The sequence below is a fragment of the Streptomyces sp. Ru72 genome, from assembly GCF_002920635.1.
Lineage (GTDB): Bacteria > Actinomycetota > Actinomycetes > Streptomycetales > Streptomycetaceae > Streptomyces.
This window is the reverse complement of the sequence record NZ_PQSR01000015.1, coordinates 1-56419: the sequence shown is the minus strand read 5'-3', so window position 1 is coordinate 56419 and position 56419 is coordinate 1. Positions and strand designations below refer to the sequence as shown.

The 56419-nt window shown below is 70.9% G+C and carries 53 protein-coding genes, 1 pseudogene and 1 riboswitch (1 of these 55 cut by a window edge); of the genes and pseudogenes, 30 read left to right on the top strand and 24 right to left on the bottom strand.

The window, feature by feature from the left end:
* On the bottom strand, window positions 1–569 hold the 5' portion of the coding sequence (locus tag C3488_RS10075) for a glycine betaine/L-proline ABC transporter ATP-binding protein (protein ID WP_103839008.1). It extends 523 nt beyond the left edge of the window; 569 of the gene's 1092 nt are visible here — the first part of the coding sequence; it begins with the start codon at window positions 567–569; the stop codon falls past the left edge of the window.
* Window positions 570–589: 20 nt separating this feature from the next.
* On the bottom strand, window positions 590–2059 hold the full coding sequence (locus C3488_RS10070; RefSeq protein ID WP_103839007.1) for an aldehyde dehydrogenase family protein: 1470 nt from the start codon (window positions 2057–2059) through the stop codon (window positions 590–592).
* Window positions 2060–2267: 208 nt separating this feature from the next.
* Here C3488_RS10070 and purU point away from each other — a divergent pair, with 208 nt between their 5' ends.
* The gene (gene purU / locus C3488_RS10065) at window positions 2268–3140 is read left to right on the top strand and encodes a formyltetrahydrofolate deformylase (RefSeq protein WP_103839006.1); all 873 of its coding nucleotides are present in this window, start codon (window positions 2268–2270) and stop codon (window positions 3138–3140) included.
* A gap of 108 nt (window positions 3141–3248) precedes the next feature.
* On the opposite strand, the gene C3488_RS10060 is transcribed toward purU, so the two are convergent.
* Window positions 3249–4082 carry a 5,10-methylenetetrahydrofolate reductase gene (locus C3488_RS10060; protein ID WP_103839005.1) on the bottom strand — a complete coding sequence of 278 codons (834 nt, stop codon included), beginning with the start codon at window positions 4080–4082 and terminating at the stop codon, window positions 3249–3251.
* Window positions 4083–4085: 3 nt separating this feature from the next.
* Window positions 4086–5756 carry a choline dehydrogenase gene (gene betA, locus C3488_RS10055; protein ID WP_103839004.1) on the bottom strand — a complete coding sequence of 557 codons (1671 nt, stop codon included), beginning with the start codon at window positions 5754–5756 and terminating at the stop codon, window positions 4086–4088.
* Between the two features lie 155 nt (window positions 5757–5911).
* Between betA and C3488_RS10050 the strand changes: the two genes are divergently transcribed.
* The gene (locus C3488_RS10050) at window positions 5912–6709 is read left to right on the top strand and encodes an IclR family transcriptional regulator (RefSeq protein WP_103839003.1); all 798 of its coding nucleotides are present in this window, start codon (window positions 5912–5914) and stop codon (window positions 6707–6709) included.
* Between the two features lie 48 nt (window positions 6710–6757).
* Here C3488_RS10050 and C3488_RS10045 read toward each other — a convergent pair whose 3' ends face one another.
* From C3488_RS10045 to C3488_RS10025, 5 genes are all read right to left on the bottom strand, one after another.
* On the bottom strand, window positions 6758–7891 hold the full coding sequence (locus C3488_RS10045) for an aromatic ring-hydroxylating dioxygenase subunit alpha (RefSeq protein ID WP_103839002.1): 1134 nt from the start codon (window positions 7889–7891) through the stop codon (window positions 6758–6760).
* Between the two features lie 129 nt (window positions 7892–8020).
* The gene (locus tag C3488_RS10040; RefSeq protein ID WP_103839001.1) at window positions 8021–9184 is read right to left on the bottom strand and encodes an NAD(P)/FAD-dependent oxidoreductase; all 1164 of its coding nucleotides are present in this window, start codon (window positions 9182–9184) and stop codon (window positions 8021–8023) included.
* Complete coding sequence (locus C3488_RS10035; protein ID WP_103839000.1) at window positions 9181–9543, bottom strand: bifunctional 3-phenylpropionate/cinnamic acid dioxygenase ferredoxin subunit; 363 nt, start codon at window positions 9541–9543, stop codon at window positions 9181–9183. The genes C3488_RS10040 and C3488_RS10035 overlap by 4 nt, the downstream gene beginning before the upstream one ends.
* A gap of 244 nt (window positions 9544–9787) precedes the next feature.
* Window positions 9788–10417, bottom strand: coding sequence for an MBL fold metallo-hydrolase (locus tag C3488_RS10030; RefSeq protein ID WP_103838999.1), 630 nt, complete (start codon window positions 10415–10417; stop codon window positions 9788–9790).
* The gene (locus tag C3488_RS10025; protein ID WP_103838998.1) at window positions 10417–11502 is read right to left on the bottom strand and encodes an S-(hydroxymethyl)mycothiol dehydrogenase; all 1086 of its coding nucleotides are present in this window, start codon (window positions 11500–11502) and stop codon (window positions 10417–10419) included. The genes C3488_RS10030 and C3488_RS10025 overlap by 1 nt, the downstream gene beginning before the upstream one ends.
* A gap of 524 nt (window positions 11503–12026) precedes the next feature.
* On the opposite strand from C3488_RS10025, the gene C3488_RS10020 reads away from it, so the two are divergent.
* A complete protein-coding gene (locus C3488_RS10020) occupies window positions 12027–12752 on the top strand; it encodes a 1-acyl-sn-glycerol-3-phosphate acyltransferase (RefSeq protein ID WP_103838997.1) in 726 nt (241 codons plus the stop codon).
* A gap of 75 nt (window positions 12753–12827) precedes the next feature.
* Here the strand turns inward: C3488_RS10020 and C3488_RS10015 are convergent, their stop codons facing one another.
* From C3488_RS10015 to C3488_RS09980, 8 genes are all read right to left on the bottom strand, one after another.
* On the bottom strand, window positions 12828–14426 hold the full coding sequence (locus C3488_RS10015; RefSeq protein WP_103838996.1) for an alpha/beta hydrolase: 1599 nt from the start codon (window positions 14424–14426) through the stop codon (window positions 12828–12830).
* Window positions 14427–14565: 139 nt separating this feature from the next.
* Window positions 14566–15330 carry an urease accessory protein UreD gene (locus C3488_RS10010; protein WP_103838995.1) on the bottom strand — a complete coding sequence of 255 codons (765 nt, stop codon included), beginning with the start codon at window positions 15328–15330 and terminating at the stop codon, window positions 14566–14568.
* A complete protein-coding gene (gene ureG, locus C3488_RS10005) occupies window positions 15318–15995 on the bottom strand; it encodes an urease accessory protein UreG (RefSeq protein ID WP_103838994.1) in 678 nt (225 codons plus the stop codon). Before ureG ends, C3488_RS10010 begins: the two co-directional genes overlap by 13 nt.
* Window positions 15996–16185: 190 nt before the next feature.
* Window positions 16186–16860, bottom strand: coding sequence for an urease accessory protein UreF (locus tag C3488_RS10000; protein WP_103838993.1), 675 nt, complete (start codon window positions 16858–16860; stop codon window positions 16186–16188).
* Window positions 16860–18581 (bottom strand): urease subunit alpha, encoded by a 1722-nt coding sequence (locus C3488_RS09995; RefSeq protein WP_103838992.1) that lies wholly within the window; start codon window positions 18579–18581, stop codon window positions 16860–16862. Before C3488_RS09995 ends, C3488_RS10000 begins: the two co-directional genes overlap by 1 nt.
* Window positions 18574–18885 (bottom strand): urease subunit beta, encoded by a 312-nt coding sequence (locus C3488_RS09990; protein WP_103838991.1) that lies wholly within the window; start codon window positions 18883–18885, stop codon window positions 18574–18576. Before C3488_RS09990 ends, C3488_RS09995 begins: the two co-directional genes overlap by 8 nt.
* Window positions 18886–18898: 13 nt before the next feature.
* Window positions 18899–19201, bottom strand: a complete 303-nt coding sequence (locus C3488_RS09985) for an urease subunit gamma (protein ID WP_103838990.1) — start codon at window positions 19199–19201, stop codon at window positions 18899–18901.
* 297 nt (window positions 19202–19498) lie between these two features.
* Window positions 19499–19774, bottom strand: a complete 276-nt coding sequence (locus tag C3488_RS09980) for a type II toxin-antitoxin system Phd/YefM family antitoxin (RefSeq protein WP_103838989.1) — start codon at window positions 19772–19774, stop codon at window positions 19499–19501.
* Between the two features lie 166 nt (window positions 19775–19940).
* Here C3488_RS09980 and C3488_RS09975 point away from each other — a divergent pair, with 166 nt between their 5' ends.
* The 4 genes from C3488_RS09975 to C3488_RS09960 all read left to right on the top strand — a co-directional run bounded on the left by C3488_RS09975 (window position 19941) and on the right by C3488_RS09960 (window position 22758).
* Window positions 19941–20576 carry an ATP-dependent Clp protease proteolytic subunit gene (locus tag C3488_RS09975; RefSeq protein WP_103838988.1) on the top strand — a complete coding sequence of 212 codons (636 nt, stop codon included), beginning with the start codon at window positions 19941–19943 and terminating at the stop codon, window positions 20574–20576.
* A 7-nt stretch (window positions 20577–20583) separates the two neighbouring features.
* The gene (locus C3488_RS09970) at window positions 20584–20889 is read left to right on the top strand and encodes a hypothetical protein (protein ID WP_103838987.1); all 306 of its coding nucleotides are present in this window, start codon (window positions 20584–20586) and stop codon (window positions 20887–20889) included.
* A gap of 315 nt (window positions 20890–21204) precedes the next feature.
* Window positions 21205–21400: riboswitch (cyclic di-AMP (ydaO/yuaA leader) on the top strand.
* A 3-nt stretch (window positions 21401–21403) separates the two neighbouring features.
* Window positions 21404–21877 (top strand): C40 family peptidase, encoded by a 474-nt coding sequence (locus C3488_RS09965; RefSeq protein WP_103838986.1) that lies wholly within the window; start codon window positions 21404–21406, stop codon window positions 21875–21877.
* 335 nt (window positions 21878–22212) lie between these two features.
* Window positions 22213–22758, top strand: coding sequence for a DUF6328 family protein (locus C3488_RS09960; protein ID WP_219822304.1), 546 nt, complete (start codon window positions 22213–22215; stop codon window positions 22756–22758).
* A 53-nt stretch (window positions 22759–22811) separates the two neighbouring features.
* Here C3488_RS09960 and C3488_RS09955 read toward each other — a convergent pair whose 3' ends face one another.
* Complete coding sequence (locus C3488_RS09955; RefSeq protein ID WP_103838985.1) at window positions 22812–23273, bottom strand: ATP-binding protein; 462 nt, start codon at window positions 23271–23273, stop codon at window positions 22812–22814.
* 251 nt (window positions 23274–23524) lie between these two features.
* Here C3488_RS09955 and C3488_RS09950 point away from each other — a divergent pair, with 251 nt between their 5' ends.
* Together C3488_RS09950 and C3488_RS09945 are read left to right on the top strand one after the other, a co-directional pair.
* Window positions 23525–24385 (top strand): helix-turn-helix transcriptional regulator, encoded by an 861-nt coding sequence (locus C3488_RS09950; protein ID WP_103838984.1) that lies wholly within the window; start codon window positions 23525–23527, stop codon window positions 24383–24385.
* A gap of 9 nt (window positions 24386–24394) precedes the next feature.
* Window positions 24395–24613: a DUF397 domain-containing protein gene (locus C3488_RS09945; protein WP_103838983.1), complete on the top strand. Its 219-nt coding sequence runs from the start codon at window positions 24395–24397 to the stop codon at window positions 24611–24613.
* A gap of 150 nt (window positions 24614–24763) precedes the next feature.
* On the opposite strand, the gene C3488_RS09940 is transcribed toward C3488_RS09945, so the two are convergent.
* Window positions 24764–25891, bottom strand: a complete 1128-nt coding sequence (locus tag C3488_RS09940; protein ID WP_103838982.1) for an 8-amino-7-oxononanoate synthase — start codon at window positions 25889–25891, stop codon at window positions 24764–24766.
* Window positions 25892–26037: 146 nt separating this feature from the next.
* Between C3488_RS09940 and bioB the strand changes: the two genes are divergently transcribed.
* The 4 genes from bioB (at window position 26038) to C3488_RS09920 (ending at window position 30089) form a co-directional block, all read left to right on the top strand.
* Window positions 26038–27252 (top strand): biotin synthase BioB, encoded by a 1215-nt coding sequence (gene bioB / locus C3488_RS09935; RefSeq protein ID WP_103838981.1) that lies wholly within the window; start codon window positions 26038–26040, stop codon window positions 27250–27252.
* The gene (locus C3488_RS09930; protein ID WP_103838980.1) at window positions 27245–28525 is read left to right on the top strand and encodes an adenosylmethionine--8-amino-7-oxononanoate transaminase; all 1281 of its coding nucleotides are present in this window, start codon (window positions 27245–27247) and stop codon (window positions 28523–28525) included. The genes bioB and C3488_RS09930 overlap by 8 nt, the downstream gene beginning before the upstream one ends.
* A gap of 1 nt (window position 28526) precedes the next feature.
* Complete coding sequence (gene bioD, locus C3488_RS09925; RefSeq protein WP_103838979.1) at window positions 28527–29243, top strand: dethiobiotin synthase; 717 nt, start codon at window positions 28527–28529, stop codon at window positions 29241–29243.
* A gap of 159 nt (window positions 29244–29402) precedes the next feature.
* On the top strand, window positions 29403–30089 hold the full coding sequence (locus C3488_RS09920) for a class I SAM-dependent methyltransferase (protein ID WP_103838978.1): 687 nt from the start codon (window positions 29403–29405) through the stop codon (window positions 30087–30089).
* Window positions 30090–30092: 3 nt separating this feature from the next.
* Here C3488_RS09920 and C3488_RS09915 read toward each other — a convergent pair whose 3' ends face one another.
* A complete protein-coding gene (locus tag C3488_RS09915; protein WP_103838977.1) occupies window positions 30093–30467 on the bottom strand; it encodes a fic family toxin-antitoxin system, toxin component in 375 nt (124 codons plus the stop codon).
* Window positions 30468–30470: 3 nt separating this feature from the next.
* The gene (locus tag C3488_RS09910; protein ID WP_103838976.1) at window positions 30471–30722 is read right to left on the bottom strand and encodes a toxin-antitoxin system HicB family antitoxin; all 252 of its coding nucleotides are present in this window, start codon (window positions 30720–30722) and stop codon (window positions 30471–30473) included.
* Between the two features lie 156 nt (window positions 30723–30878).
* Between C3488_RS09910 and C3488_RS09905 the strand changes: the two genes are divergently transcribed.
* Genes C3488_RS09905 through C3488_RS09895 form a run of 3 tightly spaced genes read left to right on the top strand, consistent with a single transcriptional unit; the run spans window position 30879 to window position 35219 of the window.
* Window positions 30879–31688 carry an ABC transporter ATP-binding protein gene (locus C3488_RS09905; RefSeq protein ID WP_103839055.1) on the top strand — a complete coding sequence of 270 codons (810 nt, stop codon included), beginning with the start codon at window positions 30879–30881 and terminating at the stop codon, window positions 31686–31688.
* A gap of 21 nt (window positions 31689–31709) precedes the next feature.
* Window positions 31710–34283, top strand: coding sequence for an ABC transporter permease (locus tag C3488_RS09900; RefSeq protein ID WP_103838975.1), 2574 nt, complete (start codon window positions 31710–31712; stop codon window positions 34281–34283).
* A 45-nt stretch (window positions 34284–34328) separates the two neighbouring features.
* Window positions 34329–35219, top strand: coding sequence for an LLM class F420-dependent oxidoreductase (locus tag C3488_RS09895; RefSeq protein WP_103838974.1), 891 nt, complete (start codon window positions 34329–34331; stop codon window positions 35217–35219).
* A 587-nt stretch (window positions 35220–35806) separates the two neighbouring features.
* On the opposite strand, the gene murJ is transcribed toward C3488_RS09895, so the two are convergent.
* Window positions 35807–37489 carry a murein biosynthesis integral membrane protein MurJ gene (gene murJ, locus C3488_RS09890; RefSeq protein WP_103838973.1) on the bottom strand — a complete coding sequence of 561 codons (1683 nt, stop codon included), beginning with the start codon at window positions 37487–37489 and terminating at the stop codon, window positions 35807–35809.
* A gap of 392 nt (window positions 37490–37881) precedes the next feature.
* Between murJ and C3488_RS41490 the strand changes: the two genes are divergently transcribed.
* The 5 genes from C3488_RS41490 to C3488_RS09860 all read left to right on the top strand — a co-directional run bounded on the left by C3488_RS41490 (window position 37882) and on the right by C3488_RS09860 (window position 43052).
* A complete protein-coding gene (locus C3488_RS41490; protein WP_258053365.1) occupies window positions 37882–38199 on the top strand; it encodes a hypothetical protein in 318 nt (105 codons plus the stop codon).
* 622 nt (window positions 38200–38821) lie between these two features.
* Complete coding sequence (locus C3488_RS09880; protein WP_103838972.1) at window positions 38822–39241, top strand: GNAT family N-acetyltransferase; 420 nt, start codon at window positions 38822–38824, stop codon at window positions 39239–39241.
* 424 nt (window positions 39242–39665) lie between these two features.
* Complete coding sequence (locus tag C3488_RS09870) at window positions 39666–40991, top strand: hemolysin family protein (RefSeq protein WP_103838971.1); 1326 nt, start codon at window positions 39666–39668, stop codon at window positions 40989–40991.
* Window positions 40988–42001 carry a hemolysin family protein gene (locus C3488_RS09865; protein ID WP_103838970.1) on the top strand — a complete coding sequence of 338 codons (1014 nt, stop codon included), beginning with the start codon at window positions 40988–40990 and terminating at the stop codon, window positions 41999–42001. Before C3488_RS09870 ends, C3488_RS09865 begins: the two co-directional genes overlap by 4 nt.
* A 211-nt stretch (window positions 42002–42212) precedes the next feature.
* A complete protein-coding gene (locus C3488_RS09860; RefSeq protein ID WP_103838969.1) occupies window positions 42213–43052 on the top strand; it encodes an SGNH/GDSL hydrolase family protein in 840 nt (279 codons plus the stop codon).
* 166 nt (window positions 43053–43218) lie between these two features.
* Here C3488_RS09860 and C3488_RS09855 read toward each other — a convergent pair whose 3' ends face one another.
* Together C3488_RS09855 and C3488_RS41480 are read right to left on the bottom strand one after the other, a co-directional pair.
* Window positions 43219–44247 carry a LacI family DNA-binding transcriptional regulator gene (locus C3488_RS09855; protein ID WP_181138958.1) on the bottom strand — a complete coding sequence of 343 codons (1029 nt, stop codon included), beginning with the start codon at window positions 44245–44247 and terminating at the stop codon, window positions 43219–43221.
* Window positions 44248–44610: 363 nt separating this feature from the next.
* Window positions 44611–44736 carry a hypothetical protein gene (locus C3488_RS41480; RefSeq protein ID WP_258053364.1) on the bottom strand — a complete coding sequence of 42 codons (126 nt, stop codon included), beginning with the start codon at window positions 44734–44736 and terminating at the stop codon, window positions 44611–44613.
* A gap of 535 nt (window positions 44737–45271) precedes the next feature.
* Between C3488_RS41480 and C3488_RS41475 the strand changes: the two genes are divergently transcribed.
* The 9 genes and pseudogenes from C3488_RS41475 (at window position 45272) to C3488_RS09815 (ending at window position 55701) form a co-directional block, all read left to right on the top strand.
* A complete protein-coding gene (locus C3488_RS41475) occupies window positions 45272–45739 on the top strand; it encodes a hypothetical protein (RefSeq protein ID WP_258053363.1) in 468 nt (155 codons plus the stop codon).
* Window positions 45697–46766 (top strand): annotated as a pseudogene (locus C3488_RS09845) (glycoside hydrolase family 36 protein); the annotation flags it as partial. The gene C3488_RS41475 and the pseudogene C3488_RS09845, both read left to right, overlap by 43 nt.
* 177 nt (window positions 46767–46943) lie before the next feature.
* Window positions 46944–48815, top strand: a complete 1872-nt coding sequence (locus tag C3488_RS09840) for an RICIN domain-containing protein (RefSeq protein WP_258053362.1) — start codon at window positions 46944–46946, stop codon at window positions 48813–48815.
* Between the two features lie 104 nt (window positions 48816–48919).
* Window positions 48920–50437: a glycoside hydrolase family 43 protein gene (locus tag C3488_RS09835; RefSeq protein ID WP_103838966.1), complete on the top strand. Its 1518-nt coding sequence runs from the start codon at window positions 48920–48922 to the stop codon at window positions 50435–50437.
* Window positions 50438–50559: 122 nt separating this feature from the next.
* Entirely contained in the window at window positions 50560–52335 is a 1776-nt protein-coding gene (locus C3488_RS09830; protein WP_103838965.1) for a cellulase family glycosylhydrolase, read from the top strand.
* Window positions 52336–52362: 27 nt separating this feature from the next.
* Window positions 52363–52752 (top strand): glycoside hydrolase family 31 protein, encoded by a 390-nt coding sequence (locus tag C3488_RS41470; protein WP_258053361.1) that lies wholly within the window; start codon window positions 52363–52365, stop codon window positions 52750–52752.
* A gap of 111 nt (window positions 52753–52863) precedes the next feature.
* Window positions 52864–53628 carry an alpha/beta hydrolase gene (locus C3488_RS09820; protein WP_181138953.1) on the top strand — a complete coding sequence of 255 codons (765 nt, stop codon included), beginning with the start codon at window positions 52864–52866 and terminating at the stop codon, window positions 53626–53628.
* Window positions 53629–54070: 442 nt separating this feature from the next.
* Complete coding sequence (locus C3488_RS41465; protein WP_308460662.1) at window positions 54071–54241, top strand: hypothetical protein; 171 nt, start codon at window positions 54071–54073, stop codon at window positions 54239–54241.
* Window positions 54238–55701 carry an alpha-L-fucosidase gene (locus C3488_RS09815; protein ID WP_103838963.1) on the top strand — a complete coding sequence of 488 codons (1464 nt, stop codon included), beginning with the start codon at window positions 54238–54240 and terminating at the stop codon, window positions 55699–55701. Before C3488_RS41465 ends, C3488_RS09815 begins: the two co-directional genes overlap by 4 nt.
* Window positions 55702–56419 lie beyond the last annotated feature (718 nt).

Below are 56419 nucleotides of genomic sequence, written 5' to 3'. Positions count from 1 at the left end.
ATGCCGCCGGAGAGCTGGTCGGGATAGGAGTTCTCGTATCCGGCCAGGCCCACCAGTTCCACGACCTCCAGGGCGCGCCTGGTCCGCTCGGCCTTGCCCATGCCCCGGATCTCCAGGCCGAACGCCACGTTGTCGACGACCCTGCGGTGCGGCAGCAGGCCGAAGTGCTGGAAGACCATGGAGAACTTGCTGCGCCGCATGTCCCGCAGCCGCTTGGCGTCGGCGCCGCGGATGTCCTCGCCCTCGAAGACCACCTCGCCCGCGGTGGGTTCGATCAACCGGGTCAGACATCGCACCAGGGTGGACTTGCCGGAGCCGGACAGGCCCATGACGACGAAGACCTCGCCGGGCGACACGTCGAAGTTCACGTCGCGGACGGCGGCGGTGCACCCGGTGCGGTCCATGAGCTCGCGGCGGGTCAGCCCGCACAGTTCCTCGGAGTCCGGCACCTGGTCGGCCTTCGGCCCGAACACCTTCCACAGCCGGCGCACGGAGATGACCGGGGTCCGGTCCTGGGGGTCCTGGGACGTGCCGCGCCGCTGCGACACCTCGGTCTGTGTGGGGGTCACGATCGACCTCTTTTCGGCGTTCAGCCGCGGAACCAGTGCTGCGGCCGGGGTTGGATGTTCTGCCAGACGTGCTTTGGCTCTCGGTATTCGTCGAGGCCGGTCGGTCCCAGCTCCCGGCCCACGCCCGAGTGCCCGAAGCCACCCCATTCCGCTTGCGGCACGTAGGGGTGGTAGTCGTTGATCCAGACCGTGCCGTGGCGCAGCCGGCGAGCGACCCGCTGGGCCTTGCCGGCGTCCTGCGTCCAGACGGCGCCGGCGAGTCCGTACTCCGTGTCGTTGGCGATGCGGACGGCGTCGTCCTCGTCACGGAAGCGCTCGACGGTGAGCACGGGTCCGAAGGACTCCTCGTGCACCACGCGCATGTCCTGGCTGCACTCGTCGAGGACGGTGGGCGGGTAGTAGAAGCCGCCCGCCAGCGCGGGGTCGTCGGGGCGCTCGCCGCCGCAGCGCAGTACGGCGCCCTCGGCGAGCCCTGCGGCGACGTACGCCTCGACCTTCTGAAGGTGCTGTGCCGAGATCAGCGCCCCGGTCTCCGCCTGAGGGTCGAACGGGCCGCCGAGCCGGATGAGCCGGGCGCGGCGCACGATCTCGTCGACGAAGGCGTCGTGCAGGGAGTCCTCGACGATCAGGCGCGCGCCGGCCGAGCAGACCTGGCCGGAGTGCAGGAAGACGGCGGTGAGGGCGAAGTCGACCGCCGTGTCGAAGTCGGCGTCGGCGAAGACGACGTTGGGGTTCTTGCCGCCGAGCTCCAGGGCGACCTTCTTCACCGTCGCGGCGGCGGTGGCCATGATGCGGCGCCCGGTCTCCAGGCCCCCGGTGAAGGACACCATGTCGACGTCCGGGTGCTCCGACAGGGGCGCGCCGGCCTCCGCTCCGGCGCCCAGGACGAGGTTGGCCGCGCCGGCCGGGAGCCCGGCCTCCTCGAGCGCCTTCATCAGCAGGATCGAGGTGGAGGGCGTGAGCTCGCTGGGCTTGAGCACGATGGTGTTGCCCGCGAGGAGGGCCGGGGCGACCTTCCAGGACGCCTGGAGCAGGGGGTAGTTCCAGGGGGTGATCAGTCCGCAGACGCCGACGGGTTCGTAGGTGACCCGGCTGAGGGCGTCGTCACGGCCGGTGTCGACCACCCGGCCGGCGCTGGTGCCGGCGATGCCGCCGTAGTAGCGGAAGCAGGAGACGACGTCGGCGATGTCATACTCGCTCTCGACCAGGCGCTTGCCGGTGTCGAGCGACTCGGCGCGGGCGAACTCCTTCGCGTCGCGCTCCAGGATGTCGGCGGTGCGCAGCAGCAGGGCGCCGCGCTCGCGCTCGGGGGTGCGCGGCCAGGGGCCTTCGTCGAAGGCGCGCCGGGCCGCGGCGATCGCGGCCTCGGTGTCGGCGCGTGTCCCCTCGGACACGGTCGCGACCGGCGTGCCGTCGGCGGGACAGCGGATCTCCCGGTGGCCGCCGGCCACCGCCTCGCGCCATTCTCCGTCCACATACAGGTCTGCCACGCGCGGAGCCCTTCGGAGGTTTCGTTGCGCATCGCGCATCGAATTGCTTGTGGGGGAACCCTGACCGAAGGGCCGACGTACGTCAAGGGGTCCCGTCGTTTTCACAAGAGCCGAACGTCCCCCGTCTTGACCGCCGACCGCCTTCGCCCCAACTATGTTGCGTATTGCTCATCGCGTTGTGCATTACGCATCAGACGGAGGCCTGCGCATGTCCCCTCGACCGCAACCCGGCGACGAGTACGTCCTCACCTTCTCCTGCCCGGACAGAGCCGGACTGGTCCATGCCGTGAGCGGCTTCCTGGTCAGGAACTCGGGCAACATCCTGCAGAGCCAGCAGTTCGACGACCGCCTTCAGGACCGCTTCTTCATGAGGGTCCACTTCGATGTGTCCGATCCGGACATCACCCTGGAACATCTGCGTTACCGCTTCGGCCCGGTCGCCGAGGCCCACGGCATCTCCTGGACCCTCCGGGACGCCGCGACGCCGACGCGGACGCTGATCATGGTCTCGAAGTTCGGTCACTGCCTCAACGACCTGCTCTTCCGCCGCCGCACCGGCGCCCTCAACATCGAGATCCCGGCCATCGTCTCCAACCACCGGGACTTCGAGGCCCTCGCGGAGACCTACGGCATCCCCTTCCACCACGTCCCGGTGACCAGGGAGACCAAGCCCGAGGCCGAGGCGCGCCTGCTGGAGCTGGTCCGGGAGCTGGACATCGACCTCGTGGTCCTGGCCCGCTACATGCAGGTGCTCTCGGACGACCTGTGCAAGGAGCTGGAGGGCCGCGCCATCAACATCCACCACTCCTTCCTGCCGAGCTTCAAGGGCGCGAAGCCCTACCAGCAGGCGTACGAACGCGGTGTGAAGCTGGTCGGCGCGACGGCCCACTATGTGACGCCGGACCTGGACGAGGGCCAGATCATCGAGCAGGACGTGGTCCGGGTGGACCACTCCCTCGACCCGGACGAACTCGTCACGGTCGGCCGGGACGTGGAGGCCCAGGTCCTGGCCCGCGCGGTGAAGTGGCACACCGAGAGCCGCGTGATGGTGGAGGGCAACCGCACGGTGGTCTTCCGCTGAGCACCCCCGCAGAACGGGCGGGGCCGGAACCACCTGGGTTCCGGCCCCGCCCGGTGTTCGTACACGGCTGTTGTATACGGCTGCCGGTACATACGGCCGTCCCCGGGCTCAGTGGAGCCTGTCGAGCAGTGCGCGGCGCCAGCTCTCGGTCTCCGCGATCTGGTTGAAGGTGAACAGGTGCAGGCCCGCCACCGCCGCCGAAGGCGCCGTGAGCGTCTCCGCCGCGCGGGTGAGCAGTCTCTCGGGCGCGTACCCGCCCGGCGTCGCGAACCGCAGGAACCACGACGGGTGCCTGGTCAGGAAGCGCGTCGACTCCCCCACCCCGATCTTCGTCGCCATGGACAGCAGCTTGGCCCGCTGCACCGGCCCGGCGACCCCCACGTACACGGGCAGCGCGACGTCCCGGCGCCTTATCCGGGCGATCCAGTCGCCGAGCACGCGCGGGTCGAAGCACAGGTTGCTGACGATGTACGTGGCGTGCGCGCGCTTGTCCCACATCGCCTGGATGGTGATGTCGTCGTGGATGAGCGGATGGCTCTCCGGATACCCGGTGATCCCCATGTGCGCGAAGGGCCTGCCCAGCTCGCCGAGCCGGCGCAGCACCGGCAGGGCCCCGTCGTACGGCCCGGCCGGCGGATCGGCGTCGCCCGCCGGCACGAACACGTCGTCGACACCCGCCGCACGCAGCCGCTCGGCGACGTCCTTCAGGTGCGTGTCGTCCCGCAGCAGCCGTGCGGGCACGTGCGGGACGACGCGGAAGCCGTGCGCGGTGAGCCGCTCGGTCAGGACGAGGGTCGGCTCCAGGCCCTTGACCGGCGACGCCGTGACCGTGACCTGGACGTCGCGCGGGACATGGGCGAGGACCTTCTCCTCGGTGGCCCTCGCCGGCAGCACCTCGTAGCGGACGCGGTCGAGCAGCGCCCGCAGGGCCTCGGCACCCAAGGCCTACCCGGCCTGCTTCTGGGCGTCGCGGTGCCGGTAGTAGGCGGCCTTGGAGGGCGTCAGCGGCTCCTTGCCGAGGATGAGGTCGGACGCCTTCTCGGCGACCATCATCACGGGGGCGTAGATGTTGCCGTTGGTGACGTACGGCATCACCGACGCGTCCACCACGCGCAGCCCCTCCAGGCCATGCACCTTCATGCTCAGCGGGTCGACGACGGACATCTCGTCGGTGCCCATCTTGCAGGTGCACGAGGGGTGCAGGGCGGTCTCGCCCTCCTTGGCGACCCAGGCGAGGATCTCCTCGTCGGTCTCGACGGAGGGTCCGGGCGAGATCTCGCCGCCGTTGTAGGGGGCGAGCGCGGGCTGGTTGAGGATCTGGCGGGCGACGCGGATGGCCTCGACCCACTCGCGGCGATCCTGCTCGGTGGACAGGTAGTTGAAGCGCAGCGCGGGGTGCTCGCGCGGGTCCCTGCTCTTGATCTTCACGGAGCCGATCGCGTCGGAGTACATGGGCCCGACGTGCACCTGGTAGCCGTGGCCGCCGGCCGGTGAGGAGCCGTCGTAGCGGACCGCGACGGGCAGGAAGTGGAACATCAGGTTGGGGTACTCGACGTCCTCGTTGCTGCGGGCGAAACCACCGGCCTCGAAGTGGTTGGTGGCCGCCGGGCCCTTGCGGAACAGCCACTGCAGCCCGATGAGGGGCGCGCGCCACTTCGCCATGTACGGCTGCATGGAGACGGGCTGCTTACAGGCGTACTGGACGTACACCTCCAGGTGGTCCTGCATGTTCTCGCCGACCCCCGGCAGGTCGTGGACGACGTCGATGCCGAGGGCGGACAGCTCGGCGGCGTTGCCGACGCCGGAGAGCTGGAGCAGCTGCGGGGAGTTGATGGCGCCGCCGCACAGGATCACCTCACCGGCCCGGACCTGCTGGGCGGCGCCACGGCCGTGCCGGTACTCGACGCCGACGGCGCGCTTGCCCTCGAAGAGGACCCGGGTGACGAAGGCGCGGGTCCTCACCGTGAGGTTCGGCCGCTTCATCGCGGGCTTGAGGTACGCCTTGGAAGCCGACAGCCGACGCCCGCGGTGGACATTGCGGTCGAACTTCGCGAAACCCTCCTGCCGGTAGCCGTTGACGTCGTCCGTGGGTGCGTAGCCCGCCTCCTGGGTGGCCTTCAGGAATGCGGTGAAGAGCGGGTTGGTCGCCGGGCCGCGCTCCAGGACGAGGGGGCCGTCGTGGCCGCGGAACTCGTCGTCGGGGTCGGCCGCGAGACAGTTCTCCATCCGCCGGAAGTACGGCAGACAGTGGGCGTAGTCCCAGGTCTCCATGCCGGGGTCGGCGGCCCAGCGCTCGTAGTCCATCGGGTTGCCGCGCTGGAAGATCATGCCGTTGATGCTGCTGGAGCCGCCCAGCACCTTGCCGCGGGCGTGGTAGATGCGCCGGCCGCCCATGTGGGGTTCGGGCTCGGACTCGTACTTCCAGTCGTAGAAGCGGCTGCCTATGGGGTAGGTCAGCGCCGCGGGCATGTGGATGAACACGTCCCAGGGATAGTCGGAGCGGCCCGCCTCCAGCACGAGCACCCGGTTTCCGGGGTCGGCCGAGAGCCGGTTCGCCAGTGCGCTGCCGGCTGATCCACCGCCGACGATGACGAAGTCGTAATGCAGGGGAGCCATGGTGCCTCGTCTCGCTCGCTCGCGCCGTCGATACGCGGGGCATGCTAGTACGGGTATCGCTATACGCACTAGGTTGCGGTCCGCGCAACTTGCAAGGTCTTCGTTTCGCGGGGGTTACTTGCATGGTCGTTGTTTACTGCGCGTATAGTTTCACCATGAGCAACTTCAGTCCGGATGCCGAAACGAACGGTTCACAGGCCGGCGGGGTGCAGTCCGTCGACCGCGCCATCAGTGTGCTCGAGATCCTGGCCCAGCGCGGCGAGGCGGGCGTCAGCGAGGTGGCCGCCGAGATCGATGTCCACAAGTCCACCGCGTTCCGGCTGCTCGGAGCCCTGGAGGCGCGCGGCCTGGTGGAGCAGTCGGGCGAGCGCGGCAAGTACCGGCTCGGCTTCGGCATCGTACGCCTGGCGGGCGCGGTCACGGGCCGTCTCGACCTCACCCAGCAGGGCCGTCCGGTGTGCGAGCGGCTCGCGGAGGAGATCGGCGAGACGGTCAACATCGCCGTCATGCAGGAGCACTATGCGATCAACCTGTACCAGGTGCGCGGTCCGGCCGCCGTCGCCGCGCACAACTGGGTCGGGGAGCTGACCCCGCTGCACGCCACCTCGAGCGGCAAGATCCTGCTGGCCCATCTGCCCGCCAAGGAGCGCGCCGCACTGCTGGCGGAGGCCGGCCTGAAGAAGGTGACCCCGCACACGATCACCGCGAAGACGAAGCTGGAGAAGAACCTCGCCGAGTCCCGCGAGCGCGGCTACGCCTGGACGCTGGAGGAACTGGAGATAGGGCTGCACGCGATGGCGGCGCCGATCCGCGACCGCGACGGACAGGTCATCGCCTCGATCAGCGCCTCCGGGCCCTCGTACCGGTTCACCGAGGAGCGCATGCACGAGCTCGCTCCGGTGCTCCTCAAGGGCGCGGAGGAGATCAGCCATCGCATGGGGTACCTCGGCTGACCGTGCCCGCACGCGGGCGCCGGCCGCGGGCCGCCCGCCTCGCCGGGGCTACTCCGGCTGCCGGGTGCCGAGGCGCTCGTGCACCCAGTCGTGGAAGGCGCCGATGTGGTGCTCACTGGGCACGAGCACGCCGCCCTTGGCGTACAGCCGGGAGCTCATACCGGGCTGCGTGCGCTCGCAGGCGTCGAAGTCCTGGCGGTTGACGCGGTCGAAGAGCTCCACGGACCGGCTGACGTCCTTGCCGCTCTCCACCACGCCCGGCAAGTAGAGCCAGTCGCACTCGACGATCGTGCGGTCGACCGCCACCGGGTACATACGGTGGAAGATCACGTGGTCGGGCACCAGGTTGATGAAGACCTGCGGCTTGACGGTGATCGCGTAGTAGCGGCGGTCCTGCTCCTCGGAGACACCGGGAATCCGGTCGAGGCCCTCGGAGCCGTCCACGGTGAAGCCCTGGATCTCCTCGCCGAACTCGGCGCCGTGGCCGACGTAGTACTGAGCCGCGTAACCGTCCGCGAACTCGGGGAGCACCTCGGTCAGCTCCGGGTGGATCGTGGCGCAGTGGTAGCACTCCATGAAGTTCTCGATGATGAGCTTCCAGTTCGCCTTGACGTCGTAGACGATCCGCTTGCCCACCGCCAGGTTGTCGATGTCGTAGCGCTCGATCGACTCCACGTCCCCGAGGCGGGTGATCACCTCGCCGATGACGTCCTCCTCGAAGGAGGGCGGGTTCTCCGCGAGGCACACCCAGACGTAGCCGAGCCATTCGCGGACGGCCACGCTCACCAGGCCGTACTCGGTGCGGCCGACGTCGGGCATCTTCGTGAGGTTGGGCGCCGCGACGAGCTTGCCGTTCAGGTCGTACGTCCACGCGTGGTACGGGCACTGGAAGGCGCGCTTGACCTCACCGGACTCCTCCGTGCAGAGCTTCGCGCCGCGGTGCCGGCAGACGTTGAAGTAGGCGCGTATGGAGTTGTCCCGGGCCCGGGTGACGAGGATGCTCTCGCGGCCCACGTCCACGGTGCGGAAGGCACCGGGCTTGGGCAGGTCGGACGCCCGGGCGACACAGAACCACATCGTCTCGAAGATGCGCTCCTGTTCCTGGGCGAAGATGCCGGGGTCCGTGTAGGAGGAGCCGGGGAGGGTGGCGATCAGGCTGTCCGGCAGGCTTGTCGAGGTCACGCTGCACTCCTCGGGAAACGTCGTGGAAGGGTCGGGCACGCGCCGGGAAGAGCGACTTCGGACGGCGTTGTGTATGAAGCAACGCTGCGTGTCATATGCAACGCAGCATGAGAGGCCGCATCAGCGGTGTCAAGACCTGGCCGCGGTGAACTGCTTGCGCCAACGGGTGAACAGCCTCGGCTGGTTCATCCCGAGCACGGCGACCGGGGTTCCGGCCCTGCGGTAGACAGCCAGGAAACTCCGGTCGTCGGTGGCGCCTTCCTCGACCGTCACACTGTCGGCGCCGGCGGCATGGCCGACGAACTGGATCTTCACGCCGTACTGGTCGGACCAGAAGTACGGCGGCCGCGGCACGCCTGGCTGCGTCGCGCCGTACGCGAGCAGCGTGGCCACGGCGGTGTCGGGGCGCTCCAGTGCGCCGGTCCAGTGCTCCACGCGGCGGTGGGTTCCGGTGTGCGGGTCGTACCAGTTGGCACAGTCGCCGACGGCGACCACCTGGGCGAGGCTGGTGCGGCCGTCGGCCCCGCACTTCACGCCGTTGTCGAGCGTGACGCCGGATCCCTCGAGCCAATCGACACAGGGACGCGCGCCCACACCCACGACGACGGTGTCGGCGGGGATGCTGCGGCCGTCCTCGAGCAGAACGGCGTCCACGCTCCGCTCCCCGCTCAGCCCTTTGACCCCCACCCCGCACAGGAGCCGTACGCCGTGGTCGGCGTGGAGGGCGGAGACGATGCCGCCCATGACCTCGCCGAGCGGTCCCGCCAGTGGCGTCGGCGCGGCCTCCACGACCGTCACGTCGAGCCCGAGGGCGTAGGCGGTGGAGGCGACCTCGGCGCCGATGAATCCGCCGCCGATCACCACCAGCCGTCCGCCGCGGGCCAGGTCGTCGCGCAGGGCGCGGGCGTCGTCCAGGGTGCGCAGCACATGGACGCCGGCGAGTCCCTCGGTGCCGGGCAGCGTGCGCGCGGCCGCACCGGTCGCGATGACCACACCGTCGGCACGGATCTCCCGGCCGTCGGCGAGCCGGATCGCCCGCTCTGTGCGGTCGAGCCCGGTGGCGCGGGCGCCGAGCACCCATTCCGCCTCCAGGTCCTCGTCGTCCCTCTCCAGCGCGAGATCCGCTTCGCCGAGGGTGCCGGCGAGGAACTCCTTGGACAGCGGCGGCCTGTCGTACGGACGGTGGGGCTCGTCGCCGATGACGACCAGCCGCCCGTCGTACCCCCGTTTCCGCAGCGAGCGCGCGGCCGACAGTCCGGCCAGCGAGGCGCCCACCACGGCGACGGTCCTCACGCGGGGCCTCCGGCCAAGCGGGAGGCGACGCAGGGCGGCAGGTTGGGGGCCTCGGTCGACAGCCGGACGTAGATCATGCCGTCCTCGACCAGGACCTCGTGGGTCCGCACCGGCAGCTTGGCCGGCGGGGCGTCCACCGCTCCGGTCCTCAGGTCGAACTTCGAGGCGTGCAGCGGGCATTCCACCTCGCAGCCCTCCAGCCAGCCGTCGGCGAGCGAGGCGTCCTGGTGGGTGCAGGTGTCGTCGATGGCGAAGAGCTCGCCGTCATCGGTGTGGAACACCGAGACCGGCGGGTCGATGTCGAGCCGGTGGGCCTCGCCTCGCGGCAGATCCGCGAGACGGCACGCGGGAATCATCATGACACCTCGGTGCGTATAGCGAAACGGATTGCGATTAGCGCAACGTCAGTCTGCGGGCCGCCCTGAACCGTTGTCAAGGCGTCCAGGGCCCGGTTCGGGCCGGGTCGGCGGCCGGTTCTCCGCGCATGCCGAAGCGGCCTCGAAAGCGGAGGTGAGCGGGCGCGACAAGGTGTGGCGGCGGGGCAGCGACGGCCTCGCCGCCGGCGCCGTCGTCGGACGTCACCGGGGCGAGGCCGTGGGGCGGTCAGAAGCCGCGGTCGATCCACTCCTGAAGGTGCGGCGCTTCGGCGCCGATGGTGGTCGTCTCCCCGTGGCCGGTGTGCACGACGGTGTCGCCGGGCAGCGCCAGGAGGCGTCGACTGATCGAGTCGATGATGGTGGGGAAATCGCTGTACGACCGCCCCGTCGCCCCCGGACCGCCGGCGAACAGCGTGTCGCCGCTGAAGAGGGCGCCGAGGGCCGGGGCGTACAGGCAGACGGCGCCCGGGGCGTGGCCTGGCGTGTGGAGCACGGTCAGCTCGGCGCCCGCGACCGCCAGGGTCTGCCGGTCGGTCAGTTCCGCGTCGGGCGCCCGGTCCGGATGGGTCTGCTTCCACAGCGGCAGGTCGTCGGGGTGCAGCAGGACCGGGGCGCCGGTGCGCTCAGCCAGGGCGGGGGCGGCGTCGATGTGGTCGTTGTGGGCGTGGGTGCACACGATCGCCGTCAGGCGCCGGTCGCCTACTGCGGCGGCGATGGCGCCGGCGTCGTGCGCGGCGTCGATGACGATCACCTCGTGGTCGTCGCCGACGATCCACACGTTGTTGTCGACGTCCCAGGTGCCGCCGTCGAGCGTGAACCGCCCGGAGGTGACGAGCCGTTCGATGCGCGCGCCCATCACAGCACCACCACCGAGCGCAGCACATCGCCGTGGTGCATGCGCTCGAAGGCCTTCTCGACCTCGTCCAGCGCGATGGTCTCGGTGACGAAGGCGTCCAGGTCCAGCCGGCCCTGCAGATAGAGGTCGACGAGCATGGGGAAGTCGCGGGAGGGCAGGCAGTCGCCGTACCAGGACGACTTCAGCGCCCCGCCCCGGCCGAAGACGTCCAGCAGCGGCAGCTCCAGCTGCATCTCCGGGGTCGGTACGCCGACCAGAACGACAGTGCCGGCCAGGTCGCGGGCGTAGAAGGCCTGCCGGTAGGTCTCCGGACGGCCCACCGCCTCGATGACGACATCGGCGCCGAAGCCGCCGGTAAGGTCCCGGATCGCCGCCACCGGATCGGTCTGACTGGAGTTGACCGTGTGGGTCGCGCCCATCCTCTTCGCGGTGGCCAGCTTGCGGTCGTCGATGTCCACCGCGATGATCTTCGCCGCACCCGCCAGGTTCGATCCGACGACCGCCGCGTCCCCGACACCGCCGCAGCCGATGACGGCCACGCTGTCACCGCGTCCCACGTTGCCGGTGTTGATCGCCGCGCCGATGCCCGCCATCACTCCGCAGCCCAGCAGTCCGGCGGCGGCCGCCGAGGCCGCCCGGTCCACCTTGGTGCACTGCCCGGCCGCCACCAGGGTCTTCTCCGCGAAGGCACCGATACCGAGCGCGGGCGACAGCTCCGTGCCGTCGGTCAAGGTCATCTTCTGCTTGGCGTTGTGCGTGTCGAAGCAGTACCACGGCCGGCCGCGCAGACAGGCACGGCACTGGCCGCATACCGCACGCCAGTTGAGGATGACGAAGTCACCGGGCGCCACGTCCGTGACACCCTCGCCCACCGATTCCACCACGCCCGCGGCCTCGTGGCCCAGCAGGAAGGGGAAGTCGGCGCTGATGCCGCCCTCGCGGTAGTGCAGATCGGTGTGGCAGACCCCGCAGGCCTCTATCTTGACCAGCGCCTCACCCGGACCGGGGTCGGGCACGACGATCGTTTCCAGGCTGACGGGGGCGCCCTTGCCCCGGGCGACGACAGCACGGACCTGGTGAGCCATGGCCACTCCTCGGCTGACAGAAGGTCGAGACGTTGCCTATTACGACACTCATCTCGTATTTCGCAACACAGCATCGTGGAGAGCGAAGCAGCGGTCAAGGAGCCGTCGTGCAACCCGGCGGAGGCGGTCAGCGTTGGTCCGGGCACAGGCGGACCACATCGCGCCGCCAGGGGCCGGCGCCTCGCAGCGGGGAGCGGCGGGCATGCCGCTGTCCGCCGATCGGCTCCCGACCGCGACCGGGACCTTGAGTCCGCTCGGCCGCCTCTGCTCGACCGCGCACCGTGCGCAGCCGCGCTCCCCGGTGAAGCCGGGGAAACACAGACCTGTACGGGGCATCATCGCCCTGACGTCACTTCGAAGCGGGCAGTGCGGCCGGCTTCCGAAAGAAGCGCTGAAGCAGCATGAGCCCGACCAAAGGCGGTTACAGATGACTACAGTCGCACCTGGGCCAACCCTCGGAAATCTGGCCTTGACCTGGGAGAAGCGCCGGCTCGAAGCCGACCTGGCAGAGTGAGGGGCCCACTGTGTTCTATTACCTGCTCAAATACGTCTTTCTCGGACCACTGCTGAGACTGGTCTTCCGCCCGCGCATCGAGGGGCTCGAACACGTCCCGGCTCAGGGGCCGGCCATCATCGCCGGCAACCACCTCTCCTTCTCCGACCACTTCCTTATGCCCGCGATCCTCAAACGGCGCATCACCTTCCTCGCCAAGGCCGAGTACTTCACCGGCCCCGGTATCAAGGGCCGGCTCACCGCCGCGTTCTTCCGCAGCGCCGGCCAGATCCCGGTGGACCGCTCCGGCAAGGAGGCCGGACAGGCCGCGATCCGCGAGGGCCTCGGCGTCCTCGGCAAGGGTGAGCTGCTGGGCATCTACCCGGAGGGCACCCGCTCCCACGACGGCCGCCTCTACAAGGGCAAGGTGGGCGTCGCGGTGATGGCCCTCAAGGCGAAGGTGCCGGTGATCCCCTGCGCGATGATCGGCACCTTCGAGGCACAGCCGCCGGGCCAGGTCATCCCGAGCATCCACCCCGTGGTGATCCGCTTCGGCAAGCCACTGGACTTCTCCCGCTACGCCGGCATGGAGAACGAGAAGGCCGTCCTGCGCGCGATCACGGACGAGATCATGTACGCCATCCTCTCCCTGTCCGAGCAGGAGTACGTCGACCAGTACGCGGCGGTCGTCAAGGCGGAGGAGGCGGCGAAGAACGTGGAACGGGCTCGCAAGCTACCGCGGCTGCCGCTGAGTTGAGGCGCGTCGGCGGACGACGAAGGGGCGGCCGGGATCGGCCGCCCCTTCGCGCGTGCGGGTGACGAAGACCGCGTACTACGGCTTCGGCGTGGCGTGCGGCGCGCACGTCACGTCGGCGCCGTCCGTCCTGCCGGTGAGCAGGTAGGTGTCGACCCGGCTGTTGATGCACGGGTTGACCAGACCGGTCACGCCGTGGGAGCCCGCGTCCTTCTCGATGATCAGGCGGGAGCCCTTGAAGCGCTTGTGCAGCTCGACCGCGCCCTCGAAGGGCGTCGCGGCGTCACGGGTGGACTGCACGATCAGGACGGTCGGCAGGCCCTTGCCGGTCCCCACGTCGACCGGGTTCTGCTGCTTGACGGGCCAGGTGGCGCACGGCAGGTTCATCCATGCGTTGGCCCAGGTCATGAACGGGTAGTCCTTGTTGAGCCGGGTGTTGTCCCGGTCCCACTTCCGCCAGCTCTTCGGCCACTTGGCGTCGGTGCACTCGACGGCCGTGTAGACGGCGTTGCCGTTCTCGGAGGCGATGTTGCCGGCCGTGTCCGAAAGGTCCGGCGCCGCCGCGTCGACGAGCGCCTTGGTGTCTCCGGCGACGTACTTGCTGAAGACGGTGGCGACCGGCACCCACGAGGAGTCGTAGTACGGGGCGCTCTGGAAGAAGGAGATCAGCTCGGCCGGGCCCACGACGCCGCCGATCGGGCTCTTCTTCGCCGTGGCGCGCAGCTTCAGCCACTTCTCCTGCACCGCCGCGCGGGTCGTGCCCAGGTGGAAGGAGGCGTCGTTCGCGGCGACCCAGTCCTCCCAGTCCTTCCAGCGGCCCTCGAAGGCGACGTCCTGGTCGAGGTTGGCCTGGTACCAGATCTTCTCGCGCGACGGGTTGACCACGCTGTCGACGATCATGCGGCGGATGTGGCCCGGGAACAGCGTGCCATAGACGGCGCCCAGGTAGGTGCCGTACGACACGCCCAGGTAGTTGATCTTCTTCTCGCCCAGCGCGGCACGGATGACGTCCAGGTCGCGCGCGGTGTTGGGCGTGGTCATCTGCTGGAGCATCGCGCGGCCGGTGCGCTCCAGGCAGCCCTCCGCGTACTCCCGCGCCAGCTTGCGCTGGGCGAGCTTGTCCGCCTCGGAGTCGGGGACCGGGTCCGCCTTGGGCGCCTTCACGAACTCCTGCGGGTCCTCGCAGGAGATGGGCGCGGAGTGGCCGACGCCGCGCGGGTCGAAGCCGACGAAGTCGTACGCCTTCGCCACGTTGGCCCAGACGGGGTTCTTGGTGGTGACCCGGCGCGGGAAGCGCAGCCCGGAACCGCCGGGACCGCCCGGGTTGTAGACGAGGGCGCCCTGGCGCTCCTGCTTGGTGCCCGTGTTCCCGATGCGGTCGACGGCGAGCCTGATCTGCTTGCCGTTCGGGTGGGCGTAGTCGAGCGGGACGGTCACCCAGCCGCACTGGATCGGCTTCTCCAGCCCCCAGTCGGCCGGGCAGTCCTGCCAGTCGATGCCTTCCTTGGCGGCCCGTGCGGCGGCGATCGCCGCGCCGCGGGCCTCCCGGTCCTGGCCGTGGCGCGAGTCGGCGGTGGCCGACGGTGCCGCGACGGCGCCGGCTATCAGCGTCGCCGTGACGAGCGCCCCCGCTGAGCCGAGCGCGGACGCTCGCCTCGTCGGTCTGATTCCCCTCAAGTGGGACCTCCCCGTACATCGTTGCGATGGGTACGGGGGATCCTTTCGGCTGTGAGCTCCCTGAGAACAGGGGGTATTTGACTTTCTTTACCAATCCGATAACCGGTACAGCACTGTCCGTTGAGCGGAGAGTCGGGTTTCAGCCAAGTGCATCCAACGCTTCGTCCAGCGTCCGCCGCAGCCGCAGGGCGTCGGGCGCCACCGCGGTGACGAGTACGCCCGGCCCGGCCAGCGGGGTGAGCGCGGCACACTCCCCGAGCGGCCGTGCCGCCGCGGGTGCTCGCTCGAACTCCGGCCGTACGACGACCAGTTGCCCGAGCGCCCGATGTCCCCCCAGCACGGCGGGCCCGTCCCAGCCGCCGGGGGCGCCCGGTCCGCAGGCCACCTCCTGGTCGAGCAGCGGCCGTCCGCCGAACCGCACGGTGAGACGGCTGGTGAGCCGCCCGGGCTCCTCACCGGCACGCCCGAGGACCTGCTCCTCCCGGAAGAGGAGACGGGCGCCCGGCGCGAGGTCGATCCGCGAGGTGACGTACAGCTCGCTTCCGTTGGCCGAAATCAACTGCTCGGGCAGCCAGTGCAGTTCACCGCCTTCCGCCACGTCGAGCCGGACGTCGTAGCGTGCCTCGCCCTTCGCCTGACCGGGCAGCGCGATGGTCGCGGCGGCCGATCCGACGTGCAGCAGGGCGCCGCTTCCCACCTCGGCCTCGACGGTGAGGTGGTCCCCGCCGAGCGGCCCGCTCATCGCGCCGACGAGCATCACGCGCGCCTCGTCGCCCCGCGCCCGCGTCCGGCGCAGCGCGAGCGGCCCCTCGCCGGCCAGCACCGGCAGGGCCGTACCGCCCCGGCCGTCGTCCCGGGCCACGATCCGCGCGGTGGCCCGTACCCCCGTGGTCACGCCGCCCATGCGGCGAGCCTCTGCCGCACCCAGTCGGCGACCGCACCGACACCGGCCTCGCTGCGCAACGACTGGAGGACCACGGGCAGCTCGCCCCGCTGCGCCTTGGCGTCGGCGGCCATCCGGGCGAGGTCGGAGCCGACGTACGGTGCCAGGTCGGTCTTGTTGACGACGAGCAGATCGGCGGTGGTGACACCGGGGCCGCCCTTGCGCGGGATGTCGTCCCCGCCCGCGACGTCGATGACGAAGATCTGCGCGTCGACGAGTCCCTTGGAGAAGGTGGCGGTGAGGTTGTCTCCGCCGGACTCGACGAGGATGAGGTCGAGCGGCCCGACGGCGTCCTCCAGGTCCTCGACGGCTTCGAGGTTGGCGGAGATGTCGTCCCGGATGGCGGTGTGCGGACAGGCACCGGTCTCGACTGCGGTGATCCGCTCGGGCGGCAGCACGGCCTCCCGCAAAAGGAACTCGGCGTCCTCCCGGGTGTAGATGTCGTTCGTCACGACAGCGAGTGACAACTCGTCCCGCAGTGCCCGGCAGAGCGCGGCGACGGTGGCGGTCTTCCCTGACCCGACGGGCCCGCCGAGCCCGATACGCAGGGCTCGGCGGGATCCGTCGGGACGGTGGGCGTCGGCGCTGAGGGCGGAGGGGCCGGGGTGGGTGTGGTCGAGATGCATGACTGCGGCTCCAGTTCAGCCGTGGCTGGTGATCACCAGCCCGTCTGGGGGCCCCTGCTCGAAGAGCTCGGGGGATTGGGGACGAGGCCGTTCAGGCCGATGGGGGCCAGGGGGTGAAGCCCCTGGCGGGGTCGAAAGGGGCGGAGCCCCTGAGGGACGGGGAGGGTGGGGGCGGGCGAGGGCGAACCTCCTACGACGCGAACAGACGTACAGGCCAGGCGGCATGCGCCTCCGCCCCGACCTCCAGCAGCGGAGCGGACGCCGCAGGCAACGCGTCGACCCCGTCGTCGAGCACACGCCGCGCCGCCTCGCTCGCCCGGTCCACCACCAGATCCAGCTCCGGGGCCAACCGGGCGAGCACCGCGGTGGCATCGAAGGGGTCAAGACCGAGCAACCGCACCACAGCGGTGGCCGGCCCGCTCACACTCTCGTACGCGGAGCAGTACGCGGCGTCCTCGGCTCCCAGCCCCGCCGCCCGAGCCGCGACGCCCAGCACGACCGGCTGATGGGCCCCCTTGGGGAACTCCCGTGCCACCGCGTCCAGTTCCCCGGAAGGCCAGGCGGCCCGAACGGCCCGCATCAGCTGCCGTCCCAGCCTGCGCGCGGCGACACGCAGCGCGGCCGACGGCGTACGGGCGTCCGCCGCGGCGTCCAGCAGGGCCGGGTCGACACCGAGGGCGGCAGCTGCGGCCAGTGAGGCGGACACCAGCCCGGCCGTGTGCAGCCGCCCTCGGCAGAAGTCCTCGAGGCTCGCGGCTCCGGTGATCCGTCCCGCGCGGACGGCCGCCTCGGCGCCGCCGGAGTGGGCGTGCCCTCCGGCGGGGAAGCGGCCGTCGGCCAGGACGAGAAGCGCTGCCCGGGACATCAGAAGAGGAAGTAGCGCTGGGCCATGGGCAGTTCGGCGGCGGGTGTCGCCTCGACCAGCTCGCCGTCGATGTGGACGGCGAAGCTGTCCGGATCGACCTCGACCCGCGGCCGGGCGTCGTTCTCGCGCATGTCCGCCTTGGTGACGCCGCGCGTCGACTCGATGGCCACGAACCTCTTCCCCAGTGCCAGCCGCTCCGGCAGTCCGTCCTCGATCGCGAGCGGCGCCACGAAGTTGAACGAGTTGGACGCGGGCGCCCGTCCGATCGCCCCGTACATCGGGCGCGGCAGGATCGGCTGCGGGGTCGGGATGGACGCGTTGGCGTCGCCCATCTGGGCGTACGCGATCTGCCCGCCCTTGATCACGAGCTGTGGCTTGACGCCGAAGAACGCGGGCTCCCACAGCACGAGGTCGGCGAGCTTGCCGGTCTCGACGGAGCCGATCTCACGGGCGAGGCCCTGGGCGAAGGCCGGGTTGATCGTGTACTTGGCGACATAGCGACGTACGCGGTGGTTGTCGGCGCGGCCGTCGCCCGGCAGCGCTCCCCGCCTCCGCTTCATCACGTGGGCGGTCTGCCAGGTCCGCAGGACGACCTCCCCGACGCGTCCCATGGCCTGGGAGTCGGACGAGATGATCGAGATCGCGCCCAGGTCGTGGAGGATGTCCTCCGCCCCGATCGTGGACGGCCGGATCCGTGACTCCGCGAAGGCCAGGTCCTCCGGCACGGCGGGGTTCAGGTGGTGGCAGACCATCAGCATGTCGAGGTGTTCCTCGGCGGTGTTGACGGTGAACGGCCGGGTGGGGTTGGTGGAGCTGGGCAGCACGTGCTGCTCGGACACCACGGTCATGATGTCCGGCGCGTGGCCGCCGCCCGCGCCCTCGGTGTGGTACGCGTGGATGCCGCGTCCGTTGATCGCGGCGAGCGTGTCGCCGACGAACCCGGCCTCGTTGAGGGTGTCCGTGTGGATGGCGACCTGGATGCCGGTGCGGTCCGCGACGGTCAGGGCGGCGTCGATGACGGCGGGCGTGGAGCCCCAGTCCTCGTGCAGCTTCAGGCCGAGGGCGCCGCCGCGGATCTGGGAGAGCATCGCGTCGTGGGAGACGGTGTTGCCCTTGCCGAGCAGGCCGATGTTGAGCGGATGGCCCTCCATCGCCTCCAGCATCCGGGCGAGGTGCCAGGGGCCGGGCGTGACGGTGGTCGCCTTGGAGCCCTCCGCGGGTCCCGTGCCGCCGCCGACCAGCGTGGTGATACCGGCGGCGAGGGCCTCGTCGGCGATCTGGGGGCAGATGAAGTGGACGTGGGCGTCGATGGCGCCGGCGGTGAGGATGCGGCCGTTGCCGGCGATGACCTCCGTCTCCGGGCCGAGCACCAGATCCGGGTGGACCCCGTCCATGGTGTCCGGGTTGCCCGCCTTGCCGATGGCCGTGATGCGGCCGTCGCGGATGCCGACGTCCGCCTTGACGATGCCCCAGTGGTCGATGATGACGGCACCGGTGATGACGGTGTCGGGGGTGCCGTCCGCGCGGGTGGCGCGGGACTGGCCCATGGATTCCCGGATGACCTTGCCCCCGCCGAACACGGCCTCGTCACCGGCGAGCCCGGGACCGCCGGAACGATCCTCCTCGATCTCGATCAGGAGGTCGGTGTCGGCGAGCCGGATACGGTCCCCGGTGGTCGGGCCGAACAGGTCGGCGTACGCGGCGCGCGAGATCTCAGGCATCGAGGGCACCTCCGGTCTCCCCGCGCAGTCCGGGCACGACACGGGCTCCGGCGAGCGGGACGAGTTCGACGTCCACGGGGATGCCGGGCTCGAAGCGCACGGCGGTCCCGGCGGCGATGTTCAGCCGCTTGCCGCGCGCGGCGGACCGGTCGAAGTCCAGACCGGGGTTGGCCTCGGCGAAGTGGTAGTGGGAGCCGACCTGGACGGGCCGGTCGGCGGCGTTGAGGACGGTGAGCCGGGTGACTTCGCGGCCCTCGTTGTAGACGATCGGGCCGTCGTCGAACAGGATCTCTCCGGGAATCATGCGGCTCCCTCTGTCAGACGATCGGGTCGTGGACGGTGACGAGCTTGGTGCCGTCCGGGAAGGTCGCCTCGACCTGGACGTCGTGGATCATCTCGGGGACGCCCTCCATGACGTCGTCCCGGGTGAGCAGCTTGCGTCCGGAGGCCATGAGCTCGGCGACGGTACGTCCGTCCCGTGCGCCTTCGAGGATGTGCGACGTGATGAGCGCGACCGCTTCGGGGTGGTTGAGCTTCAGCCCCCGGGCCCGGCGCTTCTCGGCGACGTCGGCCGCCACATGGATCAGCAGCCTCTCTTGCTCGTGCGGGGTCAGTTGCACGTCCCACCTCACAGTCCTCGCTCCGGACCGTGCGGGGCCCGGTTTCCGCAGCCACGGGGCAAAGTCCCTGGTGGCGTGGAGGGGCAGGCTAATTGCACCGGGTTTCGAGCACGTTAACCGGGGATCTGCGACCACTGCGCCGGGTGCGAGTCCGGCGGGTCGCTCACCGAGGGCGGACCCGGCGACGCCGCTCGCCGAACGCGAGCCGGGGTCCGGTGGCGCGCCGTCCATCGCCCCTGGACCGCGCTGCGGGGCCTTCGTCCGCTGTCAGGAGGCGTCCGGTCCGTCGGCCGCCCGTCAGGAGGCGTCCGGTCGCCGGTGTTCGGCAGCGATGCCGAAGCGGTGGCGTTCGCGGGGGGCGGAGCCGGCCTCGCGGACACTGGAGACCGAGCTGATCACCTGTTCCTCCGCCGCGTCCAGAGCGGCGAGCCGCTCGAGGTCGGCGGCGGAGACCAGGGCGACGAGAGGCTTTCCGTGCCGCGTCACGACGACGCGCTCGCCGCCGTACACCACGCGGTTGATCAGATCGGCGAGCTCAGCCCTGGCTTGCGTCACCGGAATCTCGTAGGCCATGACGTCCAGCTTAGACCGAGGCCTCCACCGTCCTCCTGGGATGGAAGCGGGCCCGTGAGCGGTGCCGTTCCGACGCGCAGCCGTTTTCGCTGACAGCATGCTTCCCACCCAGGGCAACGTACGTCCTGTACATTTTTTACAGAGCCAGCCCGAGGAGGCGCATGTCATGAACCGACCGTCCGCCCGCCATGTCCTGCCCGAGTTCACCGAACGCACCGGCTACGGGCACCGGACCCTCGATCCGTACGCGAAGCTTCTCGAGGAGCGGATCGTCTTCCTCGGAACGCCGGTCGACGACACGTCGGCCAACGACGTGATGGCGCAGTTCATGCATCTGGAGTACCTGGATCCGGACCGGGACATCTCCCTGTACATCAACTCCCCCGGCGGCTCCTTCAGCGCGATGGCCGCCATCTACGACACGATGCAGTACGTGGGCTGCGACGTGGAGACGATCTGCCTCGGACAGGCGGCGTCCGCCGCGGCCGTCCTGCTCGCCGGGGGCACACCCGGCAAGCGGTTCGCACTGCCCGGCGCCCGTGTGGTCATCCACCAGCCGTCCCTGCCGGAGCCCCTTCAGGGGCAGGCGAGCGACCTGTCCATCCAGGCCGAGGAGCTGATGCGGATCCGCGGCCGCCTGGAGGAGATGCTCGTCCGGCACACCGGGCAGAGCCCGGAGCGGATCGCCGCCGACATCGAACGCGACACGATCTTCGACGCGCCGGCGGCGGTGGAGTACGGCCTGATCGACCGCGTCATCCCGAGCCGCAGGGCCTCGCACACCGCACCCGGCGCGAGGTGATCCGCGGATGCTGCCACCGGAGCTGCCCCCGCTGCCCGCGCTGACCCGGGCCGAGGCGGAGTTGATCGACCGTTACCTCGACGTGGTGGACCTGCTCGGCCGTATCAACCCGTCGCACTCCGGGGACACCTACCGCGGTCTGCGCGCCGCCCAGGCCCTGGTGGCCAAGGCGACGGCGCTGCGCGAGGCGCTGACGCTGATGCACCAGCGGGGGGAGAACGAGTTGCACGGGCCCACCCTCGCCCGAGCCCTCCGCGTCCTCGACGGCGAGCGCCGCGCGGCCCGCGTCAGCGTGCCTCCGGACCCGGACTGACGGAGAGTGAGCCCCCGACGGACGGCGCGTGGTTGCCCGTGCGGGCCGAACGGGGTACCGCCGCCTGGGTAGTTCTCGCTCCCCCAGGAAGCCCGGAGAAGTCGCACAACGTGTGTGGCCCGAGGGCGGAATGATCTGCTCCGGTGCAGGTCCCGGCCTCGTCCGCCCTCACAACTCCCTTCGAACAAAAGGTTGTCCACCCGAACGGGCGAGTGGTGAGTAATGCCACAAACCCCCGATTCCATTGTGATTTTCCGACGCCTTTAGGTGAAGATCCCTTCCTGACGACAAGCCCCCGCCACCGCGGCGGGGCGGTCCGGGCGGACGCCGAGTCCTGCCGCCGCCCGGATGACCGGTCGACAGGAGTGGATCGGCAGGAGTGGAGGACCCAGCAAGGCGGGCCGCCGGAGAGATCCGGGCGGTCCTTGGGGTGAAGCCGCGTCAGCGGCCGGGCTACTTCGCCAGCCCGAATCCGACAGGTCATCCTTCACAGGCGGCTGACGAAGGGTTGCGCATGACTGCGCTCAATCGAGTCCCGTCGCTGCTGGGCCGGGCCGGAACGGCCTCCGCCCTCACCATCGCCGCCGTCGGCGGCAGCATCGCGGTGCCCGGCATCGCCTCCGACGCGTCCGCCGTGACCCCGGCGACGAAGGCACTGCAGGTCGCGGCGTCCAAGAAGGGATCCCCCTACCAGTACGGCGCCGCGGGACCGCGTCGCTTCGACTGCTCCGGGCTGACGCTGTACTCGTTCAAGAAGGCGGGCAAGACCCTGCCCCGGACGGCGGCGGCGCAGTACAACAAGACGCGGCACATCTCCGCCTCCCAGCGGCAGGCCGGGGACCTGGTGTTCTTCCACTCGGGGCGGAACGTCTACCACGTCGGCATCTACGCCGGGAAGGGCAAGATCTGGCACTCCCCGAAGACCGGGGCTGTCGTCAGGCTGGAGAAGATCTGGACGAAGAGCGTCTGGTACGGCCGCGTCCGCTGAGGCCGTACCGGCGGGGTGACGGCGGTTGTCTGCCGTCACCCCCGACGCGCCTCCAGGCCCGTGAATCACCAGGAGCCCAGAGGGCGCGCTGGGTCCACTGGGCGCAGGTGGCGCACGGGGCGCAGGTGGCGCACGTGGCGCACCCGGCGCACAGCGCGCCGGAACCCCGCACAGACGCGGCGGAACCGGCGTGGGTGTGTCGCGCGCCCGGATCGCGGGCCGCGCTCCCGTCCCCCCAGGAGCGTCCGCCCCGGTGCCTCCGTCCTCACACGCCCGTGGGAGGACGGACGCACCGGGGCGGGCGTGAGGAGGGGCGAAGCGGATACTCGTTGACCATGGCCGAGCGACCTCCCGAGCAGGCACGACGCGAGACCCCCCTGGAGCGTGCCGACCGCAACTTCGCCGAGCTGCTGCAGGAGCTGCGTGTCACCCAGACGGGGGTGCAGATCCTGTTCGCGTTCCTGCTGACCCTGGCCTTCACCCAGCGCTTCCCGACCCTGGACACCGTCCAGCGCGCCACCTATGTGACGACGCTCCTGCTCGCCATGCTGGCCGCGGCCCTGTTCACGGCGCCCGCCGCACTGCACCGGTCACTGTTCCAGCAGAACGCCAAGCCCGTCATCGTGAAGGTCTCCTCCCGTCTGGCCACGATCGGGATGGGCGTGCTGATGCTGGCGTTCACCGGATCGGTCCTGCTGGTGGTGGACGTCTCCCTCGGCCGCGTCGCCGGGATCGCGGCCGGCGCGGGAACGCTGCTGGTGTGCGTGGGGCTGTGGCGGGTCCTGCCCTGGGTGGTACGGCGCACGGTCGTCGTACGGAAACGTGCTCGCAAGCAATCGGAGGACTCGGCGGGCCGAGAGCCGCCCGAGAGGCCCCGGTGACCGCCGGGGCCTCGGCCGCGGTACGCACGGCGGCGCCCCGGCGCGAGCACCGTTCACGCTTCTCCCGGTCCCGGTGATGCCGCGACCGGCTGCATCGGCTTCGTCCACGGCAGCTCGATCGCGACGGTCTTGCCGCCCTCGCGCGTGGGCCGCACGCTGAGCTTCCCGCCGCACTCGGCGGTCAGCCACCGGATGATCACCATGCCCCGGCCGTTGTCCTGCTGCACGGCCGCCGGCAGGCGCTTGGGGAAGCGCGGGTGGCTGTCGGTGACCCCGATGCGCAGTAACTCGTCCCGTTCGAGCGCGATGTCGACCGTGAACGTGGGCGACTGCCCGAGGGTGTGCTGCACGGCGTTGGTGGCGAGTTCGGACACGATCAGGCGGACGGTGTCGGCGACTTCGGCGTCGCCGGGCATCCCCCATTCGACGAGGACGCTCGAGACGTATTTTCGGGCGGCGGAGACCGAGGCGGGATCGCTCGGCAGAGTGACGGATGCTTCCTGGTGGTCTGCCATGGCGACGTCGTCCCTTTCCCACGGGACCGGAGTCCGACACGGAGCGGTTGGTTCGAGAAACGGTCCCGGACTTGGTGCTGCGCGCCAGCCTGCCACCACCTGGGCCCTGTCGGGCCCGATCCCCCGAGATATGCATATATCTGTCGCTCGAAGCGGTGAACTCTGCGACGACCGAGCGAGTTTGGGGTGCGCTCGGGCTCATCCTCTACCGTCTCGCGTGGAGACCGCGCGCCGTGCGGAAGGAGTCGGCCATGCAGTACGGACCAGCGGTGCGCCGCCGCAAGCTCGGCGCCGAATTACGCGCCCTGCGCGCCCGGGCGGGGCTCACGAGCGGGGAGGCGGCCGGCCTCGTCGGCTGGCACCAGTCCAAGGTGAGCCGGATCGAGACGGGCTCCAGCGGGGTCAAGCCGGCTGACGTACGACTGCTCCTGGACGCGTACGGCGTCCAGGATCCCGAGTTGCGGGACCTGCTGCTGGTGCTGGCGGGCTCCGAGGACGGCGGTGGCCGGCAGAACTGGTGGCACGCCTACCGCGGGGTGCTGCCGCCGACCTACCGGGACTTCATCAGCCTGGAGTCCCAGGCGAGCGGCATGCGCACCCTGGAGACCTCCGTGGTGCCGGGCCTGCTGCAGACGCCCGAGTACGCACGGGCCGTGACCCGGGCCGCCGTCGGCACGCTGGAGGACGCCAAGCTGGACGCCCTGGTGGAGGTGCGGCTGGCCCGCCAGGAGGTGCTGCGCGCGGATCCGCCGCTGGAACTGAGCGCGGTCCTGGACGAGGCGGTGCTGCGTCGGGAGATCGGCGGACCGGCGGTCATGGCGCGGCAGCTAAGGCGTCTGCTGGAGGCGGCCCGGCTGCCCCAAGTACGGCTTCAGGTCCTGCCGTTCACCGCCGGAGCCCACATCGGCATCACCGGGCCTTTCGTTATCTTCTCATTTCCGAGCAGATCCGATCTGGATGTAGTCGTTCTCGACCACTTGACGAGTAGCCTCTATCTCGAGCGGAAAGAAGACCTCCAGGCCTACAGCGAGGCCTTCACGTCCCTTCAGATCCACGCCCTTTCGCCCGAGGAATCGTTGGATTACATCGCCGCGTTGGCCGGCGACGCGTAAGGAGGCACCATGTCAGCCCCCCACATCCCTTCCAGCACCTGTCTCGACGGTGTGCGGTGGTTGCGCAGCAGCCGTAGTACGGGAATGAACAACTGCGTCGAGACCGCCCGTCCGGGCACCGGTCCCTGGGCCGGGCGGGTGGCCGTGCGCGACTCCAAGAAGGTGACCGGACCGGCCCTGACGTTCAGCCCCGAAGCGTGGAAGGAGTTCCTGAAAGGGCTGAACTGACCACGTCCGTCGGCGGAAATCGGCGGTGAGCGAGCCGATTTCGCGCCACATTCCGGGTCGCTGCGCCAAGGGCACTTCCGTGGGACCGCCTCCGTACGACGGCGTACGGATCAGCCCCCGTGACGCGCGATGCACGGCCGTCTCGCCGACTCACGGTCGCGTCTCGCCGATCACCCGTACGGCGTGCTCGACCTGCCCGTCGGAGAGATCCGCACGGGCGGTGAGCCGCAGCCGTGAGATGCCGTCCGGCACGGACGGCGGGCGGAAGCAGCCGACGACGACCCCGGCAGCCCGGCAGTCGGCCGCCCACCGTACGGCCTGCTCCGGGGAGGGAGCCCGCACGGAGACCACGGCGGCGTCCGGACGCACCGTCTCATGGCCCTCGGCCGTGAGACGGGCGTGCAGGGCCGCCGCCACCGTGCGGGCCCGCTCGGCGCGCTCCGGCTCGCGGCGCAGCAGACGCAGCGCCGCGAGTGCCGCGCCCGCCGCGGCCGGGGCGAGCCCGGTGTCGAAGATGAACGTCCGGGCCGCGTTGACCAGATGGTCGATCACATGTGCCGGTCCGAGGACGGCGCCGCCCTGGCTGCCCAGCGACTTCGACAGCGTGACCGTCGCCACCACGTCCGGCGCGCCCGCGAGCCCGGCCGCGTGCGGGGCGCCCCGGCCCCCGGACCCGAGGACGCCGAGCCCGTGCGCGTCGTCGACGACCAGCCCGGCGCCGTGAGCGCGGCAGGCAAAGGCCAGTTCGGCCAGCGGTGCCGCGTCGCCGTCCACCGAGAAGACCGTGTCGGACACCGCGACCGCAGGGCCTTCACGGGTGCCGAGCGCCTTGCGCACGGCGTCGGGGTCGGCGTGCGCGACGACCTGGGTGGTGCCGCGCGCCAGCCGGCAGCCGTCGATGAGCGAGGCGTGGTTGCCCGCGTCCGAGACGATCAGGGAGCCGTGCGGGGCGAGCGCGGTGACGGCGGCGAGGTTGGCCGCGTACCCGGAGGAGAAGACGAGAGCCGCCTCGAAGCCGCAGAACTCGGCCAGTTCGCGTTCCAGCTCGCCGTGCAGCTCGGTGGTGCCGGTGACGAGCCGCGAGCCGGTCGAACCGCCGCCCCACCGCCGGGCCGCCCGCGCGGCGCCCTCGACGACCTCCGGGTGACGGGCGAGGCCCAGGTAGTCGTTGCTCGCGAGGTCGAGGAGCGGGGAGTCGGCGGCGCGGGGACGCAGGGTGCGGACCAGTCCGGCCCGGCGGCGTGCCTGTGCCTGCTCGTCGATCCAGCCGAACGCCATGGCTCCTCCACGGTTTTGTAGGCAGTGCACAGACCCTAGCGGGGCGAGCGGCCGCCCAGGATGTGGCAATACCCACACGTCGAACCGTCTCTGTTGTGCAAACTCTCCTTGGCCCGAGGCGGTCCCGTAGGACAGGATCGGCTCTCATGGACCTGCTGAACACGCTGGTGGACAAGGGGTTGCGGCGCGAGACGCCGACCCGCGAGGAGGCTCTCGCCGTTCTCGCCACTTCCGACGACGACGTGCTCGATGTGGTGGCCGCGGCCGGCAAGGTGCGCCGCCACTGGTTCGGCCGACGGGTGAAACTCAACTATCTCGTCAACCTCAAGTCCGGCCTGTGCCCCGAGGACTGCTCCTATTGCTCCCAGCGGCTCGGCTCGAAGGCGGACATCCTCAAGTACACCTGGCTGAAGCCGGACGAGGCCTCCCAGGCCGCCGCGGCCGGTGTCGCGGGCGGCGCCAAGCGGGTGTGCCTGGTCGCCAGCGGTCGCGGGCCCACCGACCGGGACGTGGAGCGGGTCTCCGACACCATCAAGACGATCAAGGAGCAGAACGAGGGCGTCGAGGTGTGCGCCTGCCTCGGCCTGCTCTCCGACGGTCAGGCCGAGCGGCTGCGCGCGGCGGGCGCCGACGCCTACAACCACAACCTGAACACCTCCGAGGCGACGTACGGGGACATCACCACCACGCACACCTACGCCGACCGGGTGGACACGGTGCAGAAGGCGCACGCCGCCGGCCTGTCGGCCTGTTCCGGTCTCATCGCGGGCATGGGCGAGAGCGACGAGGACCTGGTCGACGTGGTCTTCGCGCTGCGTGCGCTGGACCCGGACTCCGTTCCGGTGAACTTCCTGATCCCGTTCGAGGGCACCCCGCTCGCGAAGGAGTGGAACCTGACGCCGCAGCGGTGTCTGCGGATCCTGGCGATGGTGCGGTTCGTGTGCCCGGACGTCGAGGTGCGCATCGCGGGTGGCCGCGAGGTCCACCTCCGTACGCTGCAGCCGCTCGCCCTGCATCTGGCCAACTCCATCTTCCTGGGCGACTACCTCACCAGCGAGGGCCAGGCGGGCAAGGCGGACCTGGAGATGATCGCGGACGCCGGGTTCGAGGTGGAGGGCACGGACCAGGTGACCCTGCCCGGGCACCGGGCCGCGACGGGCGGATGCGGCTCGCACGAGGGCGCCGGGTGCGCGTCCCACGAGGGCGCCGGGTGCGGGTCCCACGAGGGCGCCGGGTGCAGGTCCCACGAGGGTGGCGGTGTGTGTGGTTCCGCCGCGGTGCCGTCCGTCGACGAGCCCCGTACGGACCTGGTCGCCGTACGCCGTCGCGGTGCCGGAACGGATCTCGCGCCCAATGCCTGACCTGCCCGTGGACGTGCTGCTGGCGCTGGACCGGCAGCACGTCTGGCATCCGTACGGTCCCATGCCGGGGCGGCAGGAGCCGCTCGTCGTGGAGTCGGCGAGCGGGGTGCGGCTGCGGCTCGCGGACGGCTCGGGAGAGCTGGTCGACGGGATGTCGTCCTGGTGGTCGGCGATCCACGGCTACAACCACCCGGTGCTCAACGAGGCCGCGCGCGAGCAGCTGGCGCGGATGAGCCACGTGATGTTCGGCGGGCTCACCCACGAGCCCGCCGTCCGGCTGGCGAAGCTCCTGGTCGACATCGCACCCGAGGGCCTGGAACATGTGTTCCTCGCGGACTCCGGGTCGGTGTCGGTCGAGGTCGCGGTGAAGATGTGCCTGCAGTACTGGCGCTCGCTCGGCCGTCCGGAGAAGCGGCGCCTGATGACCTGGCGCGGCGGCTACCACGGCGACACCTGGCAGCCGATGTCCGTGTGCGACCCCGACGGCGGGATGCACGAGCTGTGGCAGGGCGTGCTGCCCCGGCAGGTGTTCGCCGACGCGCCGCCGGCGGAGTACGAGGAGGCGTACGCGGAGCATCTGCGCGCCCTGGTGGAACGGCACGCGGACGAGCTGGCCGCGGTGGTCGTGGAGCCGGTGGTGCAGGGAGCGGGCGGGATGCGGTTCCACTCCCCCGCGTATCTGCGGGTGCTGCGGGAGGTGTGCGACGCGCACGACGTCCTGCTGGTGTTCGACGAGATCGCCACCGGGTTCGGGCGTACGGGCGCCCTGTTCGCGGCGGAGCACGCGGCGGTGACACCGGACGTGATGTGCGTGGGCAAGGCGCTGACCGGCGGTTACCTGACGATGGCGGCGACGCTGTGCACGCCTCGGGTGGCCGAGGGGATCTCGCGGGGCGAGGTACCGGTGCTCGCGCACGGGCCCACGTTCATGGGCAACCCGCTGGCGGCCGCCGTGGCGTGCGCCTCGGTGGACCTGCTGCTCGGCCAGGACTGGCTGTCGGAGGTCAAGCGGATCGAGACGGGCCTCAGGGAGGGACTCGCCGAGGCGGCGGGCCTGCCGGGGGTGCGGGAGGTGCGGGTGCTCGGCGCCATCGGGGTCGTGCAGCTCGACCACGAGGTGGACATGGCGGCGGCGACCCGCGCCGCGGTACGCGAGGGCGTGTGGCTGCGGCCGTTCCGGGACCTCGTCTACACGATGCCGCCGTATGTGACCGGGGACGCGGACGTGGCACGGATCGCGCGCGCGGTGTGCGCGGCGGCACGGGAAGGGTGACATGACGGTACTGGTGATCACGGGGACCGGCACGGAGATCGGCAAGACGGTCACGACGGCCGCCGTCGCCGCGGTGGCCGTCGCCGCCGGGCGGTCCGTGGCGGTGCTCAAGCCCGCGCAGACGGGGGTACGGCCGGACGAACGCGGGGACGCCGACGAGGTGGCCCGGCTCGCGGGGGCCGTGACGACGCGTGAACTCGCCCGTTACCCCGAGCCGTTGGCGCCCGCGACGGCCGCCCGGCGGGCCGGTACGGCGCCCGTGCGGCCGCACGAGGTGGCGGAGGCCGCCGCGAAACTGGCAGTCGAGCACGATCTGGTCCTCGTGGAGGGGGCAGGCGGGCTGCTCGTACGGTTCGACGACGAGGGCGGCACCCTGGCGGACGCGGCGCGTCTGCTGGGAGCGCCACTGCTGGTGGTGGCACCGGCGGGCCTCGGCACGCTGAACTCGGCAGAGCTGACGGTACGTGAACTGCGGCGCCGGCAGCTGGAGCCCGCGGGCGTCGTCATCGGCAGCTGGCCGAAGTCCCCGGACCTCGCCTCCCGCTGCAACCTGGCCGACCTTCCGACGGTGACCGAAGTCCCGCTGCTCGGCGCGCTGCCCGCGGGGGCAGGGTCCCGGGCACCCGCCGCCTTCCGGGCCGAGGCCGCCGGCTGGCTGGCGCCACGACTGGGCGGGACGTGGGACGCCGGGAGCTTCGCGTCGAGGTTCGCGCCGTAGGCAGCCGGCGGGCCGCCTCGGGTCCGCGGGGCGAGGGGAGGCCCGCGTCGGCGTCGGTCCCTGACCGGCCGGCATGCACGAGGGTCCGCGCGGCGCGGATGCGTGGGACGTGGGCGGGGCAGAATGCGGTTGACGCCCGTCCTGTCCGGGAGGTGCTCCATGCCGTTGCGGTCCGTCCGCTCCCGCGCGGTGCCGCGGGACTCCGTGCGCCATCCGATCTTCGCCCGCTCCTACGCCCGGCTCAGCGTCGCCGCTGAGACGCGCCTCGGGATGGGAGCCGTACGGGACCGGCTGCTGGCCGGGCTCTCCGGCCGGGTCATCGAGATCGGCGCCGGCAACGGCCTGAACTTCGCCCACTACCCCGGCACCGTCTCCGAGGTCGTCGCGATCGAACCCGAGCGGCTGCTGCGGCACAGGGCGGTGGAGGCCGCCCTGCGTGCCGACGTCCCGGTGGACGTGGTGCCGGGCGCGGCCGAGGCGCTGCCGGTCAAGAGCGAGGCCTTCGACGCGGCGGTCCTGTCGTTGGTGCTGTGCAGCGTACGGGACGTGTCCCGGGCCCTCGGCGAGGTGCGCAGGGTGCTGCGGCCCGGCGGTACCGTGCGGTTCTACGAGCACGGAGCGGGCGGCGGGCCCGTGATGCGGTACGCCCAGCGCGCTCTGGACCGCACGGTGTGGCCGCCGCTCAGCGGCGGCTGCCACCTCTCCCGGGACCCGGTGGCGGCCCTGCGCGCCGCCGGGTTCGAACTGGGCCCGTACCGGCGGCTGCTGATGCCGGAGAGAGGGCCGGCCCTGCCCACCTCGTACTGCGTGCTGGGCACCGCCCGGCGGCCCGGCCTCCCGGAGTAGCCGTCACAGGCTCCACCGGCGCAGCTCGTGCGCGATGTCGTGCACGGAGGCGTCCCCGCTCTTGACCAGCCGGGCGAGGTCCCGCACCTGTTCCGGTGAGGTGACGACCTTTTCGCCGCTGGCGACGAGATAGGCGTAGGCGACCGCGGACGCGAACAGCGCGTTGGAGCGTTCCAGTGCCGGAACGTGCAGCAGCAGCTGGAGGAGGGCGGCCGCACGGGCGTGCGGACTGTCGTAGACGGCGACGCCGAATATCTCCGCGTCGTGCCGGCTGACGGCGGCGACGAGCGCGCCCCAGTCCGTGACCTGGGGATCTCCGGGCGTCTTCTGTTCGGCGACCATCAGCAGCCAGGCGAGGTCGATTCTGAGGTGGCTCAACGGTCAGCGACGACCTTCGCCGGGGCGCTCGGGCGAGCCTTCGCGGCCGGTGCCGAACTCCTCGGCGAAGACGGACTCGTACTGCTTCATGAAGTCGGCGGCGGCCTCGACGAACGTGTGGCCGGCCTCCCCGGTGTCCTGTCGCACCAGCTCTTCGATGTACCGGTTCACGCTCATACCGCGCTCCAGGGCACGTTCGCGGGCGGCTCGGGCGGTGTCCTCGTCCACCCGCACGTTCAGCTGGGTCTTCGCCATACCTCGACGCTAGCGCCGGATTGCTAGCACCGGCAAGAGGGCGACCCGGGAGCCCGGCCGCGCTTGCGGGATACTCGGTGTGCGGTGCATCACATTACGCTCGGCCGGGACGGGGAAGACAAGAACGTCGGGACGTCCGCGACGAAGGAGGCCGTCTTGTCCACTGCTGCAGCGGAGCACGCCCCGGGCCGCGCGGAGGCGGACGGGATCGCCGCCCGCGCCCGGGGCCTGACGAAGGCGTACGGCTCGGGTGAGACGGCGGTTCTCGCCCTGGACTCGGTCGACGTGGACATCGAGCGGGGCCGCTTCACCGCGGTGATGGGACCCTCCGGCTCCGGGAAGTCCACGCTGATGCACTGCCTGGCGGGCCTCGACACGGTTTCGGGGGGCCAGGTGTGGCTCGGCGACACCGAGATCACGGGCCTGAAGGACCGCGAGCTGACCCGGCTGCGCCGGGACCGGATCGGCTTTATGTTCCAGTCGTTCAATCTGATCCCGACACTGAACGCGGCCGAGAACATCACGCTGCCCATGGACATCGCGGGCAGAAGACCCGACCCGGAGTGGCTCGACCAGGTGATCGGCACGCTGGGGCTGCGGGACCGGCTCGGGCACCGGCCGTCCCAGCTGTCCGGCGGGCAGCAGCAGCGCGTGGCCTGCGCCCGGGCGCTCGCCTCCCGCCCAGAGTTGATCTTCGCGGACGAGCCGACGGGCAACCTGGACTCCCGGGCGGGGCTCGAGGTGCTGCGGTTCCTGCGCAGGGCCGTGGACGAACTGGGGCAGACCGTCGTCATGGTCACCCACGATCCGGGCGCGGCGGCCCACTCCGACCTGGTGCTGTTCCTGGCGGACGGGCGGATCGTGGACAAAATGGAGCGTCCCACGGCCGAGGCCGTGCTGGAGCGCATGAAGCGTTTCGACACGGTCCGGGCGGTCTTCGACGGCGCGCCCGGTCGCGAGAACTGAGGACGTCGGACCGGTGCGACCATGCTGAAGGCGACGCTGCGCAGCTTCCTCGCGCACAAGGGACGGCTCGCGCTCTCCGCGCTGGCCGTGCTCCTGTCGGTGGCGTTCGTCGCGGGCAGCCTGATCTTCTCGGACACGGTCTCCCGGACGTTCGACCGGCTGTTCGCCTCCACGGCGGCCGACGTCACCGTGAGCCCCCGCCAGGACCTGCCGTCCCGGATCCCGTCCGGGGCGACGCCGACCCTTCCGGCCTCGCTGGCCGCGCGGGTGGCCCGGGTGGACGGCGTCGCCGCCGCGCACGCCGACGTCGCCGTCCAGGACGTCACGGTCGTCGACCGCAGGAACGATCCGGTGGGTCCGACCACCGGCGCGCCCACCATCGCCAGGAACTGGTCCGTCACCGAACACAGCCCGGTCCGGCTCACGTCCGGGCACGCCCCGCAGGGTCCCGGCGAGGCGCTGCTGGACGCGGACACCGCCCGGCACAGGCACGTGCGGATCGGCGACAGGCTGACGGTGGTCGCCCGTCCCGGGTCGTTCGAGGTGCGGGTGGCCGGGATCGCCACCTTCACCACCACCAACCCGGGCGCCGCCCTGGTCTTCCTGGACACCCCGACCGCGCAGACCAGGCTGCTGGGCCGCCAGGACGTGGCCACGAGCATCTCCGTCGACGCGGCACCGGGCGTGAGCGACGCACGGCTCAAGCAGCGGATCGCCGACGCGATCGGCTCGACCTCGTACGACCTGAGGACCGCGGCCGAACAGGCCAAGTCCGACACCGACCGGCTCGGCGCGTTCCTCGACGTGATCAAGTACGTGATGGTCGGCTTCGCCGGGATCGCCGTGCTCGTGGGCGTGTTCCTCATCGTCAACACGTTCTCGATGCTGATCGCCCAGCGCACCCGCGAGCTGGGGCTGCTGCGCGCGCTGGGCGCCGAGCGGCGGCAGGTGCGCCGGTCCGTGCTGACCGAGGCGCTGCTGCTCGGCCTGGTCGGCTCGACGCTGGGGCTGGCCGCGGGGATCGGGCTCGCGGCCGGGCTGATCCGGCTGATGAGCGTGTTCGGCATGAACATCAGGTCCACCGAGATGGTGATCGGCTGGGTCACTCCCGTCGCCGCCTACGCGGTCGGGGTCGGCGTCACCTTCGTCGCCGCCTACCTCCCGGCCCGGCGCGCGGCCCGCGTCTCCCCCATGGCGGCCCTCGTGGACGCCGAGGTCGCCGGTGTGGGCCGGCCGTTGACGCTGCGCGCGGTGGCGGGGACGATCGTCGGCGCGCTCGGCGTGGCCGCGCTGGCGGGCTGCGCCCGGGCGACGAGGACCGCGCCCGCCACCACGCTGCTCGGCATCGGCGTGGTGCTCACGCTCGTCGCGACCGTGATCGCGGGGCCGCTGCTGGTGCGTCCGCTGATCCGGGTGCTGGGCGCCGCGTTCCCCGCCCTGTTCGGCTCGATCGGCCGGATGAGCCAGCGCAACGCCCTGCGCAATCCGCGCCGCACCGGGGCCACCGCCTCCGCCCTGATGGTCGGGCTCGCGCTGGTGGCCGGGATGTCGGTGGCGAGCACGTCCATGTCCAGGTCGTTCGACCAGCAGATCGACAAGACGCTGGGCGCGGACTTCGTGGTGCAGAGCAGATCGGGAACCCCCGAGCCCTTCCCCCGGGAGATCACCGACCGGGTCCGTGCCACGGAGGGTGCCGGGCTCGTCGTACGGCAGCGGTACACGCCCGTGGCGATCGTGCTGCCGGACGGCGAGCGGATCACGACCACGGCCACGGCCTTCGACCGGCGGCTCGACGAGGTCGCCCACCTCACCTACGTCCGGGGCGGCTCGGCCACCGCGCTCGCGGACGGCGCCCTCGCCATGGACGCGGCGTTCGCCAAGGACCACGGCGTGCGCCTGGGCTCCACGCTCCCGGTCCGGTTCCCTGACGAGCGCCGCACCGATCTGAGGGTCGGCGCCCTCACCAACCAGGCCGGTTCGAACAACTTCAGTACGCGGGGCGGGCTGTTCTTCGGCATGGGGACGCTCCAGAGGTACGTGCCGCAGGGGCAGGACACGGCGCTCTTCGTGAACGCGGCACCCGGCACCTCCAAGGACCGGTTGCGCGCCCGACTGGAGAAGACTCTCGCCCCCTACCCGCAGGTCCAGGCCCGCGACCAGGCCGACTACAAGAAGCTGGTGCACAACCAGATCGCGGTGCTCCTCTACCTGGTCTACGCGCTGCTGGGCCTCGCGATCGTCATCGCGGTGCTCGGGGTCGTCAACACCCTGGCCCTCTCCGTCGTCGAGCGCACCCGGGAGATCGGCCTGCTGCGCGCGATCGGACTGGCCCGCAGACAGTTGCGGCGCATGATCCGGCTGGAGTCGGTGGTGATCGCCGTTTTCGGCGCCGTCCTCGGGCTGGCGCTGGGGATCGTGTGGGGTCTGTGCACACAGCGGGTACTGGCGCTGCAGGGCATGAAGGCGCTGGCGATCCCATGGGGCACCATCGTCGCCGTCATGGTGGGTTCGGCGGTCGTGGGGGTGGTGGCGGCGCTGCTGCCGGCGCTGCGTGCCTCGCGCATGAATGTGCTGGCGGCGATCGCGCACGAGTGATGGAATCGCGTGGGTACTCAAGTCGCCTGGATACGAGGAGAGTTCATGCCACGTCCGTTCCGTTTCGGCGTCAACATGCTCGAACCCGCACCGGCCGCGGAGTGGCGCGCCAAGTGCCGGCGGGCGGAGGAGCTCGGCTACGACGTCATCCTCGTCCCGGACCACCTCGGCTGGCCGGCTCCGTTCCCGGCGCTGGTCGCGGCGGCTGAGGCGACCGAGCGTCCCCGGGTGGGGACGTTCGTGCTCAACGCCGGCTTCTGGAACCCGGCGCTGTTGGCCCGCGAGGTGGCGACGACGGACGCGCTGACCGGTGGGCGGCTGGAGCTGGGGCTCGGTACCGGCTACGTCCGGGCGGAGCACGAGCAGGCGGGGCTGCCGTACGGCTCGCCGCGTGAGCGCGTGGACCATCTGCGGCGCACGGTGGAGGAGTTGGACCGGCTGCTGGGCTCCGAGGATCACCGGCCGCAGCCCGTGCAACGACCGCGGGTGCCGTTGCTGATCGGCGCCAACGGCGACCGGATGCTGAAGCTCACCGCCGAGCACGCCGACATCGCCGCGTTCACGGGGGCGCGCTCGGTGCCGGGCAGCACGACGGGACAGCTGGAGCCGATCGCGGCCGAGCAGCTCGACGAGCGCGTGGGCCTGTACCGCAAACTGGCGGCCGGCCGCGGCGAGCCCGCCGAGCTGAACGTGCTCGTCCAGAGGGTCGTCGTCACCGAGGACCGCGAGGCCGCCGTGCGCCCCCTCCTGGAGCACCTGCCGAACCTGACGCCGGAACAGGCCCTGGAACTGCCCATCTTCCTGATCGGCACGCTGGAGCAGATCGTCGAGCAGGTGCGGGCGCAGCGCGAACGCTACGGCTTCACGTACCTCACCGTCCTGGAGCCGTCGATGGAGGCGTTCGCACCGGTCATCGAGGCGCTGCGCGGCGCGTAGCCGTCCGGGGGCCGCCCGCGCTTCTCCCATGTCCGGCGCGTGATCGAATCACCGCACGGGCTGGGGAACGCCGTCGCGGCCCTGGATCGAGGCCGGCCCTGCCCCGGCCGCTTGCGCCAGCCCCACTCGCCGCTGAGGAACGTCCCTGGCTCGGGTCGTACAGACGCACGCCCATGACGGTCACCCCGCTGAGGAGTTCGCTGGAGCGCCAGGAGTAGGGGTATCGCCGAGTGAGCCCGAAAGGGGCCATGGAATGATCTTGAAGCCGTGATCGCCTGGCCCGTCACCCGTTCGGCTCAACGTCGTTGGTGGTGATGGTGAGCTGTCGTCTGGGCCCGGGGCGGATTGTGACCTCGATCGAGCGGACCGCGGCCCACGTCGCGCTGTCGAAGGCCGCTGAGATGACAGCGGTGAGGTCTCCCCGGCCGTCCTCGCCCTGATGAAGGCCCTGCTGGTGCAGTCCGGCGGGCTCGGCGCGGTCATTCCGCCTGGGGTGTGGGAGGCCGTCTGCATCAGCGAGGGCCTGCTCAAGAACGCCTCCGCGGTCAAGCCCACCACTGCGCAGCGACTGGCCCTGCGCCTACCAGTCAGCTCAGGCCGGGCAGGCTCCGCAGTTCGGAGACGCGGAGCAGGCGGGCCAGCAGCACGAACAGCACCAGCATCGTGACACCGCCGGCAGACAGCGCCAGCGCAGAGCCGACGACCGGAGCAGGGACGGCACCGGAGCAGGTGCGTGCCACCGCCCACCCGACGGCGCTGGCGGCCCCCGCCGCAGCCGTAAGTTTCCCGTACGTACGTACGAGCCGCTTGCCGTCCAGGCGGCCTTCCAAACGGCGGCGCAGCTTGAGCCCGGTGACGAGCAGACCGCCGGCGTAGGACGCGGCGTAGGCGGCTGCCATGCCGATGACGGCCCAGCGCGGAGGCAGGAAGAGATGGCAGCCAGTGGCCAGGATGATGTCGAGGCCGGAGATCCAGACCGCCATCCAGAAAGGGGTGCGGGTGTCCTCGAACGCGTAGAAGCCGCGCAGCAGCAGGTACTGGGCGGAGAAGGGGACCAGGCCGAGTGCGAAGGCCTGCAGCATCTGGCCGAGTGGCTGTGCCGAGGCCGCCCCGCTGCTGCTGTAGGAGAACATCACCGTGGCGATCTGCGGGCCGAAGGCGAGGAAGAAGAAGGCGGCCGGGACGATCGCCACACCGGTTACCCGCAGGCCCCGTGACAGGTCCTGGCGGACGTCGCCCAGGCGATGCTCGGCCACTGCCCGGCTCATCCGCGGCAGCATCGCGGTGACCACCGAGACCGTGATGATGCCCTGCGGGAGCATCCAGATGTTCTGCGCGAAGAAGTAGGCACTGTTGCCCGCGCCAGCCTGCGGCGCGACCACGTCCACCGCGTTGGCGTAGCGCGTCACGACTGTCAGGGCGACCTGGTTGACCCCCACGAACAGCAGGGTCCAGCGCGCCGCAGCCACGCTCTTGCCAAGGCCCGTGCCGCGCCAGTCAAAGCGCGGGCGCCACCTGAACCCCGTTTCGGCGAGATAGGGGATCAGGCACACCGCCTGCAGCGCGATCCCGATCGTGGTGCCGATCCCCAGCAGCCGCACCTCGGCCGGTGTCACAGACGCGGCGTCACCGGCGGCCGGCACGAGCCACCGGTCCAGGCCGAACACGGTGATCAACACTATGTTGTTCAGGACCGGCGTCCACATCATCGCCCCGAACCTGCCGCGGGCGTTGAGAACCTGACCCAGCATGAAGAAAAGCCCGTAGAAGAAGATCTGCGGCAGCAGGAACCGGGCGAAGGCCACCGTCAACTCGAACAGCTGGTGACTGCCCGGCGTGTCCGGCATGTAGAGGCCCACGATCCACGGAGCGAGCACCACGCCGACGACCGTACCGACCGCGAGCACGCTCAGCACCAAGGTGACCAACCGCTGCTCGTGGGCCTGACCGCCATCAGCATGCTCGGTACGCGCCCGGACGAGCTGCGGCACGAGCACCGAGTTCAGCGCACCACCGATCAGCAGTGTGTAGAGACTGGTCGGCAGGGTGTTCGCAGTGTTGTACGCGCCCCCGACCGCCAGCGTGCCCAGCGCGGCGGCCTGCAGCATCAATCGGAACATCCCCGTTCCGCGGGACACCAGGCTGCCCGCCGCCATCAATGCGGACGAGCGCATCAGTCCCCCGGACGCGGCCCCCGAACGACGCCTTGCATGACGGCGCCGCCCAGAATGATCCGTCTCCGCGGCTGCTGTGCCCCCTTGATCAACCATGGCCTCAACTCTAGAACCACGATGATCACTTCGGAGACTCGTGTCGAAAGACGAACGAATGACGAAAGGCACCAAGGGCGTCCAATGAACCCGGACTTCTCGGGGCCTGTCGGCGACGCGGATCCGACCAGATCCGATGGTGGCTGATGACAGGGTTTGCTGACAGCCAGGATCGAATGCGACCACCAGGACGGGGAGCGGCATGGCCAACCTGGTCTACAAGCGGGTGTCGACCGACCAGCAGTCGACCGACCGTCAGAACCTCGTCCTCGACGAGGCCGGGATCGAGGACCCGGTGACGTTCGAGGAGGACGCCGGCACCGCCAGCCGCCTCCACCCGCTGGACGACCGAGTCCGGCGAGCTGCTCACCTGCGCGCGGCCGGGCGACACCGTGCACATCTCCGAGATGTTCCGCCTCGTGCCCGGCACCCGGCACATCCTCGACGTGCTCGACGTCCTGCACCGCGACCGCCTCGCCCTGCGTATCCACGACGGCGCGTCCTCCGCGACGGACCTCACCGCCCGCCACCCGCGCACCGGAGAACTGCTGTCCACCGTGAAGTCCATGGTGCAGACCCTCGCCGCCGCCGGCGAACTCCAGCGCGACCTCCCACGGGAGCACCTGCGACGGGCTGCGGGCCGCCGAGGCCAAGGGCAACAAGGGCGGCCGCCGCCCGGCCATCAAGGCCGTCGGTCCTGCCGGCCTTGATGGCCGCCGCCCGGCCATCAAGGCCGTCGGTCCTGCCGGCCTTGATGGCCGCCGCCCGGCCATCAAGGCCGGCAGGACCGACGACGTGCGCACCGCGTACCTGGAGGGCCGGTCCATCGCCGCTGGCCCGCGAACACCGCGAACACAAGGTCGGCCGCGGAGCCATCCGCACGGCTGTCGCCGACCTGATGCCCGAGCACACCACCGCCGGCCACGAGGACGCCCCGGCGCCGGAGCTGCCGGTCTCCCTCGACATGCCCGGCAAGGTCGCTGACTTCCTGCGCGCGGCCGACCTGGAGCCTGCCGAGCGGGCCGCGCTCGGCCAGGGCGTGACCGTACGACGTAGCCAGGGCTGCACACTGCGCGTCAGCCATCCCGGCGGTACACCGCCAACTCCTCGACCGCTGCCAGCCGCTCGACAACGCCGCAGCGATCCCGGCACAGCGCAAAGCCCGCCGCGAGTACGCGAACCGCGTCAGCAACCTCGGCCAGTAACCAAGATCATCCTGTGGCGCCTTTCGGGCTCACCTCGGCGATACCCCGAGTAAGCCCATCCCTCCCCGATCCCCCCGGCACGGAAACCGGTTCGCCAGACAGAGGAGCGCTCTGCTTGGCTCACCCCATGAGCGATCTCCACATCCGTCACGCCACCCTCTCGGACGTCGACACCGTGCTGCAGTTCTGGCGCGAGGCGGCGGAAGGGACGAGCATCAGCGACGACCACGAAGGAGTGGCCGGACTCATCACACGAGACCCCGAAGCCCTGCTCATCGCAGAGCGCGACGGCATCCTCACCGGAACCGTCATAGCCGGCTTCGACGGATGGCGATGCTCCGCATACCGACTGGCCGTACACCCGGACCACCGCCGGCAGGGCATCGCCACCGCCCTGCTGGCGGCCGCTGAACAACGCTTCGCCGCCCTGGGCGGGCGACGCGTCGACGCCATGGTCCTGGAAGCCAACGAGCGGGCCCACCACACGTGGGCCGCCAGTGGCTACCATCGCGAGGACCACTGGCGGCGCTGGGTCAAACCGCTGTAAGCGTGTTTGTGACCAGCCAGGGTTCGACGGCCGGCGCGCTGCGCCCGTACCGGCTCGCGGTGCGTCCGCAGTGGCGCCGGCAGGGCATCGGTGGGGCGGCGCTGTCCGCGGCGGAGGAGCGGTTCGTGCGGCTCGGGGGCCGCGGGGACGCGATGGCCGCAGCGCAACGGGACGGCGCACCATGCGTGGCGGGCGGCCGGGTACGCGCCCGAGGAGCACCGGCAGGTGGGTCGAGCCGCTCCCCGACTGACTCACAGGTGCCACTTTGCCGATCCTTTACCATGGAGAGGCCAAGCTGCCCCCCTGTCGGGGTCAACCCGTCCCACCATGAAAGGTGTGAGCGTCCGTCCATGGGCGAGCCTCCCAGTACCCGAGATCGCGCGGTCCCCGCGCCCCTGGCTGATCCTGGGACGGAGGTGACCCGATGACCGAAGTGCTGCTCCTGCTGGCGGCGGTTCTGCTCTCGGTGGCGTGCGGTGTCTTCGTCGCGGCGGAGTTCTCCCTCACCACGGTCGAGCGCAGCGAGCTGGAGGATGCGGCACGGCGCGGTGAGCGCGGCGCGGCGGGCGCCCTCAAGGCCGTACGGAACCTGACGTTCCAGCTCTCCGGCGCGCAGCTCGGGATCACGGTCACCAACCTGGTCGTCGGCATGCTCTCCGAGCCGTCGATCGCCAAGCTGATCGCGGGCCCCCTCGAGGCACTGGGCGTGCCCCGCTCGGCTGCCCCGTCCGTGGCCCTGGTCATCGGCACGGCCCTGTCGACGGTGTTCCTGATGGTGGTCGGCGAGCTGGTGCCGAAGAACTGGGCGATCTCCTCGCCGCTGGCCGTGGCCAAGCGGGTGGGCGGGCCGCAGCGCTGGTTCAGCCGCGTGTTCCGCCCCTTCATCACACATCTGAACAACACGGCGAACCGCGTGGTGCGCCGCTTCGGCCTCGAGCCGGCCGAGGAGCTGGCCTCCGCGCGGGGCCCCCAGGAACTGGTGGCGCTCGCCCAGCACTCCGCGAAAGAGGGCGCTCTGGAGGCGGACACCGCCGAGCTGTTCGTCCGCACCCTGAACCTCGCCGACCTGACCGCGGAGAACGTGATGACCCCGCGCGTGCAGGTCGTCGCCCTGGACGCGCAGGCGACCTGCGAGGACGTGGCGAACGCGACGCGCGCGACGGGCCTGTCACGGTTTCCCGTCTACCGCGGCAGCCTGGACTCGGTCATCGGCACCGCCCATATCAAGGACATCCTCACCGTGCCCGCCGAGGAGCGGCCGCTGCGGTCCGTCGCACAGCTGATACGCGAACCGCTGTTCGTTCCCGAATCCCTCACCGTCGACCGGCTGCTCGACCGGCTCTCCGGCAAGAACACCATCGCCGTCGTCATCGACGAGTACGGCGGCACCGCCGGGGTCGCCACGCTGGAGGACATCGTCGAGGAGGTCGTGGGCGAGGTGCGCGACGAGCACGATCCGCACGAGACGCCCGACCTGGCGTCGGCCGGATTCGACGCCGTCGGCCGGGCGCTGTACTCGGCCGACGGCTCGGCCCGCGTCGACCAGCTCGCACGCGTGGGGCTCCGGGTGCCGGAGGGGCCGTACGAGACGCTGGCCGGACTCGTCGCGACGGAACTGGGCCGCATACCGGTCAAGGGTGACCGCGTCGAGGTGGGCGGCTGGCGGCTGGACGTGGTGGACGCATCGGGACGCAGGGCCGCGCGTGTGCTGATGCACGCGCCGCGCACCCTTGAGGAGGGGGAACGGTGACCGTCGTCCAGCTGCTGATCGGTCTGTTGACGCTGGTGGCGAACGCGTTCTTCGTCGGCGCCGAGTTCGCGTTGATCTCCGTGCGGCGCAGCCAGGTGGAGCCGCGCGCCGAGGCGGGCGAGCGGCGGGCGCGCAGCGTGCTGTGGGGGCTGGAGCACGTGTCGGCGCTGCTCGCGGCGGCACAGCTGGGCATCACCCTGTGCACCCTGGTCCTCGGTGTGGTCGCCGAGCCGGCGATCGAGCATCTGCTGGAGCCGGTGTTCCACGCGGCGGGTGTGCCCCAGAGCGCGGGGCGTGCCGTGTCGTTCGTGATCGCGCTGGCGCTGGCCACGTATCTGCACATGCTGCTGGGCGAGATGGTGCCGAAGAACATCGCGCTCGCGGAGCCGGTACGGCTGGCGCTGCTGCTCGGTCCACCGCTGGTGGCCATGTCCCGGGCACTCCGCCCGGTCATCTTCGCGGTGAACGCGTTCGCGAACGCGCTGCTGCGGCTGCTGCGGGTCCAGACCCGGGACGAGGTCGCGGCCACGTTCTCGGACGACGAACTGGTGCGGCTCGTCAAGGACTCCAGCGCGGCGGGGCTCATCGACGACCGTGCGCAGGAGAGGCTGCACGACGCGCTGGTCCTCGGCCGACGGCCGGTACGGGACGTGGTGGTGCCGCTGGAGCACGTCGTCTACGCGAGCGTGGGCGTCACTCCCGAACAGCTGGAGCAGCTGTCGGCCCGGTCCGGCTTCTCGCGCTTCCCGGTGGTGGACGAGGGCCGGCGGATCGTCGGCTATCTCCACGTAAAGGACGCCCTGGACGCCTCACCACGGGACGTGCCGTTCCGGCTGCGGGACATGCGGCCCATCGCCCGGGTGCGCGAGACCACCCCGCTGGACGACGTCCTCACGGCCATGCGCCGCAGCCGCACCCACCTGGCCGCGGTCCTGGGCACGGACGGCCGACTCGCGGGCCTGATGACGATGGAGGACGTGCTGCGCCAGCTGTTCGGCCGGCCGGCCTGACACCCTGGCGTTCCGTCTGCCGGCCTGACAACGCCGCGGTGTCCGCGGCGACGCACTCCGACGGCGGCTCCCGGGCCGGCTCCCGGGCCTCGGGAGGGCTTCGCCGCGGCCCTCGCCAGGGCGGCGGGCGGGCCTGCGACGAGCGGCCCGGCGCAGGCTGACCGACCGGTGGGTATGGAGTGGGGGCGGCTGGGATAGCATCTACGGCGCCATGCAGACGAACGCCACCTACTCCAGCCTGGTCGCCGTCGGCGACTCCTTCACCGAGGGCATGTCGGACCTGTTGCCCGACGGCTCCTACCGCGGCTGGGCCGATGTCCTCGCGGGCCGGATGGCCGCACGGACCCCCGGATTCCGATATGCCAACCTCGCGGTCCGCGGCAAGCTGATCGCTCAGATCGTCGACGAGCAGGTGGACCTCGCCGCGGCGATGGGGGCCGACGTGGTCACGCTGGTCGGCGGGCTCAACGACACGCTGCGGCCCAAGTGCGACATGGGGCGCGTACGGGCGCTGCTCACGGAGGCCGTGGAGCGGCTCGCCCCGTCGTGCAAACAGCTCGTCCTGATGCGCAGCCCCGGCCGGCAGGGCCCGGTCCTCGAGCGCTTCCGGCCCCGTATGGAGGAGCTGTTCGCCTGTGTCGACGACCTCGCCGCGCGGCACGGCGCGCTCGTCGTCGACCTGTACGGCGCACCGTCGCTCGCCGACCCGCGCCTGTGGGACGTGGACCGGTTGCACCTGACGGCCGAGGGACACCGCCGGGTGGCGGAAGCCGTGTGGCAGACGCTGGGGTACGAGGCGGAGGACACGGAGTGGCGCACGCCGCCGCCCCCGACCGCGCCGCCGAACTGGGTCGCCCGCCGGACCGCGGACGTCCGCTTCACCCGGCAGCATCTGCTGCCGTGGATAGGGCGGCGGCTGACCGGCCGCTCCTCGGGCGACGGCCGGACAGGCGCCCAGGTTAGCGCTGAGCTGGGCAAAGCCTTCTGGGTCACCCCTGCGGACCACACAAACCCCGGCCCTGTGACGGACTGGCGACGGGTGGGGCCCTGACCCGGAGCCCCGCTCGGCTCCCATGCACCCATTGAACGCGGTGAACTGTTCCGGGTTTGACGGAGACTCCAGATCTCCTGGTCAACTCGATCTGGACGGTGCGCCGACAGATCATCCCCTCTCTGGCGGCCTGGCCGACTGGCCCCGCGGTCCGGCGGCGGAGCCATCAGCCCTTCGGTGGCGCCGTGCTCTCCCGTACGGTGAGGGTCGTCGCGATCTCCAGCCCGGTCTGGGGTGCCTGCTCACCGCGGCCGAGGGTCAGTGCGAGTTCGGTCGCCGCGATGGCCATCTCGGTCAGCGGCTGGTGGACGGTGGTCAATGGCGGGTCCACCCAGGAGACCGCCGGCAGGTCGTCGAAACCGACCACGCTCAGGTCCTCGGGGATGCACAGGCCGGCTTCGCGCGCGGCCTGGTAGACCCCGAGCGCCAGGAGGTCGTTCGCGGCGAAGATCGCGGTGGGACGGTCGGGGCGGGACAGCAGGTCGTGCGCCGCGGCGTAGCCGTCCTCCCGGGTGAGCTTGGCGTGGACCACGAGGTCCGGATCGGCCGGCAGACCGGCGGCCTGCAGCGCCGAGCGGTAGCCGTCCAGCCGGGCAGCGCAGCACAGCACGTCCTGCGGTCCGCTGATCATCGCGATGCGGCGATGGCCCAGCTCGGTCAGGTGGCGGGTCGCGGCCCGGCCGCCGGACCAGTTGGTGGCGCCGACGAAGGGGACGTCGTCCGGCAGTTCACAGGTCGGATCGAAGACGACGAACGGAATGCCCTTCGCCCGGAGCTGCTCGCGCTCGGCCGCGGAGAGCTGCGCCACCGACAGCACGCAGTTCGGGCGGCGGGCCACGGTGTCGTCCCAGGCTGGAGCGGGTGAGTCGTGCAGGCCGAAGCGCGAGACCATCAGCCCCACGCGGTGCTTGCTGGCCACCCGCTCCACGCCCCGGATGATCTCCACGGCCCACATGCTTTCCAGCTCGCGGAACACCAGCTCCACCACGTTGTTGCGATTGGCCCCCGAAAGCTTGCGGTAGCCGTACCGGTCGATCAGCTCCTCGACGCGGGCACGGGTGCCGGGCGACACCCCCGACTTGCCGTTGAGCACCTTCGAGACGGTCGGAACCGATACGCCCGCCGACTCGGCGATGAACGCGATCGTCACCGGCCGGGAGGAGTCACCCCCGGGACGTTCGCCACCATCCGCCAGTCCTTCCGCTGCTTCGTCAGCCAAAGCCGCCTTCCGATCCTTCGCGTCCTCGCCGCCCCCATGGCCGGCTGAGCGACCGGCAGCCCTGCCCTGCGTGTGCGGCACCTTAGCGGTTGCCGCACAGCCGGACCGGGCACCCGCCCACGTCACATTATCTCTCTCCGCCCACAGGCGACGAAACTTTCCTGCGGTAGCCCCACGCGGCCCGCCTCGTCGGAGGCCGGGATCGCGCCGCAGGATGTGTGCGGCGGCAGCAGCACATCCGGTGCATGACCACCGAGCAAGCCGACGCCACGGTCGGGCCCGGTCGTTCCCGGGTCGGCGCGGGCGCGGCCCGCCCCTCGGGGAGCGGGCCGCCCGGTCTCAGTCCGCGACTGCCTGGGGTGAGGCGAGGCGAAAGGCGGCCAGCCGGAAGTCCCCGTGCAGGGTGAGGTGCAGGTCGTGCACGCCGTCCAGCGGTGCGGGGACTCCTGGGTGACGGTCGTCCACATGTAGCGGCTGCCGGTGATCGGCACGAGGACGGCCGCGGGGAGGCGTTCGTCGGCCCTGAGTTCCAGGAGAGCCTGCCGGAACCGCTCCCGGACCACGGACAGTTGTCGACCATCGCACCAGGGCCGCCGACTTCGACGACTACGACTGGCCGATCAGTGCGGACACGTGGTCCGGGGGCGAGGGCTGCGCCTGGACGACTTCGCTTCCGGGGCGGGTGCCGGTGTCGGTCAGGAGGGTGAGTCGTTCGAGCAAGTCGCCGACGCGCGTCCGCAAGAGCAGCGCCGAATCCTGGAACGGAAAGTTTTCGACAGCGGAGACGGATGGGGGACTCACGCGGCTGACCCCTAGCGAGTGGGATGGAGCAGGAGTCGAAGCGCATCGACGCTGCCAGCGGCTGCCTCGGGCTGGCAACGAAAGCAGAAAGGATTTTTTTGCCTTGCTTTCTCCCCTTGTCCGGCAGAAGAACGGTCGATACGGTCCCGCCTGTCGTCTAAGCGCTTCGACGCTTCACCGTGGGAAGGGCCGCCTCCACATGAGTAGTCAGCTGAATCGCAGAACCTTCATCGGTACGGCCGCGTCGGTCGCGGGAGCCGCCGCGATGGCGCCGCTGCTGTCCGCCTGCGGAGGCGGCACGCAGCAGAAGACCGGTGCGAACACCAAGTCGGGTCTGAAGGCGGCGCTGCCGGCCCACGTGCCCAGCACGGCCGTGAAGCCGGACATCCCGTCCGTGTCGGGTGGCGGCAACGGGGCCGCGACCGACCCGGGGTTCCTGCGCTACCCCACCGACCAGGTCGCGACGGTCTCCGGGGTGCCGGGCAAGGGCGGCAGCTACACCGCGGTCACCCCGTTATGGGGGACCGTTCCCCCCGCGGGGAACTCCTTCTATCAGGCCATGAACAAGGCCCTCGGCGTCGACCTCACCGTCAAGCCGGCCGATGGCAACACCTACAACACCACGCGAGCCGCCGCCCGCACCCGGACCACGAGCACCTTCCGGTGATCTTCAACGACTACATGAACTGCCTGATGGGCGACCCGACCACCGAGAAGCTGCTGCCGCTGGTGGACGCCGCCGCGGACGCCGGCGCGGAGTACTTCGTGATCGACGCCGGCTGGTACGACGACAGCGCCGGCTGGTGGGACAGCGTCGGCGAGTGGGAGCCGTCCACCACCCGGTTCCCCGGTCCGCGCGGCGTCCACGAGGTGCTGGACCGGATCCGCGAGCGCGGCATGGTGCCCGGCCTGTGGCTGGAGCCCGAGGTGGTCGGGGTGCGCAGCCCGATCGCCACCACCACAACATCGACGCCGGCACCGGAACCTCCGGCCACCCCGCCGAGGTCCCGGCCGCCGGGGCGCTCGGCCACCACCGGGCGCACCTGGCCTGCCTGGACGGCGTGTTGGACCGGCACCCGCACCTGGTGCTGGAGGACTGCGCGTCCGGCGGCATGCGCGCGGACCACGCGTTGCTGTCCCGTATGCAACTGCTGTCCACCAGCGACCAGCAGAACCTGCTGCTCTACGCGCCGATCGCGGCTGCCGCGCCGACCGCCGTCACCCCTGAACAGGGCGCCGTGTGGGCCTGCCCGCAGCCCGACGACACCCCGGACGAGGTGGCGTTCACGCTGGTGAGCGCGCTGCTCGGGCGGATCCACCTGTCCGGACGGCTGGCCGGCCCGGGACCGGAGTCGCGCGCCCTGGTGCACCAGGCGGTGGCGGTCTACCGCGACCTGCGCGCCGACCTGCCGGGCGCGCTGCCGGTGTGGCCGCTGGCCCTGCCGGCCTGGGACGACCCCTGGGTGGCGCTCGCCCTGCGCACCCCGGCCGCCACCTACCTGACCGCGTGGCGCCGCCCCGGCGCCGACCCGACCACCACCCTGCACCTGCCGCACCTGCGGGACACCCCGGCGGTCGCGACACCGGTCTTCCCCGCTGAAACCCGCGTCACCACCGCCTGGAACCCCGGTACGGCGGAACTCACGCTGACCCTGCCCACGGCCCCGTCGGCCGTCCTGCTCCGCCTGAGCTGACCCGCGCCCACCCCTGAACCGACCAGCGCCCACCCCACGGGGCCGCCCCACAGTGCGATGAGGGCTCCGCCCCCCACCCCTGCCTGCCGTGCCTGCGCGCACGGCTGGAAACCCGCCGTTCCGCAGGCGGGAGCACCACCACATCCCTGCCCGAACCACGACCCAATGGAGGGTTTCGTGAAACGGTTCCTGCGCGCAGCGCGTGATCGCCTGCTCGCCCCAGCCGCCGCTCTGACGCTCACCGCCGCCGCCCTGTCCGTCGGCGCGCTCACCGCCGCCGCCCCGGCAGCCACCGCCGCCACCGCCACCACCTCGGCGGCGGTGACGGTCGACACCACCCACTGGCTGGCGAACTACTCCTCCACCACCCCCGGCCTGAACACCCAGGTCTACGACGCCAACATGAACCGCTCGGACATCCCCGGCCTGCTCAGCAACGCCGGTGTCGGGATGATGCGCTACCCGGGCGGCAGCTACGCCGACATCTACCACTGGCAGACCAACACCGCCGACGGCGGCTTCGTCGCCCCGAACACCGACTTCGACTCGTTCATGGGCACCGTCCGGGCGGCGCACGCGCAGCCGATCATCACCGCGGACTACGGGTCGGGCACCCCGCAGGAGGCGGCCGACTGGGTGCGGTACGCCAACATCACCAAGGGCTACGGCGTCAAGTACTGGGAGATCGGCAACGAGATCCCCGGCAACGGCGAGTACGGCGCGCAGTGGGAGACGGACAAGCACTCCAGCCACAGCGCCACCACTTACGCCAACAACCTCCTGCAGTTCATCTCGGCGATGAAGGCGGTCGACCCCAGCATCAAGATCGGGGCGGTGCTCACCACGCCCGGGAGCTGGCCGGACGGCATCGTCGGTCCCGGCGACACCATGGACTGGAACCACACGGTCCTGTCGATCGCCGGCCCGAAGATCGACTTCGTGATCGTGCACCACTACCCGTCGAGCACCAGCGAAGCCGATCTGCTGACCAAGCCGCAGGCCCAGGTCCCGGACATGGCCGCCACGGTGCGGTCGCTGATCAACCAGTACGCCGGCAGCAACGCGCCGAACGTGGGCATCGCCATCACCGAGACAGCCCCCGACAGGGACAAGGACACCGCCCCGAACGCGTTGTTCACCCCTGACCAGATGCTGACCTGGGCGGAGAACGGCGCGTTCACGGTCGACTACTGGGCCATGCACAACGGCACCGACTGCTCCCAGGTGACCACTGTGGACGGTGCCACCGACTACGGCGACGGGGGCGTGCTCTCCAGCGGCGCGTCCTGCGAGCCGGCGGTGGACACCCCGTTCGCGCCCTACTACGGCATCTCGATGATCAGCAAGCTGGCCCAGTCCGGCGACTCGCTGATCCAGACCAGCAGCTCCACCTCGCTGATCTCCGCGCACGCGGTGCACCGCGGCAACGGCGACGTGAACGTGATGCTGATCAACAAGGACCCGAACAACAGCACCACGGTGTCCCTGTCCTACAAGGGGTTCACACCGTCCTCGGCCGCCCCGACCGTGTACACCTACCAGAAGAACGGCACGTCGATCACGTCGTCCACCAGCGGCACCGCCACCACCCAGACCGTTCCCGCGTACTCGGTGGTCGTGGTGCAGATGCACCCGAGCAGCGGCGGCAGCACCGGCGCGCTGCACGCGGTCGGCTCGGGCAAGTGCCTGGACATCAACAACAGCAGCACCACCGCCGGGACGCAGGCCCAGATCTGGGACTGCAACGGCGGTACGGCCCAGACCCTGACGCGCACCTCGGCCAAGGAGTTCCGCCTCTACGCCAACACCTCCACCCCGATGTGCCTGGACGACTACGGCAACGGCACGACGAACGGCACCGCCGCCGTGATCTGGCAGTGCAACGGCGGCGCCAACCAGCAGTGGAACGTCAACTCCAACGGCACGATCAGCAACGTGCTGACGGGGCTGTGCCTGGACGTGAACGGGTTCGGCACCGCGAACGGCACCAAGGTGCAGCTCTGGACCTGCGGCTCGAACCAGAGCAACCAGCAGTGGACGTTCGGCTGACACCTGTCGGCTGAACCGCATCGGGCGGCCCGGCGCCTCGCCGGGCCGCCCCTCCCGTCGAACGACGACCAGAACAGGGCCAGCTGCCCTGGAGAGGAACGAGTGTGCCCGACCAGCACCAGGCGACCACCGCCGTCAGCAATCCGGTCATCCCCGGGTTCCACCCCGACCCCACGGTGTGCCGGGTCGGCGACGACTACTACCTCGCCTGCTCCAGCTTCGAGTACTTCCCGGGCGTGCCGGTCTTCCACAGCCGCGACCTGGTCAACTGGACGCAGATCGGCAACGCGCTGGACCGGCCCGAGCAACTGGTCCTACCGCTGGACTCGCCGTCCTCCGCCGGCGTCTACGCGCCCACCCTCCGGCACCACGACGGAGTGTTCCACCTGATCGTCACCAACGTCAGCGGCTACGGGAACCTGCTGGTCACCGCCACCGATCCGGCCGGCCCGTGGTCCGACCCCGTCCGGCTGCCGGAAGTGCCCGGCATCGACCCGGACCTCGCCTGGGACGAGGACGGCACCTGCTGGTGCACCTGCGCCGGCGTTCGGCAGGTCCGGCTCGACCCGACCACCGGCAAGGTGACCGGCGAAACCAAGGACGTCTGGTCCGGCACCCCCGGCGCCCGCTACCCCGAGGCCCCGCACCTCTACCACATCGGCGAGCACTGGTACCTGATGATCGCCGAGGGCGGCACCGAGCGTGCGCACGCCGTTTCCATCGCCCGTGGCACGTCCCCGAACGGGCCCTTCGAGCCGTGCCCGCACAATCCGATCCTCACCCACCGCGGACGCGAGCACCCGGTGCAGAACACCGGCCACGCCGACCTCGTACAGGGCCCGGACGGCTCCTGGTGGCTGGTACTGCTCGGCGTCCGCCCGAACGGCGGCACCCCCGGCTGGCATGTGCTCGGCCGTGAGACCTACCTCGCCCCGGTCATCTGGAACGAGGAGGGCTGGCCGGTGGTCGGCTCGCCCGACCTGGAGCTGACCGTCCCGAACTGGCCGCTGTACCCCGCGCCCCCTGTGCCGGTGCGCGACGACTTCGACGACGAGCGGCTCGCCCCGCAGTGGGTCTCGCTGCGCGACCGCCCGGCCGAGCTGATCACCACCGGCGAACGCCCCGGGTGGCTGAGCCTGCGGGCCCGGGGAGCGTCGCTCGACGACCGGGACGTGGTGTTCGTCGGCCGCCGCCAGCAGCACCACACGTGTCGGGCCAGCGCCCTGGTCGACGCGACCGAGGGCGCCGGCGGCCTGGCGGTGCGATTGGACGAGCTGCACCACTACGAGGTGGAGGTCGCCGACAGCGAGGTGCGCGTGGTCGCCCGCCTCGGCTCGGTGCGCAGCGTGGTCGCGTCCCGACCCGCGCCGGCGGGCCCGGTGGTGCTGCGGGTGGACGTCACGCCCCCGGCGCGGGACTACCCGGGCAGCGGCCCCGACCTCGTCACGCTCGGATTCGAGGAGCCGGACGGCACGGTCACCGCGCTGGCCTCACTCGACGGCCGCTACCTGTCCACCGAGGTGGCCGGCGGCTTCACCGGTCGCGTCATCGGCGTCTACGCCGCGGCCGGCACCGTCCACGTCGACTGGTTCGACTACCAGCCGCTCACCCCGGAGTCGTGACACATGACCCGCTCCGGCACGACGGAAACCGGCGGAGTCTCCTGACCGCCGCACCCGTCCCCCCAACCTGTGCACGGCAACCGCGTGCACGAGGAAATCCCGACGATCGAGAGGCACCGAACATGACCGGAAGTCCCCGCCCGGGGAGAGCCGGCCGGCGGCTGTGGCTGCTGGTGAGCCTGCCCCTGGCCTTGATCACCGCGGTTGGTGTACCCAGCGCCTCAGCCCTGGCCGACACCGCCACGAACACTGTCGCGAACACCACCGCGAGCACCACCGTGGACGCGAAGGCCCGCACCGGCGCGCGGGCCGTGGTGGCGGCGATGCAGCCGAGCTGGAACCTGGGCAACACCCTCGACGCCTTCCCGACCGAGACGTCGTGGGGCAGCCCGCTCACCACCAAGGCGACGTTCGACGCGGTCAAGGCGGCCGGCTACCGCAGTGTGCGGATCCCGGTGACCTGGAGCAACGCCCAGGACACCACCGCGCCCTACACGATCGACCCGAAGTACATGGCGCGGGTCAAGCAGGTCGTGGACTGGGCCATCGAGGACGGCCTGTACGTCGACCTGAACGTGCACCACGACTCGTGGCAGTGGATCAAGAACATCACCACCGCCGACCACGACGCGGTGCTCGCCCGGTTCGACTCGACCTGGCAGCAGATCGCGGCCGCGTTCAAGGACGAGCCGCGCAAGCTGCTGTTCGAGAGCGTCAACGAGCCGCAGTTCAGCGACAACGCCACCGATGCGCAGAAGACCCAGGCGATGGATGAGCTGAACACCTCGTTCCACACGATCGTCCGGAAGTCCGGGGGCGGCAACGCCACCCGCGTACTGCTGCTGCCCGACCAGAACACCAGCCCGATCGAGCAGCAGAAGATGAACGAGCTGTACACGACGATCACCAGGCTGAAGGACCCGAACCTCGGGGCCACGATGCACTACTACAGCCTCTGGATGTTCAGCGTGAACAACAGCGGCTACACCACGTACAACGAGGCCGTCCAGAAGGATCTGCTCACCGCGTTCACACAGATGCACGACACCTTCGTGGCCAAGGGCATCCCGGTGTACCTGGGCGAGTACGGCACGCTGTCCTACCCGGACTTCACCAAGCCCGACCAGATCGAGCGGGGCGAGGCGTTCAAGTACTTCGAGCAACTGGGTTACGAGTCGCGGATCAACGGCATCACCACCGCGTTGTGGGACGCCGGCTCGTTCCTCAACCGCAACACCCTCCAGTGGCGCGATCCCGAGCTGGCCGCGCTGATCAGGGCGAGCTGGCACACCCGCTCCGGCACCGCGTCCACCGACCAGGTGTTCCTGCCGAAGTCCGCGCCGGTCGCCGCGCACACCGTCACCCTCAACCTCAACGGCCTGTCCTTCCGGGGCCTGTGGCAGGGCGACACCCGGCTGCGTCCCGGCGTGGACTACACGGTGTCCGGTGACCAGCTCACGCTGACCCCCACGCTGCTCACCCGACTGGGCGGCGACCGGGCGCTCGGCGAGAACGCCACCTTCCAGGCGCGGTTCTCCCGGGGCGTGCCCTGGACGTTCCACGTGATCACCAACGACCTGCCGGTGCAGTCCGACGCGACCGGCACGACCGACTCGTTGACCATCCCCACCCAGTTCAAGGGCGACGTACTGGCCACCATGGAGTCCCGGTACGCGGACGGCAGCAACGCCGGCCCCTACACCTGGACCCCGTACCAGGAGTTCAACAGGCACTTCACGCCGGACTACCCGAACGGCGCGATCAAGCTGACCTCCGAGTACCTGCAGACCCTCACCGACGGCGCGACCGTGACCCTGAAGTTCGACTTCTGGAGCGGGGCCTCCGTCACGTACCACGTGACCAGGTCCGGCGACACGGTCACAGGCACCGTCGCCTGACCACCGGATGACCGACCCCGGCCCCGTGTGCTCCCACACGGGGCCGGGCGTCAGAAGAACAAGAGGAATCGCCTTGCCTTACAGCATCAGCGCGGATGGCCTGGAACGTCACACCGCCGAAGAGATCCTCCGCGTCGAGCCCTGGGGCCGCACGCGGTCCGGGTCCGCTTCCCCGAGGACGAACGCGCCTGGGACGTGGACGACCAGTTCCTGCTCGGCCGCGACGTGCTGGTGGCACCGGTGTACGAGCCGGGCGCGCGCACCCGCCGGGTCTACCTGCCTTCCGGCGCCCTCTGGTACGACCCGGCCACCGGACACGTGCTGGAGGGTGGAACGACACCCGAAGCCGACGCCCCACTGGAGCGCATACCCGTCTTCGTACGCGAAGGAGCCGCCGTCGCACACGCGTTGCGCTGACGTGTGCAGGTGCCGGGGCGCGCCTCCGTGCGGCCCGCACCTCCTTCAGGACCGCGGCGGTCCGACGGAAGAAACCCCGAAGAAAACCCCTTCTCACAGATGGAGCAACAGATGGCAGACTTGCGGATCACGAACAGTGGCGCGGCAGCGCTGACGTTCCACCCACTGACGGCGGAGGCGCCGCGCCCGGCTGCGGGCGCGCCCGCGGTGATCGTCATGCCGGGCGGCGGCTACACCTTCCTTGCCCCGCACGAGGGGAAGCCCGTCGCACAGTGGCTGAACCGGCTCGGATTCGCCGCCTGGGTGCTGGAGTACCCGGTGGGGCCACAGGACTTTCACCCCGCGCCGCTGGACTCGGCACGGGCGGCGATGCGTGAGGCGCGCTCGCAGGCGCCGGGGCTGGGGGTCGACCCGTCGCGCATCGGGGTCCTCGGCTTCTCCGCGGGCGGCCACCTCGCCGCCCACCTCGCCGCCGGCCCGGACACGGCCGACGACGAGCGGCCCGCGTTCGCGGTGCTCTGCTACCCGGCGACGTCATGGCACAACTTCGGCCCCGCCGCAGCCGGCGAACCGGACAGCGACCCGCTCCTCGGCCCCGGCTCGACGCCGGAACAGCGCCGCGCGGTCTCCATCGAGCTGATCGCCGTCCCGCAGACCCCCCCGACCTTCATCTGGCACTGCGCGGACGACGACACCGTCGGGGTCGACCACGCCCTGTCCCTGACCCGGCGCCTGGCCTCCCTGCGGGTCCCGGTCGAACTGCACGTATTCCCCACCGGCGGACACGGCGTGGGACTGGCCCAGGACATGACGCCCGCCGGCACGTGGACCTCCCTGTGCGCGCAGTGGCTCCGCAGGACGACCGGCCACGAGTAGTTCGTCGGACGCCGCGGCAGCGACCAGGCCGAACCCGGTGGTGGCCGCGGGACTACCTCTAAGTCAACGGATCCGAAACAAAAGACAATGCTCGGGTTGATGACTATGTGACGTGTGTGTTCCTTGGCTCGCCCCACCGCCCTGCACGATGAACTCGGCGACACACACGCACGGTATCTTCAGCTCGTTGCCGGTGTTCTTCGCGCCGGATGCGGTGGGAAAGGACTTTCGTGCACCCCCCAAGTGCTCAAGCGCGGCCCATCCGCCCGCCTCCGTCCGGGCGGGCGATCGGCCCGGGAGTGCGAAAGGCCCCGCCGCCCACTCCATCGCCTACGACGACTGCTTCCTGAAGATCGACGGCACACGGCTGTACGCGTAGTCCGGTGAGTTCCGCTACTGGCGCCTTCCCAGTCCGGATGCCTGGCGGGACGTACCGCAGAACATGAAGGCGGGCGGTTTCAACGCCGCCTCGATCTACTTCGACTCCGGCGGCAAGGCCGACGACACGGCGTACGCGCTCCAGGCAGGCCTGACAGGGAGCCCGTCCATGTCCCAGAAGAAGCCCGACGGGCACGACGCTCGCGGACCCCATCGTCCAGAGGAGACAACATGACCGCAGACCGTACGACCAGGACGGGCATCGCCTCGGTCCTCGACGCCGTCGATCAGCGCGTCGCAGACGGCCCGTTCCGCGCGACCTGGGAATCCCTGGCCGACTACCGGGTTCCCGACTGGTACCGCAACGCCAAGTTCGGCATCTTCATCCACTGGGGCCCCTACAGCGTCCCGGCGTTCGGCAACGAGTGGTACGCGCGCAACATGTACCTGGCCGACCAGCCCGAGTACGCCCACCACCGCGAGACCTACGGGCCGCAGAACGAGTTCGGCTACAAGGACTTCATCCCGCTGCTCACCGGCGAGAACTTCGACGCGGACGAATGGGCGAGCCTGTTCCGGCAGGCCGGGGCGCAGTACGTGGTGCCGGTGGCGGAACACCACGACGGGTTCGCCATGTACGAGACGGCGCTGAACCCGTGGAACGCGACCGCGATGGGCCCCAAGCGCGACGTGATCGGCGAACTCGCCCAAGCGGTGCGCGCCCAGTCGATGGTGTTCGGGCTGTCCTCGCACCGCGCCGAGCACTGGTGGTTCATGAACGGCGGCATGCGCTTCGACTCCGACGTGCGCGCCGGTCGCCACGCTGCCCTGTACGGCCCCGCGCAGGCCGAGGAACTGCCGCCCACCCGGGACTTCCTGGACGACTGGCTGGCGCGCACCGCGGAGCTGGTCGAGCGGTACCAGCCCGAACTGCTCTACTTCGACTGGTGGATCCAGCAGCAGGCGTTCAAGCCCTACCTGCCCCGGCTCGCCGCCTACTACTACAACACCCTCGCCGGTGCCGGCCGCGGCCCTGTTCTGGCCTACAAGCACGACGCGTTCGTGCCCGGCACGGCGGTGTACGACGTCGAGCGCGGCGTGAGCGCGACGCTGCGCCCCGACCCCTGGCAGTCCGACACCTCGGTGTCGCGCAATTCCTGGTGCCATATCGGAAACCACGACTACAAGAGCGGCCCCGAACTGCTGGCCACCCTCGTCGACACGGTCAGCAAGAACGGCTGCCTGCTGCTGAACATCGGCCCGCGCGCCGACGGCTCCATCCCCGAGCACGAGGCCGGCCTGCTCCGCGAGATCGGCGCGTGGCTGGGCGTCAACGGCGAGGCGATCTACGCCTCGCGACCCTGGACGGTGTACGGCGAGGGACCGACCCAGATCAAGGACGGCCAGTTCACCGACTCCACCCAGGCCACCTACCAGCCCGAGGACCTGCGCTTCACCACACGCAAGGAGCACCTGTACGTGACTGCGCTCGGCGGCGTGCGGGGCGGCCGGATCGACGTACGCTCCCTGGGCAGGGACCTGACACTGTTCCCGCAGGAGATCGGTTCGGTCCGGATGCTCGGCCACCCGGAGCCGCTCGAGTTCGAGCGCGGCAGCCACTCACTGACGGTGCGCCTGCCCGAGAGCGCCGCCCAGACGCCGATGCCCGTGCTGCGCGTCGACCCCGCCCGCTGACGGTCTCCCCGAACGGTGCCGGGCTCGCCGAGGAGCTCCGGGCCGGGGCCGTGCCCGCTCCCGCGTCCGGCAGCGGTCGCGGGAGCTGCGGCACCAGGTCGGTCCCGCCCCCGCGTACATCGGCGCCACGGCCAAGGTCCTGTTGTGGCATGCCCACCATGGACGGGCCTGCCCCCTGAGGAGGTGGGCCTGCCTTCGACCGGCCGCCGCCGGACTCCGGGGGCCGAGAGGAACCGGCACTGCCGGCCGGGATCAGCGCCACCTGGTAGACGTACCCTGTAGCACGACAGCGCCGAGGTCTCACGGTTCCGTAGCGCTGCTAGCGCCTTGTCGAAGTCAGGACGCTTGGCATCCGCCGTGCAGCCGGCGGCCGAGACTGCCCACACATGACGGACGGTGTAGCCGTTGCGGTCGGCCCAGCGACGCCCGGCGGCCTCCTGCGTGTCGGTGGACTGCTCCCGGCGGCGGTCGTCCTCCGCAAGCTCTTGCTCTTGCGCAGGTAGAGGTCTACGAGAGGCTGACGGCCATCGGGGTGGTGCTCCCTTTAGTGCTCGGATTGCGCCGCCCCCCTTGCCGCACGCACCCCCTACCCTACGTGCAGGGGGAACCTAGGCGGGTGTCACACCGTCCGGCGACGGCCGCCCGGCCAAGCGTCCGGAACTGCTGCCGTACGAGGGCCCGGCCGCGTAGGAGCAGGGACCGCACCGGAGGGAGTCGC

Excerpts from the sequence above, each read along its gene's own strand:
- purU (WP_103839006.1), top strand. The coding sequence starts at position 2,268 with ATGTCCCCTCGACCGCAACCCGGCGACGAGTACGTCCTCACCTTCTCC.
- betA (WP_103839004.1), bottom strand. The coding sequence starts at position 5,756 with ATGGCTCCCCTGCATTACGACTTCGTCATCGTCGGCGGTGGATCAGCC.
- C3488_RS10050 (WP_103839003.1), top strand. The coding sequence starts at position 5,912 with ATGAGCAACTTCAGTCCGGATGCCGAAACGAACGGTTCACAGGCCGGC.
- C3488_RS10035 (WP_103839000.1), bottom strand. The coding sequence starts at position 9,543 with ATGATGATTCCCGCGTGCCGTCTCGCGGATCTGCCGCGAGGCGAGGCC.
- C3488_RS10030 (WP_103838999.1), bottom strand. The coding sequence starts at position 10,417 with ATGGGCGCGCGCATCGAACGGCTCGTCACCTCCGGGCGGTTCACGCTC.
- C3488_RS10025 (WP_103838998.1), bottom strand. The coding sequence starts at position 11,502 with ATGGCTCACCAGGTCCGTGCTGTCGTCGCCCGGGGCAAGGGCGCCCCC.
- C3488_RS10010 (WP_103838995.1), bottom strand. The coding sequence starts at position 15,330 with ATGGGCGGCGTGACCACGGGGGTACGGGCCACCGCGCGGATCGTGGCC.
- ureG (WP_103838994.1), bottom strand. The coding sequence starts at position 15,995 with ATGCATCTCGACCACACCCACCCCGGCCCCTCCGCCCTCAGCGCCGAC.
- C3488_RS10000 (WP_103838993.1), bottom strand. The coding sequence starts at position 16,860 with ATGTCCCGGGCAGCGCTTCTCGTCCTGGCCGACGGCCGCTTCCCCGCC.
- C3488_RS09995 (WP_103838992.1), bottom strand. The coding sequence starts at position 18,581 with ATGCCTGAGATCTCGCGCGCCGCGTACGCCGACCTGTTCGGCCCGACC.
- C3488_RS09990 (WP_103838991.1), bottom strand. The coding sequence starts at position 18,885 with ATGATTCCCGGAGAGATCCTGTTCGACGACGGCCCGATCGTCTACAAC.
- C3488_RS09980 (WP_103838989.1), bottom strand. The coding sequence starts at position 19,774 with ATGGCCTACGAGATTCCGGTGACGCAAGCCAGGGCTGAGCTCGCCGAT.
- C3488_RS09975 (WP_103838988.1), top strand. The coding sequence starts at position 19,941 with ATGAACCGACCGTCCGCCCGCCATGTCCTGCCCGAGTTCACCGAACGC.
- C3488_RS09970 (WP_103838987.1), top strand. The coding sequence starts at position 20,584 with ATGCTGCCACCGGAGCTGCCCCCGCTGCCCGCGCTGACCCGGGCCGAG.
- C3488_RS09965 (WP_103838986.1), top strand. The coding sequence starts at position 21,404 with ATGACTGCGCTCAATCGAGTCCCGTCGCTGCTGGGCCGGGCCGGAACG.
- C3488_RS09960 (WP_219822304.1), top strand. The coding sequence starts at position 22,213 with ATGGCCGAGCGACCTCCCGAGCAGGCACGACGCGAGACCCCCCTGGAG.
- C3488_RS09955 (WP_103838985.1), bottom strand. The coding sequence starts at position 23,273 with ATGGCAGACCACCAGGAAGCATCCGTCACTCTGCCGAGCGATCCCGCC.
- C3488_RS09950 (WP_103838984.1), top strand. The coding sequence starts at position 23,525 with ATGCAGTACGGACCAGCGGTGCGCCGCCGCAAGCTCGGCGCCGAATTA.
- C3488_RS09945 (WP_103838983.1), top strand. The coding sequence starts at position 24,395 with ATGTCAGCCCCCCACATCCCTTCCAGCACCTGTCTCGACGGTGTGCGG.
- C3488_RS09940 (WP_103838982.1), bottom strand. The coding sequence starts at position 25,891 with ATGGCGTTCGGCTGGATCGACGAGCAGGCACAGGCACGCCGCCGGGCC.
- bioB (WP_103838981.1), top strand. The coding sequence starts at position 26,038 with ATGGACCTGCTGAACACGCTGGTGGACAAGGGGTTGCGGCGCGAGACG.
- C3488_RS09930 (WP_103838980.1), top strand. The coding sequence starts at position 27,245 with ATGCCTGACCTGCCCGTGGACGTGCTGCTGGCGCTGGACCGGCAGCAC.
- bioD (WP_103838979.1), top strand. The coding sequence starts at position 28,527 with ATGACGGTACTGGTGATCACGGGGACCGGCACGGAGATCGGCAAGACG.
- C3488_RS09920 (WP_103838978.1), top strand. The coding sequence starts at position 29,403 with ATGCCGTTGCGGTCCGTCCGCTCCCGCGCGGTGCCGCGGGACTCCGTG.
- C3488_RS09910 (WP_103838976.1), bottom strand. The coding sequence starts at position 30,722 with ATGGCGAAGACCCAGCTGAACGTGCGGGTGGACGAGGACACCGCCCGA.
- C3488_RS09900 (WP_103838975.1), top strand. The coding sequence starts at position 31,710 with ATGCTGAAGGCGACGCTGCGCAGCTTCCTCGCGCACAAGGGACGGCTC.
- C3488_RS09895 (WP_103838974.1), top strand. The coding sequence starts at position 34,329 with ATGCCACGTCCGTTCCGTTTCGGCGTCAACATGCTCGAACCCGCACCG.
- murJ (WP_103838973.1), bottom strand. The coding sequence starts at position 37,489 with ATGGTTGATCAAGGGGGCACAGCAGCCGCGGAGACGGATCATTCTGGG.
- C3488_RS09880 (WP_103838972.1), top strand. The coding sequence starts at position 38,822 with ATGAGCGATCTCCACATCCGTCACGCCACCCTCTCGGACGTCGACACC.
- C3488_RS09870 (WP_103838971.1), top strand. The coding sequence starts at position 39,666 with ATGACCGAAGTGCTGCTCCTGCTGGCGGCGGTTCTGCTCTCGGTGGCG.
- C3488_RS09860 (WP_103838969.1), top strand. The coding sequence starts at position 42,213 with ATGCAGACGAACGCCACCTACTCCAGCCTGGTCGCCGTCGGCGACTCC.
- C3488_RS41475 (WP_258053363.1), top strand. The coding sequence starts at position 45,272 with ATGAGTAGTCAGCTGAATCGCAGAACCTTCATCGGTACGGCCGCGTCG.
- C3488_RS09830 (WP_103838965.1), top strand. The coding sequence starts at position 50,560 with ATGACCGGAAGTCCCCGCCCGGGGAGAGCCGGCCGGCGGCTGTGGCTG.
- C3488_RS09820 (WP_181138953.1), top strand. The coding sequence starts at position 52,864 with ATGGCAGACTTGCGGATCACGAACAGTGGCGCGGCAGCGCTGACGTTC.
- C3488_RS41465 (WP_308460662.1), top strand. The coding sequence starts at position 54,071 with ATGAAGGCGGGCGGTTTCAACGCCGCCTCGATCTACTTCGACTCCGGC.
- C3488_RS09815 (WP_103838963.1), top strand. The coding sequence starts at position 54,238 with ATGACCGCAGACCGTACGACCAGGACGGGCATCGCCTCGGTCCTCGAC.